The sequence below is a fragment of the Peribacillus sp. NPDC006672 genome, from assembly GCF_050274955.1.
Taxonomy (GTDB): Bacteria; Bacillota; Bacilli; order Bacillales; family DSM-1321; genus Peribacillus.
Window position 1 is genome coordinate 56,617 of sequence record NZ_JBNNOR010000001.1, and the last position, 56,956, is coordinate 113,572.

Annotated in this window: 64 protein-coding genes (2 of these 64 running past the window's edge); 50 read left to right on the top strand and 14 right to left on the bottom strand. The window is 40.9% G+C overall.

What is annotated here, in order from left to right:
• From phnW to ACQKKK_RS00330, 3 genes are all read left to right on the top strand, one after another.
• Positions 1-993, top strand: the 3' portion of a protein-coding gene (phnW, locus tag ACQKKK_RS00320) for a 2-aminoethylphosphonate--pyruvate transaminase (RefSeq protein ID WP_427613212.1). 102 nt of this gene lie to the left of the window's left edge; 993 of the gene's 1,095 nt are visible here — the last part of the coding sequence; its start codon lies beyond the left edge, outside the window; its stop codon occupies positions 991-993.
• Positions 990-1,805 carry a phosphonoacetaldehyde hydrolase gene (gene phnX, locus ACQKKK_RS00325; protein WP_427613213.1) on the top strand — a complete coding sequence of 272 codons (816 nt, stop codon included), beginning with the start codon at positions 990-992 and terminating at the stop codon, positions 1,803-1,805. The genes phnW and phnX overlap by 4 nt, the downstream gene beginning before the upstream one ends.
• A gap of 286 nt (positions 1,806-2,091) precedes the next feature.
• Complete coding sequence (locus ACQKKK_RS00330) at positions 2,092-3,156, top strand: NAD(P)/FAD-dependent oxidoreductase (RefSeq protein WP_427613215.1); 1,065 nt, start codon at positions 2,092-2,094, stop codon at positions 3,154-3,156.
• 49 nt (positions 3,157-3,205) lie between these two features.
• Here the strand turns inward: ACQKKK_RS00330 and ACQKKK_RS00335 are convergent, their stop codons facing one another.
• The 4 genes from ACQKKK_RS00335 to ACQKKK_RS00350 all read right to left on the bottom strand — a co-directional run bounded on the left by ACQKKK_RS00335 (position 3,206) and on the right by ACQKKK_RS00350 (position 7,694).
• On the bottom strand, positions 3,206-5,152 hold the full coding sequence (locus tag ACQKKK_RS00335) for an FtsX-like permease family protein (protein ID WP_427613216.1): 1,947 nt from the start codon (positions 5,150-5,152) through the stop codon (positions 3,206-3,208).
• A complete protein-coding gene (locus tag ACQKKK_RS00340) occupies positions 5,142-5,903 on the bottom strand; it encodes an ABC transporter ATP-binding protein (protein ID WP_061464460.1) in 762 nt (253 codons plus the stop codon). The genes ACQKKK_RS00335 and ACQKKK_RS00340 overlap by 11 nt, the downstream gene beginning before the upstream one ends.
• Before the next feature lie 100 nt (positions 5,904-6,003).
• Positions 6,004-7,008 (bottom strand): sensor histidine kinase, encoded by a 1,005-nt coding sequence (locus ACQKKK_RS00345; protein WP_427613218.1) that lies wholly within the window; start codon positions 7,006-7,008, stop codon positions 6,004-6,006.
• Positions 7,005-7,694 carry a response regulator gene (locus tag ACQKKK_RS00350; RefSeq protein ID WP_427613220.1) on the bottom strand — a complete coding sequence of 230 codons (690 nt, stop codon included), beginning with the start codon at positions 7,692-7,694 and terminating at the stop codon, positions 7,005-7,007. The genes ACQKKK_RS00345 and ACQKKK_RS00350 overlap by 4 nt, the downstream gene beginning before the upstream one ends.
• A 152-nt stretch (positions 7,695-7,846) precedes the next feature.
• On the opposite strand from ACQKKK_RS00350, the gene ACQKKK_RS00355 reads away from it, so the two are divergent.
• Positions 7,847-8,185, top strand: coding sequence for a zinc ribbon domain-containing protein YjdM (locus ACQKKK_RS00355; RefSeq protein WP_427613221.1), 339 nt, complete (start codon positions 7,847-7,849; stop codon positions 8,183-8,185).
• Between the two features lie 84 nt (positions 8,186-8,269).
• On the opposite strand, the gene guaC is transcribed toward ACQKKK_RS00355, so the two are convergent.
• Complete coding sequence (gene guaC, locus ACQKKK_RS00360; RefSeq protein WP_427613223.1) at positions 8,270-9,253, bottom strand: GMP reductase; 984 nt, start codon at positions 9,251-9,253, stop codon at positions 8,270-8,272.
• A 308-nt stretch (positions 9,254-9,561) separates the two neighbouring features.
• Positions 9,562-9,852, bottom strand: coding sequence for a hypothetical protein (locus tag ACQKKK_RS00365; RefSeq protein ID WP_427613224.1), 291 nt, complete (start codon positions 9,850-9,852; stop codon positions 9,562-9,564).
• Between the two features lie 296 nt (positions 9,853-10,148).
• Here ACQKKK_RS00365 and ACQKKK_RS00370 point away from each other — a divergent pair, with 296 nt between their 5' ends.
• Together ACQKKK_RS00370 and ACQKKK_RS00375 are read left to right on the top strand one after the other, a co-directional pair.
• On the top strand, positions 10,149-11,033 hold the full coding sequence (locus ACQKKK_RS00370; RefSeq protein ID WP_427613226.1) for a PHP domain-containing protein: 885 nt from the start codon (positions 10,149-10,151) through the stop codon (positions 11,031-11,033).
• Between the two features lie 223 nt (positions 11,034-11,256).
• A complete protein-coding gene (locus tag ACQKKK_RS00375; RefSeq protein WP_427613227.1) occupies positions 11,257-11,958 on the top strand; it encodes a GntR family transcriptional regulator in 702 nt (233 codons plus the stop codon).
• Here ACQKKK_RS00375 and ACQKKK_RS00380 read toward each other — a convergent pair.
• Complete coding sequence (locus tag ACQKKK_RS00380) at positions 11,925-12,146, bottom strand: hypothetical protein (protein WP_427613229.1); 222 nt, start codon at positions 12,144-12,146, stop codon at positions 11,925-11,927. The genes ACQKKK_RS00375 and ACQKKK_RS00380 overlap by 34 nt on opposite strands.
• Before the next feature lie 92 nt (positions 12,147-12,238).
• On the opposite strand from ACQKKK_RS00380, the gene phnG reads away from it, so the two are divergent.
• From phnG to ACQKKK_RS00435, 11 genes are all read left to right on the top strand, one after another.
• On the top strand, positions 12,239-12,664 hold the full coding sequence (gene phnG, locus ACQKKK_RS00385; protein WP_427613230.1) for a phosphonate C-P lyase system protein PhnG: 426 nt from the start codon (positions 12,239-12,241) through the stop codon (positions 12,662-12,664).
• Between the two features lie 14 nt (positions 12,665-12,678).
• A complete protein-coding gene (gene phnH, locus ACQKKK_RS00390) occupies positions 12,679-13,296 on the top strand; it encodes a phosphonate C-P lyase system protein PhnH (RefSeq protein WP_427613232.1) in 618 nt (205 codons plus the stop codon).
• Positions 13,278-14,414 carry a carbon-phosphorus lyase complex subunit PhnI gene (locus ACQKKK_RS00395; RefSeq protein ID WP_427613234.1) on the top strand — a complete coding sequence of 379 codons (1,137 nt, stop codon included), beginning with the start codon at positions 13,278-13,280 and terminating at the stop codon, positions 14,412-14,414. The genes phnH and ACQKKK_RS00395 overlap by 19 nt, the downstream gene beginning before the upstream one ends.
• A complete protein-coding gene (locus tag ACQKKK_RS00400; RefSeq protein ID WP_427613236.1) occupies positions 14,407-15,261 on the top strand; it encodes an alpha-D-ribose 1-methylphosphonate 5-phosphate C-P-lyase PhnJ in 855 nt (284 codons plus the stop codon). Before ACQKKK_RS00395 ends, ACQKKK_RS00400 begins: the two co-directional genes overlap by 8 nt.
• Entirely contained in the window at positions 15,262-16,107 is an 846-nt protein-coding gene (locus ACQKKK_RS00405) for an ATP-binding cassette domain-containing protein (RefSeq protein WP_202311526.1), read from the top strand.
• Positions 16,108-16,139: 32 nt separating this feature from the next.
• Positions 16,140-17,318, top strand: a complete 1,179-nt coding sequence (phnM, locus tag ACQKKK_RS00410; protein ID WP_427613237.1) for a phosphonate metabolism protein PhnM — start codon at positions 16,140-16,142, stop codon at positions 17,316-17,318.
• 22 nt (positions 17,319-17,340) lie between these two features.
• Complete coding sequence (locus ACQKKK_RS00415) at positions 17,341-18,054, top strand: phosphonate C-P lyase system protein PhnL (protein WP_427613238.1); 714 nt, start codon at positions 17,341-17,343, stop codon at positions 18,052-18,054.
• A gap of 127 nt (positions 18,055-18,181) precedes the next feature.
• Entirely contained in the window at positions 18,182-19,216 is a 1,035-nt protein-coding gene (gene phnD, locus ACQKKK_RS00420) for a phosphate/phosphite/phosphonate ABC transporter substrate-binding protein (protein ID WP_427613239.1), read from the top strand.
• A gap of 27 nt (positions 19,217-19,243) precedes the next feature.
• Positions 19,244-20,032, top strand: coding sequence for a phosphonate ABC transporter ATP-binding protein (gene phnC / locus ACQKKK_RS00425; RefSeq protein WP_427613240.1), 789 nt, complete (start codon positions 19,244-19,246; stop codon positions 20,030-20,032).
• Positions 20,022-20,807, top strand: coding sequence for a PhnE/PtxC family ABC transporter permease (locus tag ACQKKK_RS00430; RefSeq protein ID WP_427613242.1), 786 nt, complete (start codon positions 20,022-20,024; stop codon positions 20,805-20,807). The genes phnC and ACQKKK_RS00430 overlap by 11 nt, the downstream gene beginning before the upstream one ends.
• Before the next feature lie 59 nt (positions 20,808-20,866).
• The gene (locus tag ACQKKK_RS00435) at positions 20,867-21,679 is read left to right on the top strand and encodes a PhnE/PtxC family ABC transporter permease (RefSeq protein WP_336863602.1); all 813 of its coding nucleotides are present in this window, start codon (positions 20,867-20,869) and stop codon (positions 21,677-21,679) included.
• 171 nt (positions 21,680-21,850) lie between these two features.
• Here the strand turns inward: ACQKKK_RS00435 and ACQKKK_RS00440 are convergent, their stop codons facing one another.
• The gene (locus tag ACQKKK_RS00440) at positions 21,851-22,354 is read right to left on the bottom strand and encodes a DinB family protein (RefSeq protein ID WP_427613243.1); all 504 of its coding nucleotides are present in this window, start codon (positions 22,352-22,354) and stop codon (positions 21,851-21,853) included.
• Between the two features lie 1,205 nt (positions 22,355-23,559).
• On the opposite strand from ACQKKK_RS00440, the gene ACQKKK_RS00445 reads away from it, so the two are divergent.
• From ACQKKK_RS00445 to ACQKKK_RS00460, 4 genes are all read left to right on the top strand, one after another.
• Complete coding sequence (locus ACQKKK_RS00445) at positions 23,560-24,570, top strand: permease (protein WP_427613244.1); 1,011 nt, start codon at positions 23,560-23,562, stop codon at positions 24,568-24,570.
• Positions 24,570-25,334 carry a TIGR03943 family putative permease subunit gene (locus ACQKKK_RS00450; RefSeq protein WP_427613246.1) on the top strand — a complete coding sequence of 255 codons (765 nt, stop codon included), beginning with the start codon at positions 24,570-24,572 and terminating at the stop codon, positions 25,332-25,334. The genes ACQKKK_RS00445 and ACQKKK_RS00450 overlap by 1 nt, the downstream gene beginning before the upstream one ends.
• A 240-nt stretch (positions 25,335-25,574) precedes the next feature.
• Complete coding sequence (locus tag ACQKKK_RS00455) at positions 25,575-26,852, top strand: histidine--tRNA ligase (RefSeq protein WP_427613248.1); 1,278 nt, start codon at positions 25,575-25,577, stop codon at positions 26,850-26,852.
• Positions 26,853-26,931: 79 nt separating this feature from the next.
• The gene (locus ACQKKK_RS00460) at positions 26,932-27,375 is read left to right on the top strand and encodes a ferritin family protein (RefSeq protein WP_427613250.1); all 444 of its coding nucleotides are present in this window, start codon (positions 26,932-26,934) and stop codon (positions 27,373-27,375) included.
• 135 nt (positions 27,376-27,510) lie between these two features.
• On the opposite strand, the gene ACQKKK_RS00465 is transcribed toward ACQKKK_RS00460, so the two are convergent.
• On the bottom strand, positions 27,511-28,416 hold the full coding sequence (locus ACQKKK_RS00465; protein WP_427613251.1) for a DMT family transporter: 906 nt from the start codon (positions 28,414-28,416) through the stop codon (positions 27,511-27,513).
• Positions 28,417-28,592: 176 nt separating this feature from the next.
• On the opposite strand from ACQKKK_RS00465, the gene ACQKKK_RS00470 reads away from it, so the two are divergent.
• Together ACQKKK_RS00470 and ACQKKK_RS00475 are read left to right on the top strand one after the other, a co-directional pair.
• Positions 28,593-29,048: an RrF2 family transcriptional regulator gene (locus tag ACQKKK_RS00470; RefSeq protein WP_427613253.1), complete on the top strand. Its 456-nt coding sequence runs from the start codon at positions 28,593-28,595 to the stop codon at positions 29,046-29,048.
• Positions 29,049-29,122: 74 nt separating this feature from the next.
• Positions 29,123-29,833, top strand: coding sequence for a DsbA family oxidoreductase (locus tag ACQKKK_RS00475; protein WP_427613255.1), 711 nt, complete (start codon positions 29,123-29,125; stop codon positions 29,831-29,833).
• A 110-nt stretch (positions 29,834-29,943) separates the two neighbouring features.
• Here the strand turns inward: ACQKKK_RS00475 and ACQKKK_RS00480 are convergent, their stop codons facing one another.
• Positions 29,944-31,518, bottom strand: coding sequence for an L-lactate permease (locus tag ACQKKK_RS00480; RefSeq protein WP_427613257.1), 1,575 nt, complete (start codon positions 31,516-31,518; stop codon positions 29,944-29,946).
• Between the two features lie 42 nt (positions 31,519-31,560).
• Entirely contained in the window at positions 31,561-32,493 is a 933-nt protein-coding gene (locus ACQKKK_RS00485) for an L-lactate dehydrogenase (RefSeq protein ID WP_427613259.1), read from the bottom strand.
• A gap of 380 nt (positions 32,494-32,873) precedes the next feature.
• Between ACQKKK_RS00485 and ACQKKK_RS00490 the strand changes: the two genes are divergently transcribed.
• From ACQKKK_RS00490 to ACQKKK_RS00580, 19 genes are all read left to right on the top strand, one after another.
• A complete protein-coding gene (locus tag ACQKKK_RS00490) occupies positions 32,874-33,158 on the top strand; it encodes a hypothetical protein (protein ID WP_427613261.1) in 285 nt (94 codons plus the stop codon).
• A gap of 123 nt (positions 33,159-33,281) precedes the next feature.
• Complete coding sequence (locus ACQKKK_RS00495; RefSeq protein WP_427613262.1) at positions 33,282-33,815, top strand: hypothetical protein; 534 nt, start codon at positions 33,282-33,284, stop codon at positions 33,813-33,815.
• A gap of 193 nt (positions 33,816-34,008) precedes the next feature.
• Positions 34,009-34,824, top strand: a complete 816-nt coding sequence (locus ACQKKK_RS00500; RefSeq protein WP_427613264.1) for a uroporphyrinogen-III synthase — start codon at positions 34,009-34,011, stop codon at positions 34,822-34,824.
• A 6-nt stretch (positions 34,825-34,830) separates the two neighbouring features.
• Positions 34,831-35,037, top strand: a complete 207-nt coding sequence (locus tag ACQKKK_RS00505; protein ID WP_427613265.1) for a hypothetical protein — start codon at positions 34,831-34,833, stop codon at positions 35,035-35,037.
• A gap of 275 nt (positions 35,038-35,312) precedes the next feature.
• A complete protein-coding gene (locus ACQKKK_RS00510; protein WP_427613267.1) occupies positions 35,313-35,723 on the top strand; it encodes a DUF4064 domain-containing protein in 411 nt (136 codons plus the stop codon).
• Between the two features lie 189 nt (positions 35,724-35,912).
• Complete coding sequence (locus ACQKKK_RS00515) at positions 35,913-37,802, top strand: immunoglobulin-like domain-containing protein (RefSeq protein WP_427613268.1); 1,890 nt, start codon at positions 35,913-35,915, stop codon at positions 37,800-37,802.
• Between the two features lie 188 nt (positions 37,803-37,990).
• Positions 37,991-38,374 carry a DnaJ family domain-containing protein gene (locus ACQKKK_RS00520; RefSeq protein WP_427613270.1) on the top strand — a complete coding sequence of 128 codons (384 nt, stop codon included), beginning with the start codon at positions 37,991-37,993 and terminating at the stop codon, positions 38,372-38,374.
• A 64-nt stretch (positions 38,375-38,438) separates the two neighbouring features.
• The gene (lepB, locus tag ACQKKK_RS00525; RefSeq protein ID WP_427613272.1) at positions 38,439-39,017 is read left to right on the top strand and encodes a signal peptidase I; all 579 of its coding nucleotides are present in this window, start codon (positions 38,439-38,441) and stop codon (positions 39,015-39,017) included.
• Positions 39,018-39,276: 259 nt separating this feature from the next.
• Positions 39,277-39,762 (top strand): DedA family protein, encoded by a 486-nt coding sequence (locus tag ACQKKK_RS00530; protein ID WP_427613274.1) that lies wholly within the window; start codon positions 39,277-39,279, stop codon positions 39,760-39,762.
• Between the two features lie 913 nt (positions 39,763-40,675).
• Positions 40,676-41,152 (top strand): DUF2975 domain-containing protein, encoded by a 477-nt coding sequence (locus ACQKKK_RS00535; RefSeq protein ID WP_427613276.1) that lies wholly within the window; start codon positions 40,676-40,678, stop codon positions 41,150-41,152.
• Between the two features lie 10 nt (positions 41,153-41,162).
• Entirely contained in the window at positions 41,163-41,369 is a 207-nt protein-coding gene (locus ACQKKK_RS00540; protein WP_427613277.1) for a helix-turn-helix domain-containing protein, read from the top strand.
• Positions 41,370-41,579: 210 nt separating this feature from the next.
• Positions 41,580-42,992 carry a dipeptidase PepV gene (pepV, locus tag ACQKKK_RS00545; protein ID WP_427613278.1) on the top strand — a complete coding sequence of 471 codons (1,413 nt, stop codon included), beginning with the start codon at positions 41,580-41,582 and terminating at the stop codon, positions 42,990-42,992.
• Positions 42,993-43,013: 21 nt separating this feature from the next.
• Positions 43,014-43,868: a D-amino-acid transaminase gene (dat, locus tag ACQKKK_RS00550; protein WP_427613280.1), complete on the top strand. Its 855-nt coding sequence runs from the start codon at positions 43,014-43,016 to the stop codon at positions 43,866-43,868.
• Positions 43,869-44,111: 243 nt separating this feature from the next.
• Positions 44,112-45,350: an Nramp family divalent metal transporter gene (locus tag ACQKKK_RS00555; protein WP_427613282.1), complete on the top strand. Its 1,239-nt coding sequence runs from the start codon at positions 44,112-44,114 to the stop codon at positions 45,348-45,350.
• 259 nt (positions 45,351-45,609) lie between these two features.
• On the top strand, positions 45,610-46,218 hold the full coding sequence (thpR, locus tag ACQKKK_RS00560; RefSeq protein WP_427613284.1) for an RNA 2',3'-cyclic phosphodiesterase: 609 nt from the start codon (positions 45,610-45,612) through the stop codon (positions 46,216-46,218).
• Positions 46,219-46,239: 21 nt separating this feature from the next.
• Positions 46,240-47,247, top strand: a complete 1,008-nt coding sequence (locus ACQKKK_RS00565) for an NERD domain-containing protein (RefSeq protein ID WP_427613285.1) — start codon at positions 46,240-46,242, stop codon at positions 47,245-47,247.
• A 139-nt stretch (positions 47,248-47,386) separates the two neighbouring features.
• Positions 47,387-47,656, top strand: a complete 270-nt coding sequence (locus tag ACQKKK_RS00570) for a hypothetical protein (RefSeq protein ID WP_427613287.1) — start codon at positions 47,387-47,389, stop codon at positions 47,654-47,656.
• A gap of 18 nt (positions 47,657-47,674) precedes the next feature.
• Positions 47,675-47,893: a hypothetical protein gene (locus ACQKKK_RS00575; protein ID WP_427613289.1), complete on the top strand. Its 219-nt coding sequence runs from the start codon at positions 47,675-47,677 to the stop codon at positions 47,891-47,893.
• A gap of 584 nt (positions 47,894-48,477) precedes the next feature.
• Complete coding sequence (locus tag ACQKKK_RS00580) at positions 48,478-49,260, top strand: phosphotransferase family protein (protein WP_283897937.1); 783 nt, start codon at positions 48,478-48,480, stop codon at positions 49,258-49,260.
• Here the strand turns inward: ACQKKK_RS00580 and ACQKKK_RS00585 are convergent, their stop codons facing one another.
• A complete protein-coding gene (locus ACQKKK_RS00585; RefSeq protein WP_427613291.1) occupies positions 49,261-49,536 on the bottom strand; it encodes a YtzH-like family protein in 276 nt (91 codons plus the stop codon).
• A 252-nt stretch (positions 49,537-49,788) separates the two neighbouring features.
• Here ACQKKK_RS00585 and trmB point away from each other — a divergent pair, with 252 nt between their 5' ends.
• Entirely contained in the window at positions 49,789-50,427 is a 639-nt protein-coding gene (gene trmB, locus ACQKKK_RS00590) for a tRNA (guanosine(46)-N7)-methyltransferase TrmB (RefSeq protein WP_427613293.1), read from the top strand.
• A gap of 264 nt (positions 50,428-50,691) precedes the next feature.
• Positions 50,692-51,537: a YtnP family quorum-quenching lactonase gene (locus ACQKKK_RS00595; RefSeq protein ID WP_427613294.1), complete on the top strand. Its 846-nt coding sequence runs from the start codon at positions 50,692-50,694 to the stop codon at positions 51,535-51,537.
• A 48-nt stretch (positions 51,538-51,585) separates the two neighbouring features.
• On the opposite strand, the gene ACQKKK_RS00600 is transcribed toward ACQKKK_RS00595, so the two are convergent.
• Positions 51,586-51,903: a hypothetical protein gene (locus tag ACQKKK_RS00600; RefSeq protein WP_427613296.1), complete on the bottom strand. Its 318-nt coding sequence runs from the start codon at positions 51,901-51,903 to the stop codon at positions 51,586-51,588.
• A gap of 178 nt (positions 51,904-52,081) precedes the next feature.
• On the opposite strand from ACQKKK_RS00600, the gene ACQKKK_RS00605 reads away from it, so the two are divergent.
• From ACQKKK_RS00605 to ACQKKK_RS00615, 3 genes are all read left to right on the top strand, one after another.
• Positions 52,082-53,155: a M42 family metallopeptidase gene (locus ACQKKK_RS00605; protein WP_427613298.1), complete on the top strand. Its 1,074-nt coding sequence runs from the start codon at positions 52,082-52,084 to the stop codon at positions 53,153-53,155.
• A gap of 81 nt (positions 53,156-53,236) precedes the next feature.
• A complete protein-coding gene (locus tag ACQKKK_RS00610; RefSeq protein ID WP_427613300.1) occupies positions 53,237-53,758 on the top strand; it encodes a DUF84 family protein in 522 nt (173 codons plus the stop codon).
• A 141-nt stretch (positions 53,759-53,899) separates the two neighbouring features.
• A complete protein-coding gene (locus tag ACQKKK_RS00615) occupies positions 53,900-54,769 on the top strand; it encodes an AraC family transcriptional regulator (protein WP_427613302.1) in 870 nt (289 codons plus the stop codon).
• Between the two features lie 141 nt (positions 54,770-54,910).
• Here ACQKKK_RS00615 and ACQKKK_RS00620 read toward each other — a convergent pair whose 3' ends face one another.
• The gene (locus tag ACQKKK_RS00620; RefSeq protein ID WP_427613304.1) at positions 54,911-55,360 is read right to left on the bottom strand and encodes a YtoQ family protein; all 450 of its coding nucleotides are present in this window, start codon (positions 55,358-55,360) and stop codon (positions 54,911-54,913) included.
• A 122-nt stretch (positions 55,361-55,482) separates the two neighbouring features.
• Here ACQKKK_RS00620 and ACQKKK_RS00625 point away from each other — a divergent pair, with 122 nt between their 5' ends.
• The 3 genes from ACQKKK_RS00625 to ACQKKK_RS00635 form a co-directional block, all read left to right on the top strand.
• Positions 55,483-55,989: a hypothetical protein gene (locus ACQKKK_RS00625; protein ID WP_427613306.1), complete on the top strand. Its 507-nt coding sequence runs from the start codon at positions 55,483-55,485 to the stop codon at positions 55,987-55,989.
• 119 nt (positions 55,990-56,108) lie between these two features.
• On the top strand, positions 56,109-56,420 hold the full coding sequence (locus ACQKKK_RS00630) for a thioredoxin family protein (protein WP_427613308.1): 312 nt from the start codon (positions 56,109-56,111) through the stop codon (positions 56,418-56,420).
• A 50-nt stretch (positions 56,421-56,470) separates the two neighbouring features.
• Positions 56,471-56,956: the 5' portion of a DUF1444 domain-containing protein gene (locus ACQKKK_RS00635; RefSeq protein ID WP_427613310.1), read on the top strand. Its footprint extends 321 nt past the window's final position; the window shows 486 of its 807 coding nt (coding positions 1-486); the start codon lies at positions 56,471-56,473; its stop codon lies off the right edge, out of view.

Genomic DNA, 56,956 nt, shown 5'->3' on the forward strand with positions numbered 1-56,956 from the left:
GAAATTACACAAAAAATCAGGTCCCAGCTACTCGAATTAGCATGTGCTGTAAAAGAAGAGTATTCAGTCGTACTTATGCAGGGAAGCGGTTCGTTTGTTGTTGAATCGGTGTTGACGACTGCCATTTCAAAAAGCGATAAAGTGCTGATTGTAACGAATGGCGCGTATGGTAAACGGATTGTGAAAATGGCACAGTGTATTGGACTGAATTATACGGAATATGGTGTTGAGTACAATGAATTTCCAAAGGAAGCTGAGATTAGGAGTATTTTAGAAGAAGATCAGGAAATTACACACATTGCAATGGTTCATTGTGAAACAACAACAGGTATTTTAAATCCGATTGAAATGGTTTCAAATCTATCGAAGGAACAAGGGAAAACATTAATTATTGATGCCATGAGCAGCTTTGGCGGAGTTGACATCAATGTACCTGAACTCGGAATTGATTATTTGATCAGCAGTGCAAATAAATGCATTCAAGGAATCCCGGGATTTGGATTTGTCATTGCGAAGCTTGATAAACTTATAGAGTGTGAAGGAAATGCACGAAGTTTGTCATTGGACCTATATGATCAGTGGAAAGAGATGGATAAGGATGGGAAATGGCGCTTCACATCTCCAACACATGTAGTGGCTGCATTTGCAAAAGCGTTGGAGGAGCTAAATGAAGAAGGCGGCATTTCAGCTAGGTTTGCACGATATAAAAATAATAATGATAGGTTAAGAGAGTTGATGGGTAAATTGGGCATTCATCCATATATCACACCTGAAAAACAATCGCCTATTATTACAACATTCCTTTTTCCAGATGAACAGTTCAACTTTGAAGATTTCTATTCATTTATTAAAGAGGAAGGCTATGTAATCTATCCCGGAAAGCTGACTGACATAGATACATTCCGAATCGGCAATATCGGTGAAATCTATGAAGAAGATATCCAAAAACTATGTAATATTGTAGAAAAATATATGAAAGTGGTGACAGTATGAACAAAGTAGAAGGAGTAATTTTGGATTGGGCTGGGACAACAGTGGATTTTGGATGTTTTGCGCCAGTAAATGTATTTGTTGATATATTTAAAAATGCTAGTATTGAAGTTACGATGGAAGAAGCAAGAGCTCCAATGGGGATGCTGAAAATTGACCATATACGTGCTATGCTGACCATGCCAAGAGTATCTGCCTTATGGGAAGAAAAATACGGAAGACCATTTAATGAACAAGATGTTGAAAACTTGTATGCTGAATTCGAGCCAGCACTTATGGCATCATTGTCAGATTATACAGATCCAATTCCTGGAGTGATCGAGACACTGCAAGTTTTAAGAAATCAAGGGCTGAAGATTGGGTCGACAACCGGGTATACAAATATGATGATGGACGTCGTCGTACCTAATGCGTTGACAAAAGGGTATAAGCCAGATTTTTATATTACCCCTGATGAAACAAATTCTATTGGAAGACCATATCCTTATATGATTTATCGAAATATGGAAGAACTAAAGCTATCGGCATCATGGAAAGTAGTAAAAGTAGGCGATACCATTTCAGATATTAAAGAGGGAGTAAATGCAGGAGTTTGGTCAGTTGGAATCATTATTGGAAGCTCTGAGATGGGATTAAGTTTAGATGAATTTACAAGTCTATCAGAAATTGATAAAGAAAATATAATCTCTAAAACTGCAGACTCCTTTATGCAAAATGGGGCTGATTTTACGATTAAAACAATGAGTGACCTTCCTGAACTTATCGAAAGAATTAATAGTCTTATTTCAGATGGAAAGAGACCTCGAACAAACTAAACAGTAATTACAGTAAATAAAGTGTAGCTTATACTCTATTCTCAATTGAGAAAGAAGTAGGGCTACATTTTTTTATTTGTCGACTGTTTTAAAAGTGTTGTTGAAAATAATCGAATAATAGGGGACTTCATCGACTAAGAGATATCCATTATTTCAAGTGACCATCATATTTGTTCAACAATAGTTTCAGTAATTTAACAAAGCGATATTGTAAAAAAAGTGAAAAGAGTGTACGATTAAATGAGAATGATAATCAATTACAATTGGTTACTGAGGAGTGAGTGTAATGGAACAGCAAGATTTATTCGATGTAACTGTTATTGGAGGAGGGCCAGCAGGACTTTACTCCACTTTCTATAGCGGACTAAGGGAAATGAAGGCTAAACTGATTGAATACCAGCCACAGCTAGGCGGAAAAATCCATGTCTATCCAGAGAAAATGATTTGGGATGTAGGAGGGCTGACACCCACTACGGGGGAAAAATTAATTGAACAGCTAGTGGAGCAAGGGTTAACATTCAATCCAACGGTCGTTTTGAATGAAAAAGTGGAATCGATCACACGTAATGAAGAAGGTATATTCGTTTTACATACTGCTTCAGGTCAAAAGCACTTTTCAAAAACGATCATTGTCGCGGTCGGCGGTGGAATCCTGAATCCGCAAAAGCTGGAAATAGACGGTGCAGAAAGGTTTGAAGTCTCCAATTTAAACTATGCTGTAAAGTCTTTCGATCGTTTCAAGGATAAAGCGGTGATCATTTCAGGCGGCGGGAATTCTGCAATAGACTGGGCAAATGAATTGGAGCCAATCGCCAAAAAGGTATATTTGACATACAGGAAAGATAGTTTAGCCGGTCATGAATCACAAGCGAGACAATTGATGGAAAGCTCTGCTGTTTGTTTCTTGAATACCACGATTACCAAGCTGATCGCTTGCGCTGATCATGAATCAATTGAATATGTCGAACTGACGAATCATGAAACGGGAGAGGTTTCTTACTTGCCGATCGATGAGGTCATCATCAATCATGGTTATGAACGTGATACATCGTTGCTTCGGAATAGTAACGTGGATATTGCCATAGCCGACAATTATTATATTGAAGGTACTGCCGCAAGTGAATCCTCGATGGATGGCATATACGCTGCCGGTGATATCCTAAAGCACGAAGGTAAATTGAACTTGATAGCAGGTACTTTCCAAGATGCAGCAAACGCCGTAAACAAGGCAAAACAATTTATCCACCCTGACGCTAATGAAATTGGAATGGTCTCGTCACACAATGAAATCTTTAAAAAGCGCAACAGGGAATTGATCAAGGAAATGATGAAACCAGCTGTGGTCCTTTAAATGGAATTAAAAGCTCCAGGGCCTCATGGACCCTGGAGCTTTCAGCATCTTATAGAGATTCTTTAATGACCTTCTTGTAATGAAAAACGGATAGGATTCCGAAGATCGAATACAATGCCGTGTATAATGCCATGACGATGATCATCGGTGTCCAAACTTCGGTCCCGAATAAGAACCATCCTGATTGGACTGCGAAATAACTGTGAAGCAGCCCGACGACTAAAGGAATGCCGAAATTGAAAACTTGTTTTGCTTGGATTCCTCTTAGCAAGTCACCTCGAGTGAATCCCAGTTTTCTTAAGATGGTATAATTGGATTTTTCACCTTCACTTTCATCCATTTGTTTGAAATAGAGGATACAGCCGGATGTGACGAGGAAGGTTAATCCCAAGAAGCCGACGATGAACATAATAAGACCCATATTCTTCTTCTGGGTATTGAACATTTCTAATTGGGAATCATTCTTCTGTTCTTCTTTAAAGTTCATTTCATTGAATATATCATTCGCCTTTTCAAGTTCAGCTTCATCCTTTACATCAATTCCGATATTGACAGATGATACTTTTTGGATTTTCGGGTCGATATCCTTTTTCAATCGGTCGAATATCGTTTGGTCTACAATGGCAACGGGCAAACCGCCGCTCGTGAAGTAATAGGACACGATGGTATCATCATTCAATCCCATATATGTTTGCGGAATCACTTCGTGTTTGCCTTTCAGTTCAATCTTTCCGGAATCTTTCAAGGACATGACCTTCTCCAACATATTACTGTATCCGCTGAAAAGGGTCTCATCTTCAGCGAGGTTGATTCCTTTAACGGATTCATCACTGATGACGGGAATAGTCATGATGTCCCGATCAAAGTTAACACTCTCGAGGCTGGTCTCCGTTATTTCCTTTACATTGACATCCACTTGTATGACATCAATCACCTTTTCGTCATAATCAATTTTACTGGCTGATAAAGCTTCTTTGAATGCATCCGCATCTTCCTTATCCGTCATCGAAAAATCGGTAGGGATACTGCTTTGTGCACTCTTCTCTGCTGAGTAGTAGGAGATATAGCTTAAAGATAATAATCCAATCGCCAAAGCGGAAACGGTCGTGATGATCGTCAATAATACCGCATTCGATTTCATTCGGAACATGATCGATGAAAGGGACAATACTTCATTGATGTTCAAATATCCATTTTTCTTTTTACGGACGATATTAAAGATAAAGCTTACGGATCCTTTATAAAATAGGTAGGTCCCGATGATGACGGAAGCAAGAATGAAGATCATGGCCATAAAAAGCTCGGTCATCTCTGAAAAAGCTCCATCGAATAATTTGGATGAAACGACATAGCCGGCAATGATCAGGATGATCCCGAATATCCCGATGATCATTTCGAACATCGAAACCTTTTTCACTTTTCCCTCCGTCATTGAAGTCACTCTAAATAATGATAAAATGGTCTGCCTTTTAATGAAGGCATAATTCATCAACATGATGAAAAGATAGATGGCGCTAAAAACGAGCACGGTTTGAACAAACGGCTGAAAAGAAAATTGAAGGGTCGCGATCGCCTGGACACCCATTATTTTAAATAAAATCATGATGATTAATTTTGAAGCGGCAAACCCTACAAAGATTCCCAGGAATACGGAACAGAAATAAAGGATCAGGTTTTCCACGCTCAGGATACGGAATATCCTGTTCTTGGTCATGCCTATTAATTGGAATAAGCCAATTTCTTTACTGCGCCTTTTTATGAAAATGCTATTGGCATATAAAAGGAATATCGAAACGATCGCAACAAGCAGGATCGATGCTGCCTTGATGGCGGCGGCCCCTTTCACTGTACCCTCGGCTTCATCCAAGGATGGATCATATTGCAATGTGACAAAAGCGAAATAAAGGGAGGCGCTGAAGACTAGGGCAAACACATACAGATAATAGTTCTTCAGATTCTTTTTCAGATTTCGAAAGATGAGTTGATTAATGCTCATTTTGAACCCCTCCCAATACACCTTGGGTTTTCATGATGTCCTTGAAGAAGATTTGTCTGGTTTCTTCGCCTTTATTCAATTGTGTATATATTTGTCCATCTTTAATGAAAATGACTCTGCTGCAATAACTGGCTGCCACTGGATCATGGGTTACCATGATGATGGTCGCTTTGCGTTTTTGATTCATTTCGCTCAGTTTGTTCAATAAATCGGAGGCTGATTTAGAGTCAAGAGCTCCAGTCGGTTCATCCGCAAAAATGATGCTTGGGTCATGGATGAAGGCCCGTGCTGCAGACGTACGCTGTTTTTGACCGCCGGAAATTTCATTTGGGTATTTATCCTTCACTTCATATATGCCCAGTTCTTTCGCTACGGTATCAAACTTTTGTGCCGCTTCATTTTTTGGTGTTTTTGTAATGGATAAGGGCAGAAGGATATTTTCTTTGACAGTCAGTGTGTCCAATAAGTTATATTCTTGGAAGATGAAGCCCAGATGGTTCTTCCGGAATTCGGCCAACTTCTTTTCTTTCATCCCTGAAATCTCTTTTCCATCGATTGTAATGGTGCCGTTGCTGATTTTATCGATTGAGGAAAGGACATTCAGCAAAGTGGTTTTTCCTGAACCGGATGCACCCATGATGCTTACGAATTCACCTTCTTGTATGCTTATATCGAGACCCTTTAATACTTCTTGCTTATTGAATTTATTTCCATAGCTTTTATGGATTTTTTTCGCTTCTAATATATTCATATCGATACACTCCTTTATTTCTATATCCTTATTATAAAAGGCGATGTATTTCTTTTCCTTCGTTTGTCCGAACAAAGAATAAAAGCATGTGACATTTTTGTCACATGCTTGTGATATTCACGAAATCATTTCTTTTTGGGAAGGTCAAGGTAATGGTCGTCCCGGTTCCTAGCTTTGATTTTACATCAATAGAGATGAATAGGGACTCTGCTGCTTTCTTGGTTAAATATAAACCCATGCCAGTTGCAGCATGGTCACGATGATTAGTCGTGGATGTAAAGCCTTTATCAAATATGCGGGATATATCCTTTGGGTCGATGCCCCGACCAGAATCCTTCACTTCAAGGAGTGTTTGTTCAGCTTGTTTATGGCTATAAATCGTAATATCTGAGTTTTCACTGTATTTAATGGAGTTGGTCAAGAGCTGCCGCATGATGAAGGCCAGCCATTTTGCATCAGTAAGCACTTCGGTTACATCCAATTGTATGTCGAAGCCGATTCCTTTTTGAATGCACCATGATTGCAGCGTTTTAATCTCATCAAAGATTATAGTTTCCAAATCCGTATTCTCAATATACAAATCATTTTCGATGAAAGGCATGCGCCTTTGATGGAGCTGCTGATCAAGAAGAAGGTGAATGCGCAGCCACTCATAAGTCAAATGGGATTTCAGCAATTCATCATCCAAGCGGTCAATCATTAAATGCATCGCCGTCAATGGTGTCTTCACTTCATGAATCCAAGATAATAAATCATCCTTCTCCTGCTCTAAAGTCATTTGGCCAATTGCTGCGGATTGCTTCAATATTTCTGTCTGATTAATGATGCTGTTTTCTATGATTTTTTCGAAAGGACTTTCTGGTTCTGGTATATTCGTTATATCCAGGCTGTCTTCCCGAGCTTCCAAACTTTTATAGAAATACGTTTCTTTTTTATAGCGGAAAATCAAAAAAATACTGAACATAATCAATGATAAAAAAACAATATACAGTATTGGCTTTAATGGAATGGCCGAGTCAAGAAAAGCGACAAAGATGATGAATAGATGAAGAAGTATGTAGAATATGATCCAGCTGAACCTTTCCACGAAATATTTTCTGATCATGCATTAGCCTCTTCAATTGCGATATAGCCCTGTCCGACCTTCGTTTCGATAAAATGGCCTAAACCCAGTTCATCCAACCTCTTTCGTAAACGGTTCACATTCACTGTAAGGGTGTTATCGCTTATGAACCGTTTATCATCCCATAAGCTATTGATCAATTCTTCCCGGCTTACGATCTTGTTTTTCTGTTCAATGAGCTTTTTTAAGATGAAAATTTCATTTTTTGTCAATTCGATTGAGCCAGTCTCGGCCGATACCGTGTTTTTCTCGTAATCCACTGTCGCACCGCACCAGGTTTTCAATTCGATCTTTTCTGTATTGTAATTATATACCCGGCGAAGGATGGCTTGTATCTTTGCGATGAGTACATCGAAATGAAAGGGCTTCTGGATAAAATCATCAGCGCCAAGCTGCATGGACATCACCATATCAGTAGGGTGATCACGTGACGATAAAAAGATGATGGGAACATTAGAATGGGCCCGGATCATTCTGCACCAATGAAACCCATCAAACTTCGGCAACTGTATATCAATGATGACCAAATCAGGTTTTATGTCCGTGAATTCCTGGACCACTTTACTAAAATCGCCAATTCCGTGTATATCATAAGACCATTGCGCCAATCTATCTTTAATTTCATTGAATAACGTCGTATCATCTTCTATTAATAGTAGTTTAAACAAAGGGTTCACCGCACTTTTCAGCTTTTCTTAAAAGTATATAGTAAAACCATTATAGGTTCTATAGGAGGGGCATCAACTCAAAAAACATTACCGGTTGTATGTAAACCATTATTATATTAGAATTGACAATAACGAATGGAGGAAGTGAATTTATGTCTGATTTTCCTAATTGCCCTGCATGTAATTCAGAATATACATACGAAGACGGAAGTCTTTTTGTTTGCCCAGAGTGTGCCAATGAGTGGACGATGGAATCGGAAACTGAAAATAGTGACCAAAAGATTATCAAAGATGCAAATGGAAATGCCTTGAACGATGGTGATACCGTTACGGTAATCAAAGATCTTAAAGTGAAAGGGAGTTCATCCGTCTTGAAAATGGGCACAAAAGTCAAAAGCATCCGTTTAGTTGATGGAGATCATGATATTGATTGCAAGATCGATGGTTTTGGTGCGATGAAATTAAAATCCCAATTTGTTAAAAAGGTATAAGTGAACTTATATAACGAATGGTAAATGAAAGAACGGTCTAATCTAATTGATTAGACCGTTCTTTTTTACGAGAATGGATACTCATTAATAAACTTTGTCACCGTTAAAGATAGAATTCTTAACGACCACATAATCCACATTTCGGATGGCTTCTAACTTGTTTCCTCCGGCATAAGAAATGGAAGACTGAAGATCTTGTTCCATTTCCTTCAACGTATCTTCCAAAGAACCTTTGTGCTCGACAAACATCTTTTTGCCTTCAACGTTTTTCTTTTCACCTTTTTGGAATTCAGAAGCTGAACCAAAGTACTCTTTAAAAGCTTTTCCATCTTTCTCGATCGTTTGACCTGGAGATTCTTCATGCCCAGCAAATAATGAACCGATCATGACCATGGAGGCCCCAAACCTAACTGATTTAGCTATATCACCGTTCGTGCGTATGCCGCCGTCAGCTATGATTGGCTTGCTTGCAGCTTTTGCACACCAGCGAAGTGCAGCTAATTGCCAGCCACCCGTTCCAAATCCAGTCTTGATTTTAGTGATGCATACTTTCCCTGGCCCAATGCCTACCTTTGTAGCATCGGCACCGGCATGTTCCAATTCCCGTACCGCTTCCGGAGTTCCCACATTTCCTGCAATGACAAAACTTTCAGGTAAATATTTTTTTATATGCTGTATCATCTTTATCACGGCATTGGAGTGACCGTGAGCAATATCTATCGTAATGAATTCAGGAACAATGTTGTCATCTGATAATTGTTGGATGAATCCGTATTCTTCTTCTTTAACGCCGACACTGATGGACGCGATTAATTCCCGTGAGTGCATATCTTTAATGAAAGTAAGGCGTTTTTCTGGTTCAAAACGATGCATTACATAGAAGTAACCGTTTTCAGCTAAGTAAATGGCAATCTTTTCATCAATGATCGTTTGCATATTGGCAGGTACTACAGGTAACTTGAATGTATGTTTACCCAATGTAACGGATGTATCACACTCAGAACGGCTATTTACTACACATTTTGCAGGAATTAATTGAATATCTTCATAATCAAACACGTTTTCCATGATATGCACCTCTATATACGAATATTTTTGGCTTTTAATATAAAAAATGTTCGCCCTAATAGGTAATGTACATCATTTTTATCAGTAAGTCAAAATTTTTAATGGGTTTATTCTGATTTTATTTCAACTTGATGGGAAATCCGTAACAGGATAGGAAGCTGAAAAGGACGAATGAACATGTTACTTTGGAACGTTGATTTCCACTCCAGGCACTCGCTTTCCGCGGGCGGGCGGGAGCCTCCTAGGCGCGCCTGCGGGGTTTCCCATGCCACGCTTTTCCCGCAGGAGTCTCGTACCTTCCGTTCCAATCAATTTAATGTTTTAAAAAGAAAAAACTGCAGGCCGGGCTCATCACGAACCATGTTTAAGACTAGTTTATCCTTCATATTTTTTCCTGTACTCCTTAATGGATGGAAGAAATGTGCGACACTCCTGCCGAATAACTGGCTGGCCGAGACCCACAGAAGCTTGCTTTGATGCGGCTTGACAGACAGTCGGCGGAAAGGTGGCGGGTTTCTGAAATTAACTGGAATTTTAAAAAGAAAAAACGGCAGGCCGGTCTCATTCCGAACCCTATTTAAGACTAGTTTATCCTTCATATTTTTTCCTGTACTCCTTAATGGATGGAAGAAATGTGCGACACTCCTGCCGAATAACTGGCTGGCCGAGACCCACAGAAGCTTGCTTTGATGCGGCTTGGCAGACAGTCGGCGGAAAGGTAGCGGATTTCTGAAATCAACGGGAATTTTTTTGTCTACAGTCTGAAATACTTAAGTATTTCCACCAATCAGGACGACTTTTACACCTTTACGTTTTTTTACATCATCTTAACGTTGACCGACAGGGCACTAAGTTAAAATGAAAATGGGTAACGAATAAGAATGGGGGGATTGGCATGAAGGTTGAATTACATTGTCATACGAACATTTCAGATGGTTCCAGTTCTTTTGAAGAATTATTGGAGGTTGCAAAAAGGGAGAGCATTGGCCATTTAGCGATTACGAATCACGATACAACAATGAGATTGCAAGAGATGGTGGAACGGGGTAAGGAAATAGGAATTGAAATCATCCCTGGTATCGAAGTTTCCGGTTATGACTTTGCAAGAGGAAGGCGTGTACATATTTTGGGCTATTTTGTTGAGCCTGGTCATAAGGCCCTTGAGGATTTATGTAATCCACTGATTGAAAAGAGGAATGCAGCTTCTGAAAAAATGGTGGAACGGTTGATTCATGCAGGATATCGAATAACTTGGGATCAGGTATCTAAATTCAGGGGAGGAACCGGTGTTTATAAACAGCATATTATGCTGGCGCTTCGGGAATCGGGGTATACGGATTCTATCTATGGAGATTTGTATAAGAAAATCTTCAGCCGCGGCCAAAATGGGGAAGAGCCGGGCATTGCCTTTATTCCTATGGAGTATGTGGATGCCATACTGGCTGTGAAGGCGATTCGTGCTGCCGGAGGCGTCCCGGTCCTTGCTCACCCTGGACAATACGGGAGCTTCGAAATTATCCCTGATCTTGTAAAAGCTGGGCTTGAAGGGATTGAAGTTCTTCACCCGCATCATGGTCATGCAGAAGAGGAAAGAGCGATTTCATATGCAGATCAATATAATCTCATTAAAACAGGAGGTTCGGATTTTCATGGGGATTATGGGGAGGAGCCGATTCGGCTTGGCAGTATGAGCCCTGGAACGGAATGTGTGAATGCTTTGAAATTAAGGAGAAAAAGCATGGCCATTAATGATGTGGTATTGAAAAATATCGATCTATGAAACCAGGAATTTTGCTGTGAGAGCGGTATGCTTACATGCTGGATTATGAATTTGAAAGACTGAACATGCAGGGTATTGTATGGAAAAAGATCGATAAAATAAGTGCTTCCTTTCGTTCTGGTAATTGACCAGGACTTTTTTTTTACAAGAAAATCATGATAGCTTCATATTTTCTCATTACACTGACAGTAACAAGGAAATTATATGTAAAGGGGGATTTTTGTTGGCGGAAAAAAACTTTTTAGTGGATCATTTGATATCTGAAATTAAGAGTGGGACCTTTCAATTGGATAAAAAGTTACCTTCAGAGCATATTCTCGCCGATCAATTTAATGTACCAAGAATGGTTGTCAGGAAAGCATATGAGCAGCTTCAAGATTTAGGCTTTATTTATTCGAAGCAAGGTAAGGGAAGTTATGTCCAGGAAACCAAGAAACAAATTCCGTTAATTCTATCCGGAGATGTCAGTTTCACCGAGAAAATGAAGGAATTCCAGTTTTCCTTTCAAACGAGTACTATTTTTTGCGAAGAAATTTCTTATGATCAGAAGATTTTTCGAAGCCTTGAGGTGGAAAGTGATGATAAGGTCTTTAAAATTGGCAGGCTTAGGTTAATGGACGATTTCCCGATTGCTCTTCATACATCTTTTGTAGCAAAATCAACATTTCCTGAAATACAAAAGGACGGTCCGGATATAACCTCCATGTTTCAATATTATCGGCAGCGTGGCTTTGTAGAGTTCGGATCCAGCAGGAGCACGCTGAATGTGATTTTTCCCACTCTTTTCGAACGGGATATTTTGCAGTGTTCAAGTTTGATTCCACTTTTGCAAGTGGAATCATTATGCCGGGATAAGCGGAGTAATCAAGTCCTTGAGCACACGGTCATAATCTATCGGAGCGATTGTTTCACATATGTTATATAAAAACTTCCATTCCAGATATCGATCGAATTCACTAGTAAATGCTCTGAATTCACGAGTAAAAGTACGGAACTCACGAGTAAATGCCCCGAGTTCACGAGTAAAGGTACGGAACTCACGAGTAAATGCTCCGAATTCACGAGTAAAGCACGAAATTTGAATAGTGAAGGCCCGGCTTTAACAAGTTTCATACAAAGATTTACTCTTTCTTAACGTACGTTCACTTGGCAACAAGATACATTGAAGATGTTAGCTTGAAACTAAAACATTGGAGGCCAATGGAATGAGAAGAAGGGAAAGAACCGAGATTTTGATTCAAGGCTCTGAGGACATTGCGAAGGAATTTGCCAAGGAAATAGCCATGAAATATAAAGTTACCGTCATTCAAAAACCAGAGAGTGCCCTTGTGTTGCTAAAGACAAGGGAAACGGCAAAAAAGAGCTTGTTTTATCTAGGGGAAATGCTGGTGACAGAATGCACGGTCCAAATCCAGGATTCAATCGGGATTGGTATCGTTAAGGGACAGCGGGAAGAACTGGCACATAGTTTAGCGATCATTGATGCCGCTTATGAGGCTGATCTTGGCGAAACAAGATCATGGTCACATGTTTTAGAAAATGAGAAGAAGAATATACAGAAAAATCTTCAAGAGCTTAATCGATCGATCTTAAGAACCAAGGTTAACTTCGAAACAATGGATGTTCAATAAGAGGGGGGAAAGCAATGAATTTGGATGTAGTTCATGATATACAAACTGTTTATAGAAAGCTTGTAACGGCGACTTCAAGACCTGGAACTTTAGTGGTTTTGGATAGGGAGGCCAGGACGTTGGATGTTCAAATGGAATGCTTATCTTCGACCATCCTCCTTGCACGAACGGTACTCGACCCTGAAGTGTCATTTAAGGTCATTTCAAAGGCGGAGGAGGCGGTGTCAAGAATGATCAATCAGCTTACTTATTCAAAGCCTGTTGATTTGCCGGAAGCGGATTTTATCTTTATTTTACATGATGCCTCCGAGGAGCAAATGAAGGAAGCCTTGAATAAAGCAAAGGTAGGAAATCTTTTGAACCCTCATGAATCGGCGATGATCATTCTAGAAGTACCGGATGTTACGAAAGGGGACTCAATGATCCTTTCAGGACCGGGAATTCAAGATGAATCATTCTTAAGTCTCCCGAATGTCTCCGCCTGGCTGGCTGCAAGGAACGAAAAAAACATGGAATTCCCGTTAGGAATCGATATGTATTTTGTTGATCAACAAGATCGTTTAATAGCTTTGCCGAGAACGACTCAAATTAGAGAAAATGGGGATGAGATTTTATGGGATATGTTGCAGTAAAGGGCGGAACAAAGGCGATTGAGGAATCCATCAAACGCTTAAAGTATGAACGGGTCAAAAAAGGGACGGCCATAGAACTGCATAAGATAGAAGCCGGGATGAGAGGATTGATTGATCAGGTTATGTCAGAAAGCAGTTTGTATGATCAATCACTGGCTGCACTTGCCATTAAACAGGCTGAAGGCAATCCGGAAGAAGCTGTTTTCCTCTTGAGAGCCTATCGATCCACTTTGCCGCGAAAACATGTTTCACGGATGATCAGTTCTGAAAATATGAAAGTGGAACGGCGGATTTCAGCTAGTTTTAAGGATGTGCCTGGCGGACAGATATTAGGTGCGACGACCGATTATACACATCGGTTACTAGATTCGGAGCTGGAAAATGAATCGGATATAAGCATTCAAGATTGGTTACGGGCTTTTCAAGAGGAAGATCATTCAACAGAAAATCAGAACGATATGGCTGATTTAAACTCCCTGCCTAAAGTTTTGGACTACTTAAGAAGTGAAGGCTTATTAGCAAGCTGTGAGAACAATGATTTGCAGCCTGGGGATGTGACAAGGAAAAGTCTGGAGTTTCCTTCAATGCGGAGTGAACGCCTGCAAATTTTAACAAGGGGCCAAACCGGCGCAGTGACATCACTTGCTTATGCAGTCATCCGTGGATATGGCGCACTGCACCCGACAGTAGGGGAGCTGCGTGTAGGCCAGCTGCCCGTTCATCTCGATCACCCGCTACTGGACGAAGGGCAAGAGGAAGATAGCTATTATATTGGGGACTTCACAGCAACTGAGGCAGAGATGCTCATTCCGCTTACGGTAGAGAAAGAACAAGGCAAAAAAGAAATAGAGTTTGAAGTTGGCTATGGCATGTGCATGGGACAAAATGAAACGAAAGCAATAGCTATGGGCATCTTGGATAATTGTCTGGAAAAACCAAACAAGGAGTTTCCAAGTCACAACGAGGAATTCGTTCTTTATCATATAGATTCAGTGGAATCGACGGGTTTCATCTCCCATTTGAAGATGCCTCATTATGTTACGTTCCAATCCAAGCTTGATAGCATTCGGAAGTCAAAAGATAAGACCACAGAGCAGGAGGTTGGATTGCATGAATAAGACTTATAATTTTGCATTCTTTGATGAAGGGTCGAAACGGGAAATTAGAAGGGCAACACTGAAGGCGATTGCCATTCCGGGTTATCAAGTCCCATTCGCTTCGAGGGAAATGCCGATTGGACGAGGTTGGGGCACGGGCGGCCTGCAGTTGACATTGTCATTGATCGGAAAGGATGACGTCCTTAAGGTGATCGACCAAGGCTCGGATGAATCCGTTAATGCCGTTAACATAAAAAAACTCGTATCTGATACCACTGGGGTGAGGACAACGTATCGCACAAAAGAAGCCTCTTTAATCCAGTCAAGACACAGGGTGCCGGAAGTGCCGCTGCATCGAGACCAGATATTAGTTCTTCAAGTTCCGTTACCGGAACCTTTAAGGAATTTCGAGCCGAGCGAACATGAAACGAAAAAGCTGCATGCTGAGAGAGAGTATAGCGGAGCATGGCTTATGTTATTTGAACAAATTATGAAGTACGGAATAATGGCGACGGATGCAGACCATCCGGTAATGGTTCACGACAGGTATGTCATGGCACCAAGCCCGATACCAAGATTCGATAATGCCAAACTGGACGATAATGAAGCGCTCATTTTGTTAGGTTCAGGCAGGGAGAAAAAGGTATATGCAGTACCCCCATATACAAATGTATCATCTTTGGCATTTGATGATTATGAATTTGAAATCGAGTCCTTTGCAAATCATTCTTGCATTCTCTGCGGTTCCAATGATGTGTTTTTGGATGAACTTGTTGATGAGGAATCAGGGGAAACGTATTTCCAATGCAATGATACAAGCAATTGTCTTGAAATGGTCAATCAAAAACAATCATTGGGAGTGAATTAAATGTCTGTGCTTGAGGTTCCCGTATTATCAGTTAAACAAATGAGCAAACAGTATGGTAACGGATGTTCGGCATGCAAACAAATGAAATCAGGAAAAGTGACGAAAAACTATTGTCACGAATGCGGGACGGTTTATGCCTGCAGAGATCTGACATTCGATTTGTATCACGGTGAAGTTCTTGGAATTGTAGGGGAAAGCGGCAGCGGCAAATCCACTTTAATGAAAAGTTTGTATTTTGACGAAGAAGTGACCGATGGAGAACTGTATGTAGCTGGCTTTGAGGAAGGAAAAAAGAATGTATTCATGGAGTCTGCCCAGAAGAAAAGATACGTTAGAAACCACCTGATGGGGAAGGTTTATCAAAACCCGATTCTAGGGTTGAAAATGGATTTTTCCTCGATCGGCAATATTGCCGAAAAGTTGATTTCAGCCGGGAACAGACATGTTGGCAGCATGGAATCAAGAGGAGCCGAACTCCTTGAGGCAGTCAATATTCCGATTCATCGAATGACAGAAGAACCAAGGAATTTCTCAGGGGGAATGCAGCAAAGGGTCCAGATAGCCAAAGCATTGTCCAACAATCCTCCCATACTGCTTTTGGATGAAGTCACCACTGGTTTAGATTTATCAGTTCAAGCAAGTGTATTGGATTTAATCAAAGGCCTCCAAAGAGATTTGAATATTAGCATGGTATTGGTATCCCATGATTTAGGAGTAATCCGAATGCTTGCAGACCGTACTCTCGTTATGCTGGAGGGTAAAATAATCGAGCGAGGTTTAACAGATCAAATACTCGAAGATCCACAGCATCCTTATACCCAGCAATTAGTACACTCGCTGCTGTAAAAGAAACTAAACCGAAAATGGGGGAAGAGACATTGTTGCTGATTAAAAATGGAAAAATAATAACGGAAGACTCGATCCTGATGGACCATGATCTCTTAATTAAGGATGATAGAATTTGCCGGATTGCACCTGTGGGAGAAATCGAAAGAAGTCCTGGGATGGAAGTGCTGGACGCTATGGGCGGATATGTTTCACCAGGTTTCATTGATCTCCATTCAGATTATATTGAACATATGACTGCGCCGCGCCCGACTTCTTTAATGAATTTTAATTTGAGCTTAAGAGAAACGGAAAAGGAACTGATTACGCACGGGATTACGACCATGTTCCACTCTCTATCGCTCTATAAATCCACTGAATACGCATATAAGCCCATTCGGGAGCCGGAGAATGTAAGAAAGCTTATTGATTTGATCGATCAAACACATAGGATGAAGCACCTAGTGCGTCACCGGTTTCATGCACGTTATGAAATCGATAATTTGGATGATATTGATAGTCTAAGAGAATATGTTTTGGAAAAGAAAGTGCATCTGGTCTCATTCATGGACCACACTCCGGGACAAGGGCAGTATCGGCATCTAGAGATTTATCGAAACACTTTAAGAGGGTATAACGATTATAGTGATGAAGCTATTGATGTCATGATCCGGACTCATCAAGTGAAAGAAAAGCTGACGATTGAAAGAATGAAGGAGATCGCACTGCTGGCAAGAGAAAACAATATTGCCGTTGCCTCACATGATGATGATTCAATAGAGAAGCTTGAATTGGTTCACAGCTTTGGAACGAGTATAAGTGAATTTCCAATCACACTTGAGATCGCCCGTAAGGCCCATGATATGGGGATGTATACTATAGCCGGTGCACCAAATGTGCTTTTGGGAGGTTCTCACAGCGGGAACTTAAGTGCCTCTGAAGCCATTCAGGATGGAAGTATAGACATATTATGCAGTGATTATTACCCTTCAGCCCTTCTGCATTCAATGTTTGAATTAGTCGAAAACCATGGGATGGATCTTGTCGATATGTTCAAGCTGGTTACGATTAATCCCGCAAAGGCAGTCAAGATGGAGAATGAAATTGGATCGATTCGTGAAGGGAAAAAGGCTGACATACTTATTATTGAAAAAATTTCTGGTGATTTCCCTGTAATTACAACTGTGATTGTAGATGGGAAATTGATTCAAAAAACGAATTACAGGATATAAATTCTAGAAAGCGGGTGGCAAAGTGGAGAACATATTGGAGATCAATGATTTATCAAAGTCTTTTATTTTACATAATCAACGCAAGTATATCCATGCGGTCAGCAATATTACGATCACAGTGAAAAAAGGCGAATTCATTGGCATTACAGGCAAGAGCGGCAGCGGAAAATCAACGATCCTAAAATCGATTTATGGTACTTATCGGGTTCAAGAAGGAGACATCTGGTATGATTCTTCCCGCTTTGGTGCGATTAATCTAGCAAAAGCAACAGAAAGGGAAATGATTTACCTGCGTAAGCATGAGATAGGCTATGTATCCCAATTTTTAAATGTCATGCCAAGAACGACAGCAAGGCAGCTCGTTACTGGGGCCATCCTTGAAATGGGACAAACAAGGGAAATGGCCAATATCGAAACAGAAAAAATCCTCGGCCACTTTGAAATAGGAAAAGAGCTATGGGACAGTTACCCTGCTACTTTTTCAGGAGGAGAGAAGCTAAGGTTAAATATTGCAAGAGCAATGGTGAAAAGGCCGCGGCTCCTCCTGTTGGATGAACCGACAGCAAGTTTGGATCACGATTCTAAAGTGAAGGTGAAAACCCTGCTGGAACAGCTAATGAATGAAGGAACGACAATGCTGGGCATTTTTCATGACTTGGAGTTCATGAATCGGTTAGTAACTAGAGAATATAGCATGCAGAATGGCTGCTTTACTCAAGCTATTCAAAAAATTTAACGATGAATTCACATAAACTTTACTGAATATTCAGCCCCCTTAACGGCAGGTTAGTATTGTACCGGTATTGTTATATGTGAAGTGACTGAAATGAGAAATGATCTTTTAATTGGAGGGGAGATTTAACGTGAAAAAATCGATGATGTCCATATTGATGTTAGTTATTTTACTGGTGTTCACAGGCTGTTCTTCTAGTAGTTCAACAGGTGCAAATGAAGATGATACATTGACCGTAGCATGGCTACCAAATGAATCCGGGGAAGATTTAGGGGAAGCCCGCGATGAAATCGGGAAGATCTTGGAAGATGCCACAGGAAAGAAAGTCGAACATAAGACAACTACGGATTATAACATTGCAATCGAGGCAATTGCTAATGGAAACGCAGATTTAGCATTCCTGGGAGCGCAAGGATATATTGAAGCAAACAACAAAAACGATAGTGTTCAACCTCTAGTTGTACCAAGCGGTGAATCAGGTACGTTGGATGATGCAGTCTATAATAGCTGGCTGGCTGTTCCAAATGCAGATGACTATAAAATTAACGGCGAATACAAGATAGACGGTATCCAAGGGAAAAAGTTCTCTTTCGTATCTAATAGCTCAACATCTGGCTTCAAAGTTCCTTCCACAGGAATCGTTGATTATTTTTCGCGGCAAGATAAGTTTAAGGAATTAAAGGCCGAGGATTTATTGGAAGGCGGGAAAGATAAATTCTTCAGTGAAGTGCTTTATGGCGGTTCACACCAAGGATCGGCTGTAAATCTTTTGACCGGGAAAGCGGAAGTGGCGGCTTTTTGTGACACATGTGTCAATAATTATGTGGAGCTGGCTGATGGGGAAGAGAATAAAGCAGGTGCCGTGTATAAGGTAAAGAAGGATGCAGCTGAGCCCTTCAACACAGTTGCAGATAAAACATTCTCACTCATTTCAGTGACTCCGGTTCTGAATGCACCTTTCGTTGTCAACACCGAATTAGTCAGTGAGGAAACACGTAAAAAAATTCTTGAAACGTTGATGTCCGATGAAATGGCAAATAACGAGAAAGTTTTTGTACCGGAAGATTCTAAGTTATCAGGTCTATTTAAACGGGTGAGCGGAAAAGAAAGATTGGTAGAAGTCGAGGATGACTGGTTCAATCCAATTCGGGAATTATCTAAATAAAGGCAGTAATTTGTAGGAGGATCATACATGAAAACATTATTGGAATTGAAAAATGTCTCAAAACATTATGGAAATGGTACAAAGGCGTTATCCAATATTGACTTCACTGTGAAAGAAGGAGAGTTCGTTTCGATCATAGGGCCATCCGGAGCAGGGAAATCAACTCTCCTTCGATGCATCAACAGGATGATTGATGCTTCTAGCGGAGAAATCATTTTTGATAATGATCATGTATACAAGGTGAATAAAAGGGAGTTAAAGAAAGTACGCAGGAAAATAGGGATGGTTTTTCAACATTACAATCTTGTAAATAGATTAAGTGTGATTGAAAATACCCTGCATGGGCGATTAGGCTATAAATCTACATTGGCTGGAATCCTTGGGCTTTATAGTGAAGAGGAGAAACTTCAGGCTGCTAAATTGCTCCAAATTCTCGGTCTGGAAGATCTAATCTATAAAAGGTCCGATCAGTTGAGCGGAGGACAGAAGCAACGGGTTGGCATTGCGCGGGCGCTTATCCAAAATCCTAAATTGCTATTATGCGATGAACCGATTGCCTCTCTTGATCCGAATTCTTCCAAAGTGATCATGGACCATTTAAGGAATATCTGCACTTCCATGGGAATCACAGTAGTAGTCAACCTGCATCAAGTCGATGTTGCCCTTAAGTATTCGGATCGAATCATCGGTGTGAATAGCGGCAAGGTTGTTTTCAATGGCACAACTCAAAATATAACCTCAAATGATATCCATCAGATCTATGGATCAGATGAAGGAAAGTTGATTTTTGATTTGGGAGGTTCCCATGCCGGCTGATGTTTTTGCAAAAAAGAGAAGAAATTCACTACTATTGTTTTTGCTTATTGGGGCTGCGACGGCTATTTCCATCATCATTACAGAATTCAGCATCGCAAAAGGGGTTACTTCGGTTCCTAAGGCCATACAATGGTCGTTATCGAATTTTTATCCAACAAAGGATTCCCTTGCCAAACTCCCAGACATTTTGGTAAAGCTGAAAGAAACACTTTTAATATCCGTTGCTGCAACCACATTAGCGGGAATATTGGCCTTTGTATTTGCGATATTGGGTTCCAATACGACAAGGGTGAATGCATTTTTCGGAGGTTTTAGCCGTGGGATAGCCGTTTTATTTAGAAATATTGATGTCTCAATATGGGCATTAGTTCTGCTATTCTCATTTGGACAAAGTTCCTTGACTGGTTATTTTGCCTTGTTTTTCGGATCTTTCGGTTTTTTAACAAGAGCTTTTATTGAAACGATTGATGAAGTGAGTTCAAGCTCTGTAGAAGCTTTGCAGACAACCGGCGCAAGTTATCTAGCCGTCATTTCGCAGTCTGTTATTCCTTCGACAATTCCGCAAATGATCAGCTGGGTACTTTTTATGATTGAAACGAATATCAGGAATGCAACATTGGTCGGGCTGCTTACAGGATCGGGCATTGGTTTTACGTTTAATCTGTACTATAAAAACTTGAGTTATGACATTGCCAGCCTTGTCGTCATTACGATCATCATTTCGATATTATCTATTGAATTGATCTCAAATTATGTGAGGAGGGTGATTTTATAATGCAGGCAGAAGGTCCAATCAAACCATTTCCTGCTCCTACTGGCCAGGATTTAGATAAAATGCTACTTGAACGATTATCGAAAAAGCCCTTCTCGAAATCTTCAATCGCGATTAGGTTGAGTATGTTGGTACTGGCAGTTTTGACCATATACGCTTTTGCCAGTTTTGATTATAAGGATGTTAAACTGTGGGACGCGCTATCATTGACCGCCGACAATTTGAAGACCATGTTTTTTGAACCGCATCTGAAGCACTTTACCTTTTCACAAGCGCTTTATCAGGTGTCGATTACATTAGGTTTAGCCTTCTTGACAACAATATTTGGTGCGATCATTGCCTTGATGTTGGGGCTTTTAGCGGCTGGAAATATCTCGTCCAAGCCATTATCGATTATCATAAAGGGATCGGTTGCCCTGATTAGAGCCGTTCCTACCGTGTTATGGGTCCTCATTTTTGCAGTCGCAGCAGGGCTGGGCAGTGTAGCGGCCGTTATAGGGATGACGTTTCACTCCATAAGTTACCTTGTGAAGGCCTACTCGGAATCCTTCGAGGAAATTGAAAAAGGAGCTATAGAGGCCCTGCAAGCAAGCGGAGCGAATTGGTGGCAGATCGTGTTCCAAGTCATCATTCCATCTTCGATCACTTATATCATTTCGTGGACCTTCATGCGCTTTGAAATCAATTTTGCAGTGGCGGTCGCAATGGGCGCAGCGGCAGGCGCAGGAGGAATCGGCTTCGATATGTTCATGGCAAGTGGATTTTACTTTGACTTGAGTGAAATTGGAGCAATCACTTATTTTATCCTGATCATCGCAATCTGTCTTGAAATCTTCGCAACACAAATCAAAAGGAAACTAAAAGTATCATCTTGATACTAGAATGCTGGCTAGGGAAATAGGGGCTCTGCCAATCTATCAACTTGGTGCAGCCCCCGACAGTCACGATCGTTTCATAGCATGCATGAAATAAGACCACAAAATGACGTGGTCTCTTTGTTTTGTTTGAAAAGTCTCCGGCTGATTATCTAATTTGTCATGAAAGGCTTATATAAGGGCGGTCTTTATTTCTTGTATCTGTTTGATATGCCTTTGTTCATGTAAGGATAATAATTCAATCCATTGATCCAAAGAGAGGTCCCCGAACAGGGGATGCTTGGCCTTCTTTCTATTTAAGATGGTATCTGTATCCATATCATAAAGAACCTGTAATAATCGATCCCTTGATTCTCCCAGTAAATCCATGAGGGTCGATAATTGAAATGGGTTTGTAGAGGGTGAAATGATATCAGGGGATGTGAATTTCTTCGTTCTATCAGTAACAAAGTAAATGTTTTTTTGAATGATATTATTAAAATCCCTTTCTCGAAGGCCAATAGCTATAGCTTTAGTAAACACCTGTTCCGTGAGATATAAATGATGGCAAATCTGGGCGATGTTCCATACCTCAGGCACAGGCCTATGGTGCAGCATAGTTTCATCCAAATCCATAATTTCCTCTATTAATTGGTTTCTTGATTCGAATAGCAAATCATACTCGATAAAATTCATGTGAACTCCCCCTTTTGTGGCACCCCCATTTGAAAGCATCACTGATTTTTTGATATATAGGAAAAATAAAGGGATATCGGACTGCATGACGAATGCATAAAAAACTAAGGCGATGGGAAATTATTTTAAAAAACTTTAAACCGATCTGGATAACAAATGGATTCATGATTTGCTGGGATATGTGTGGGCACATGCTTGTAAGGAAGGTTCTATTGAGTGAGAGTGTTAAGAGATACCTCGAAAAGGCATGTTTCATTGGTATGAGCATGATTCCAAAGATTCGCTCTTCTGCTTGTTAGCGGAAGATATAGATCTGAAGTCAGGTCAGAATTTCCAGGGATGTGAATTTGTCTTGAGCATCGATACCCTATCATGCTATGCACAAAACTTAGGTTTATGCCTGCAATTGACGCATTACTTGGTTAACGGAAATCATGGATGTTGCAAATAAGCTGAGTTAAAAAGAGATAATATAAGTTTATCATAAAAAATAGGGATGTTTTTTATTAAAAGTCACTTCATTACCTGAAAAGAGAAGGGTAAAAAAATTCATATGCTTGCAGCCGGGGCATGTTTGATGGCGGTTCCATTAAATTACGATAAATGATGATTGCTAAGTATGTATTTACCGCTAGCATTTAAAGGGAAAAAGAAACTCGAAGAAGATTGATTACTAAATAATAGAATGATCATAATAAAAAAACGGGAGGTTTACTTTTCGTCTTTTTTTGCTTTTTATATGTGATAGACTATCAAAAGTAAAGGCAGGGTTGCTGAAGTCGTTAATATAATAAAGAATAGATAAAAAATCTTATTCAACTATTAGGGACTTTAGTTGAATATGTAGAATATTTAGTTACGGGCTTGATAGACCTGAAGGTGCGTCTTATAAAGAACTATTAAAAGAGTTTCAAGATTTTGAAACAGATTCGAGTAAATTTTGGAGAGAAATATCCAGCCGTATATCCGTTCCGTATGAATGGCCAATCAGAATTGATTATGCAAACGGCCCTATTTATATTGGTGAACACGATTTATATGAAGAAGATGAAGAGAATAAAGATTGATATTGAAATTTATAAAAGAGGGTGGAGGAATGTCTTCCATTCTCTTTTGTTTCTTGTCATGTACCCCCTATCAAAAGCATATACTAGACCGAGTTAAAACTTAAATCGTAATAATTATGATTTGTGAGGTGGTTGAACATGCTTTTGAAACGTTACACGGGTAATTTGCTGTTATTGGTTCTATTGTTTTTGCTGCTGGCATTCTTTTTTCTAGGCGATTTGTTCATTCCAAAAGGGATTGATCTCTCGGGTTACCCGATGCTTCACTCTGTGTTCGTCGTGTTTTTGGGGTTGTTTTTAGAATCGATTCCTTTCCTGTTCCTGGGTGCCGTGGCATCTTCGTTCATCCAGTTGTTCATCAGTGAAGAAATTATTCAGCGAATGATACCAAAACGACCCCTGACAGCTATTTTTGCTGCGATAGGGGCAGCGCTGATTATTCCGGTCTGCGAATGTGCAATCATCCCGGTCGTACGGAGATTGATTCAAAAGGGTGTCCCGGTCCATGCAGGTGTTGTCTTGCTCGTAACTGCCCCAATATTGAATGTCATCGTGTTCGGCTCAACTTATTATGCGTTTCAAAATAATCCGACCATTCTATATGGAAGAATCATTCTTTGTGTCCTGACTGCCATAATCGTAGGTGTATTCATTTATATATTCAGCTCTAAAGATGTGGTGAAAGAGGAGAAATTTGAAGTGGTTCACGGCCATGAACACGATATTAGGCCAACGAAATGGACAAGCTTCATTGATCATACTTCACAGGAATTTTTTATGGTCGGCAGATACTTTATCATTGGGGCTTTGTTTGCCAGTATATTTCAAGTGTTTATGGATCGGACCGTAATGGCCGATATTGGTCAGGCGCCGATAAAAGGCACGGCATTGATGATGGGGATTGCATTTGTGCTTTCACTCTGTTCATCTGCTGATGCATTCGTTGCTGCTTCCTTTTCCCATAGTTTTTTACCAGGTTCGATACTGGGTTTCCTTGTATTTGGTCCCATGCTGGATTTGAAAAATGTCCTGATCATGATGTCCTGCTTTAAACGGAGCTTTGTCGTAACATATGTCTTGCTTGTTTTCGCAGTCGTCTTCAGCCTATGCCTGATTGCAGGCGGATTGATCAGTAAGGGGGGCTTCTGATGAAACGTTTTTTTATCCAAAGACTTGAGGGATTGCTTCTGCTTGGACTGGGCCTCATGATTTTTAAATTGTATGTTTCGGGCCATTTAACGAAATTGATTGCGCCCAAAATGGTTCCATATGCAATGGCGGCGCTTTTTGCTTTTTTAGTGATCAGTCTTCTCCGTATGAAAAAACAAAAACAGGGTCCACATCATTGTGATTGTGGATCGAATGGAGAGTCTTCCCCATCCGCGCTGGTCCTGAAATATAGTTTGTTCTTCATTCCGATTCTTCTGGGCTTCATCTTGACCGATTTTACATTAAGCGGGGAAGTTCTGGCGAAAAGAGGGATGGCGAACCAGCAGCCACAGAAGGTAAGCTCGTATGATAAAGGGAAACATACGAATGGGGAGAAGATTACTGTTACGGATGATAATTACTTTGAGGTACTGGATGATTTACTGAACAACCTCGATACAATCGAGGGGAAAGAAATAGAGCTTACGGGGTTCATATATCGTGAGGATACTTTTACAGAAAAACAAATGGCCATCTCCCGCCTCTCCATGTCCTGCTGTGTAGTGGATGCGACGTTATACGGATATATGGTCAATGGGAATGTGGAAGGGATGAAGACGAATGATTGGTACACCGTTACGGGTACTTTAAAAAAAGGAAGCTATAAAGGGGAAGCCGTACCTGTGATCGAATTAAAAGAGTCGAAGAAAATAAAGGCACCGGAAGAAGCTTATTTATATGAGAATGTGCAAATCATTCAATAGATTATAATGGGATATTGTTCCTTTAAAGGATATATGCTACAATACATGACAATTAGGAGTGATGAAAATGAAAGAACGAAAAACCTTCTTGAATTCACAACTTCATCATCATACTCAGTAGCTTTGCTATCCGATTGCTAAAAAATCGTGAATAGGAAAGCTATTTATCATGAACCGTATTTGATTAGTAAGTTAATCAGATGCGGTTTTTTATTTTTTCTAACAAAAGGAGGAGTTTTAATGAAGAAGATGGCTTATCAAAATGTAAAAGGTACACAGGATTATTTACCACAAGATGAGGAAATTCGTAATCAGATTAAAAGGACTTTAGAGGATGTATTCCTTCTTTATGGATGTCAGTCAATTGAAACACCAATTTTGAATTATACCGAATTACTTTCTTCGAAATATGGAGGAGGAGCGGAAATTTTAAAAGAAATGTACACACTGACTGATCAGGGCAAGCGGGAATTAGCGCTTCGTTATGACTTAACCATTCCTTTTGCAAAGGTCGTCGCGATGAATCCAGGAATAAGGAAGCCGTTTAAACGGTATGAGATCGGAAAAGTGTTTCGGGATGGTCCAATTAAGGCAGGGAGGTTTCGTGAGTTCACCCAATGCGATGTTGATGTAGTTGGCGTGGAATCACAGGCGGCGGAGGCAGAGCTAATGATGATGGCGATTGAGGCATTTCAGAAATTGGGTGTAGATGTGCGTATTCAATATAACAACCGGAAGCTATTAGCGGGCATGCTTGAAGTACTGGGTGTCCCTAAGTCAGAAATAGCTGATGTGACATTAACTTTGGATAAACTTGAAAAAATATCGATAGAGGGGGTTTCACAGGAATTAGAGAGAAAACAAGTGGCAGTTGAAACGATCAATGCAATTAGAAATTGGCTGAATAAAAGGGAAACAATCGATTTGAGTTTCTTTAAAAGCTTGGTATCAGACAATATTCTACTCCAAGAAGGAGTAAAGGAATTATCGGAGTTAAAGGGGTTATTGAAATACTTACAACTTGAGGATGTCTGCATCTTTAATCCGTTTTTAGCCCGGGGCCTTGAGATTTATTCCGGAACTGTATATGAAATCTTTCTTGCAGACGGCGAATTAAAGTCAAGCATTGGAAGTGGAGGAAGATATGACAATGCAATCGGCGGGCTTGCAGGTACAAATGATATAGTTTCGACGGTTGGCATATCTTTTGGTCTGGATGTGATTTTAACTATATTGAAAGGTAGAAATCAAACGAAAAATGTTTCTAATCTTGACTATTATATTATTCCAATTGGTATGGAAAAAGAAGCGTTATCCGTGGCAAAAAAATACCGCCAAAAGGGTTTTAAAGTGGAAGTGGAATTATCAGGTAAAAAGGTGAACAAAGCATTGGAAAGGGCAAACAAAGAAGGAATTCAAGCTGTCATGATCATTGGGGAAAATGAAGTGAAAGCAAATCTCATCAAAATCAAAGATATGAAAACCGGGGGCGAGACTTCGCTTCCGTTCATATTTTGAAGGCATAAAATGATCTGATGGGCACCTGATTCTCTGTATTTCATACTATATGGAATACAGAACAGGGAGGTATTATGCCATGAATGGACATGAAATATATGAAGGTGATTGGAATAGACAGCAGGATAAGTTGATTCGCCAGGTTGAAAAGGCGATAAATGGCGAGTACACCGCAATCCAGTGTTATGAGAAACTGGCTGCATTAGCGCCAGATGAAAAGCAGAGGAAACAAATCATTGAAATAAGGGAAGATGAAATAAAACACTTCCAAGCATTCACCCGGATATACAACAGTTTGACAGGGGTGCAGCCACAGCCTAAAGTGACGGAAACATGCCCGGACTCCTATGCAGCCGGATTGGAATTTGCCATTCAAGATGAACAGGAAACCGTTGATTTTTATCTGGAAGTCGCTGATGGTGCGGCTGATCGATCCATTCGAAAGGCGTTCCGGCGTGCTGCCGCCGATGAACAAAACCATGCCGTCTGGTTTTTGTATTACTTAGTACCCTTAAAGAGCTGATTAATTCGTATGAGGATCGAATTATCCCTTTGAAGGTCGAATTAATCCATTTACAGCTTATGCTGCGATCAGACAAAAAAATAAGCTAGGAAAAATCCTAGCTTATTAAATTATGATGCCAACTCTGTAAAAGCGTCACTTTTTCGTAGACAGCTCCTGTTTCAACATTGTAGGATTTCTTCGTGCCCCTGGTGAAATCGTCAATGAGATGATTCCGCATAAGAGTAATCCGACCCCGATCCATGACATGGGGCCCAAGCTCTCGCCGACAAGGAAGACACCGAGAAGAGCGGCTGTCAGCGGCTCTGTGAGTGATAAGGAAACGGCTGTTGATGAGGGAACGGATAATAGCCCTTTATTAAAAAATAAGTAGGCTGCTGCTGTAGCAAGTAGTCCAAGGTGAAGGCTGACGGCCATCCCGCCCGTTGTGCCGATCCAGCTGATATCCATTATGAATAAAGCGGGTGCCAATAGCAGGGCACTAAAACTAAAGATGACAGCAGCAGTCGCTTCTGGAGGCTGTTTATCCAAGATCCTTTTACTAACAAGTGTATAAACGGTAAAAGAAGCTCCAGCCCCAAGCGCAAGCAGCGCACCTACTGGATCGATGGTGACGGATCCTTGATTGGAAAAAAGCAGTAAGCATCCGGCAATCGATAATCCTGTGGCAATCCACCAACTTATTGATGGACGTTTTTTACTGAACAGCCATTCAAGGAATCCGGCGATGATGGGGGCGCTGCTTAGTGTAATGATGGTGCCGATGGCAATTCCGGTCATGCTGACAGCCATGAAAAATAGCGGCTGGTAACAGGTCATGCCTAACGTGGCTAAAATGGTCTCTTTTAATGGCCAATTGTATCGCGTTAATTTTTTTTGCCAGATTGCAATGAGCAATAATGCGGTCCCGCCGACTGCCAAGCGGACGGCACCTATTGCAATGGGATGGGCTCCATCAGGGGCGAATGACTGGGCGGTTCCGGTCGTTCCCCACAGCATTGCGCCAAGTATGACGAGTAAATAGGGGTATTTTTCCTTCATGGAAGATCTCCTGTTATTAAAGATTTAAAATTCAGACTATAAAAGTATATCAATAATGCTCCCTTTATCAAAGAGGAAAGAGGCGGGGGTTATTTGTTCGGAAGAACGGAACATAGTATAATGGCCTTATATATATCATGTAAAAAGTGGAGATAGGATTTGTAAGGGGGATAACCATGTCTTCAGGTAATCGAAACAATCAAATTGGACCGCCGCGCTTTGCCATCGCCATCCACTCTCTTGTTTGGCTCGCACAAAGCGAAAAGCTCCTGACAAGTTCGGCGATTGCCTCAAAGGTGAAATCACATGCTACTTTTTTAAGAAGGGTGATGGCTCAGCTTGCTGCTGAGGGCATCGTCGAAACAAAGGAAGGCCGTGATGGGGGATATAGCTTGAAGGTGCCTGCTTCCGAGCTTACTTTGGCGGATGTGTATCAAGCGGTGCGGCCGGAATGCCTTGTTTGTATGGAAACGAGCGAATGCGGTGAAGTCGGGAAGCAGCTGGATACGGCTTTGGAGGAAATCATGAACGAGGCCGAAAAGGAAACGTTGCGCCTATTAAAGGGCTATACATTAGAAGAATTCATGAAAAAAGTCGACTTCACCCATTTTGAAAAAGAGTGTCTAGGGTAATATCCTTGCAAGAGGATACCCTGGAATATATAATGTGCTTAATGTGGTTGCATTTAATATAAGGAGGAATTTACATGAAGGTGGAAATTTGGTCGGATTATCAATGTCCGTTCTGTTATATAGGGAAGCGTCGATTCGAAGAGGCTTTGAAGCAATTTGAAAATAAAGAGCAGGTGGAGGTAGCGTTTCGCAGCTTTGAGTTGAACCCAGAGGCTGAGCGGGATATCAATATGTCCCAAAATGAAATGCTGGCCAAGAAATACAACATGTCTCAAGCGGATGTGGAAGCGAACAATCAAAACCTGACACAGCAGGCTAAAGAATTGGGTCTCGAATATCATTTGGACAAAGTGGTTTTAACGAATTCATTTGATGCACACCGCTTGATGTACCTTGCTGAATCAAAAGGTAAAGAGAATGAAATGAACGAGCTCCTGTTCAAAGCATACTTTACCGAAGGCAAGCATATTGGCGATCATGCTACATTGGTTAAGTTAGCCGAAGAGGCTGGTCTTGATAAGTCTGAAGCTGAAGCCATTCTCGCCGGGATGGCATTCACTGCGGAAGTAAGGGGCGATGAGCAGGAAGGCAGCCAGCTTGGAATAACCGGTGTTCCCTTCTTTGTCATCAACCGCAAGTATGGCATCTCCGGCGCACAGCCAACAGAAGCATTCCTCGATACGCTGAAAAAAATATGGGCCGAGGAAAATCCGCTGCAAATGGTGAATGATCCAGCAACAGGTGAAGCCTGTACGGACGGTTCTTGTAACGTGCCGGAAAAATAAACCGGCTAGGAAGGACAAGAGCGTTTGCTTTAAATGTAAAAAGGCTGCATTCAAGATGAACTGATCATCTTGGATGCAGTCTTTTTCGAAGCCGTGAGTTTTACTTGGATTCACTTAAAGAATAACGATAAAATAAATGTCCAAATGCACACGAAGGCTAATAACCCAAAGCTGTATTTCAATGTCATTTTCGTTAAAGCGGATTCTTTTCCGGTTTCGCCAACTGCAGCCGTCGCTATTACAATCGATTGTGGAGAAACGAGCTTTGCCATGACCCCCCCGGCAGTGTTTGCGGAAACCAATAATGATGAGTTTGTCCCTATGATGTTGCCTGCCGTAGCCTGTATTGGAGCAAATAACGTATTGTTATTTACTACAGATCCAGTCATGAACACGCCGATCCACCCTAATAGCGGTGATAATAGCGGGAATATATGTCCTGTTGTCGCAACCGCTTCCCCCAAAACATTTGTTAATCCACCATATGACATCAATTTGGCTATGCCGATAATCGCACAGATCATGATGATCGGAATCCGAAACTCTAAAACCGTTTTTTTCAGGAGGGAAAGACCTTCACTGACATTAATGGCTTTCGTCGTAGCGATGGTCGTCAGCGCAGCCAATAAGATCGCTGTTCCCGTTGCACCGATTAAATCAATGCCGATCGTAATCGAAGATCCCGGAAATATGAATTTCAGGACAGCCGATTCGAGGATACCTCCTTGAGAGAACAGTCCTTTAAAGGCAGGAAAGCTCCAAATCAAAACAAATAGCGTCAATAGATAAAATGGAGACCATGCCTTTACGATATCGCCAATTGAATGTTTTTCGAATTCAAATTCCTTGCCGTTGAGTAAAAATAGATGTTTAGGCTGCCACTTATTAAGAAATAAAGCCAGCACCCCCATGGTTAAGAGAGATGGAATAATGTCAGCTAACTCTGGGCCTACAAAAACGGTCATGATCGCCTGGGACACCGTATAAGTAATCGATGTCACTAATATGGCCGGCAATACTTCTCTGATCCCCTTAAAGCCATCCATCAGCCATATTAATAAAAACGGAATGGTAAAGTTAATGAGCGGCAGTGTTAAGGCCGTCATCATGGACACATTCATCGATGTTACATTTTCCAAGCCGAATGTCCCGATGATGCCAACCGGTATGCCGATTGCCCCAAATGCTCCCGAAGCGCCATTTGCTATTAGACAAAGCATCGCTGCCTGTAAAGGCTTGAATCCCAATGAAACTAATAGGACGGCGCAGATTGCGATCGGTACACCAAAACCTGCTGCTCCTTCAAGAAAGGCGTTAAAGCAAAAACCAATAAGTAAGAGCTGAAGGCGTTGGTCTTGTGAAATCCCTGCTATGCTACCGCGTAACACCTCGAACTTTCCGGATTTCACAGAGACTTTATATAACCAGACCGCCATCACGATGATATAGCCAATCGGCCATATCCCTTGGAACGTACCTTGAGCCACACTTCCGATGGCTTCACCCAAAGGTAGCTTAAAGAGGAAAAGGACGATAAGAAAGGTAACAAATAAGTTTAGAAGGGCTGCGTGGATTCCTTTCATCTTAAAAATCGTCAAGCATAATAGAAATAAAAGGATCGGTATAGCTGCAACTAATGCTGAAATGGCAAGATTATTAAATGGGTTGTATGTTTGTACTAACATAATGACAGCTCCCTGCGTAAGAAATTCTGGTTAGTGTATGAACTACTCCCAAAATTGGGCTTGAATATCTTGAAGCGTATGAACAGAGCGGGCAAACTGTTCTTTTTCGCTCTCGTTTAGGGTAAGCTCGACAATGTTTTTTGCGCCTGTGCGATTAATGACTGTAGGGGTACCAATATAAACATTACTATGGCCATATTCGCCTTCCAACAATGAGCCAACTGGTAAGACGACATTTTCATTCTTTAAGATCGCTTTTGTGATTCTCGCCAATCCCATGGCGATTCCATAATACGTAGCACCCTTCGACTCAATGATCTGGTATGCAGCATCACGGACTTGAACGGCAATCTCTTTTTTTCTTGCTTCATTTAATTTTGGAGCTATCGGCAATCCGGAAAAATTGGCAGAGCTCCAAACCGGAAGTTGTGAATCACCATGTTCACCAATGATATAGGCATGGATACTTGTAGGTGCGGTATTAAATTCTTGCCCTAATAAAGAGCGGAATCTTGCAGAATCCAAGATAGTCCCTGAACCAATCACTTTTTCTTTCGGTAAACCGGAAAATTTCCATGTCGCATATGCCAAAATGTCTACTGGATTCGTTGCGACCAAGAAAATGCCATTAAATCCAGCTTTCATGATGCTGCCTACGATTGATTCAAAAATGCTCATGTTTTTCCTTACAAGATCTAGCCTGGTTTCTCCAGGCTTTTGAGCAGCTCCAGCACATATGACTACGATTGCAGCATCCCTACAGTCCTCGTATGATCCGGATTTTATATTCATGGCACTAGGTGCATACACAAGACCATGATCTAGGTCCATAACATCGCCTTTCGCTTTTTCTTGATTCAAATCGACAAGAACCAACTCATCACATATTCCTTGATTCATCAAAGCATAGGCATAACTAGATCCAACTGCACCAGTACCAACTAATACGACTTTATTTCCCTGTGTAGAATTCATAATGAATACCTCCAATTTTTTCGAATGTAAAACCTTTTTAAAGAGAAGACTTAAAAGGATATCTCCATCCCTTTAGTATGTGAAACATTTCACAAAAAGATGTAAAAAATTTGCAGGCTTGCATGTTTTTATGTTTGCAGAGTTGTTATAAACAATTACTTTGTGAAGTATTTCACAAAGTAATTGTACTACATAGCACTATAACATTGCAACAAACAAAAATATTTATTTAGGTTTTTTTACATGATAGTAGCACCTTTGCAGTAGTTGTCGGATCCTGAGCAAAGTGATTGCAGTTTTAAAAAGGAGATGATGCATGGCACAAAAGAATATAGTGTAAAGAAGGGATATTCCTAAAGGTTTAAAAGGGGCTGAGAAGTTTGATTTATATCATCATTGGAATGCTGATTTTGGTCATAGCCTGTATCGTAACTGCCAAAATAATTTCCTATAAATACTGGACTTGTATCTATACGGCATTCGGAAATGATAATTATTTTAAGGTGATAGCGAAATTGGAAAACGAGGGTATACAATTCAAAACGAAAACGCCTATGAATTTAGGTTCCCAGGATTTTCAAAATCGCCATAAAACCACTCAATATGATGTTTTTGTGAAAAAAGAACATGAGCAAATTGCCCAAAGGGCCGTGCACAAGAATTGATAAATGGAACTGGCTGTCCTGGTGGCAGTCTTTTTTTACTTGGAAGGAAAGTTAAAACTAGCGGATTTAAACTTAATGAAGAATTTGGGCTTATAAATCATTTCGGAGAAAGGGAATTGAAAGATGAAAAAACAATTGCTTAAAATTTCTGAAAGAGAAGAACTTGTCGAATTATACTCGGATACAAATGATTTAAGGAAATTCGGTGTGGCCAAGATACTAAAAGTGTCAGATGCGTTTGTAGTGGCAGCTAATATTACTTCAACCGGGATGTATGGTGGATACAGTTTACTTTATCTTGAAAGCATTCACCAAATCAATGTCAATACGAAATACATTAATAAAATCAAGAGATTATATATGGCAAAAAAACAAAATCATATTGAATTCGTTGATGGAAATGACGATTTACTTTTGAGTTTTCTGGATTTTGCACATGAAAATAGCTTCATGGTTTCAGTTGAACTTTTTAATACGGGAGATGGTGATGTGCAGGGTTTTATTAAAAACCTGGAAGATGATATATTTGTAATTTCAATGGTGAACGAAGTGGGGGAACTTGATGGTGAAGCATTCATTAAGTCGGATGCCATACATACCATTTCATGTGATGGTGAAAATGAATTCAATTTAATGCATTTATATTTCAGGAAATGATCATGGACATTATATTTCAAGGGTAATGCTGCTTTTTGCAAAGTGCTGCTAAACTATAATTTAATAGAAGATAAAAGAAAGAAAAAGGCATAGATACTTTTGTTTTTAATAGTTTAAAAGACTGAAAATTTGTATAATGATTGAGATGGATTAAGAGGTTTCAAAAATGAATGTACATATAGGAGGGGCATGGATGAGTAAGCTTAAAGGCAGGACCATTGCTTTATTGGGAGCGAGGAAGACGGAAGAACTTAGTAAAATCGTTCATAATCTTGGGGGAGTCCCGCTCGTTCGTCCAGCACAGGGGACGGTATTCCTTGATGATTCCCATTTGGAAGAGGATGTCACCCGTTTGATGGCAGGAGAGTTCGATTGGATCATCCTGACGACGGGAGTAGGGACGGAACTATTATATAAAACGGCATTGAAGATGGAAGCGGGAGATCGTTTCATAGAAGCTTTGCAGTCCATGAAAATTGCAGCTAGGGGTTATAAAACAGTGAATATGCTGAAAAAACTAGGCCTGCAGCCATTAATCCGTGATGATGATGGCAGTACGGCAGGGCTCGTTCGCAATCTAGAGGGCCATCTGCCCAGAGATGTAAAGGTCGCATTGCAGCTTCATGGCGATCCGGCGCCTCTTTTGATGAATTGGCTGGATGAGCAAAAAGTGGAGCATAAAGAAATCCTTCCATACGAACATATACCGCCCGAAAAAGAAACGATGCGTCAGCTGATCGAAGAAATTCTTGGAGGGAAAATAGATTCTGTCGTGTTCACGAGCGCACCGCAGCCTCGTAATTTGATGAAATTTGCCCGTGAACAAGGCGTGGAAGATAAAATAATCGACTGGTTTAAATCCGATGTGATTGCTCTTGCTGTCGGAAAAGTAACGGCACAGGTGGTAATAGATGAAGGAATCAAGCGGGTCATATATCCAGAAGATCAACGGATGGGCAGTGCAATGGTGGAGCTGGTGAAATATTATCAGGTCATTGCAAGCAGATAAGGGTGAGTGCGGTATGACCAAGGGCAAAGTCTATTTTGTTGGAACAAGGCAGATGTGGATATTGAATCGCTGTTAAATCAAGTCTCCATCGGGGTAAGCGGGAAAAGCACCGGCAAAAGACTTGAAGACTATGGATTTGCACTGGATATGATGCCCAAAGAGCCGTCTGTAGAAGAATTGGTGGCGTTGATCGTGAATAGGAATGTTTATTAGGCTCTGATAAAAACAGAGTCTTTTTTCCTTTGGGTGGGTGTTTTTCGTAAATAGGGCGTTGGTTAGCTGCAATCATCATATTAATTAATATTTAATTTTGCCATAATACCTGTTCTTTTTTTCAGAAGTGCTAAGCACCACTGGCACTTTCATCGGATTACTTTTACTATGCATCAGGAAAAGGATGATACCTAATTTGGGAAGGAATAAAAGTCTTTTATTCCTTCCCAAATTGGGTATTATATATAAGTGACTTTTCTAGGGAGGCGAAGTAAATGAAACGCACATGGGAATTCGTATTAAGTATCATAGGCGTGAGTATTGCTGCGATTTCTTTAATCGTGACGATTATAGCGGCAGTTTATCTCAACAGTATCGATTTGACGGAAGTGATAGACTATTCATTAATGACAGATTCCGAGTTTTCGACGTCTGAGGTGGATATGTCAATCAAGTTGTTCATGGGCTTATTATGGGCGGGGGTCGTATCGCTGTTCATCGCATTGGCAGGCGGCTTGATCGCTATCTTTCTATTAAAAGGCGGCAAAGCGAAGGGAGCCGGAATCTTATTGGTCATTACGGGCATTCTGACGGTCTTTCATGTATGGCCGCTTATCTTCTTCATCGTGCCGGGAATCATGTGCCTTGTAAGGAAACCAAGGGAAACGGTGGAAGTGATCGGATGATCCACCCTATACATAGTTTTGTAATTTGAAACAAAGGAGCTGACCCGAAAATGCGGGTCAGCTCCTTTTATTATGAACTGGAAAAATTGTGGATATTTTAGGGAGATATACCTTTTTGTACCTGCAATAACTAATCTATCATGTTACTATTATTATAAATGTAAATATAAATAGACTGGAGTTCGATCAATGAAGATACCTTTAATGAAAGTGGGAATAATGACCTGTTTAACATTCGGTTTGTTTAATGGACAGGCTTTTGCGGAGTCTGGATTAACCAATGTCTGTTCAGCTTTTGGTGAAATCCAACCGAAGAAAAATCCTTCCCATAAGCAGATTAGCTGTTTACTGACGAATGCGGCAATAGAGGCTGAAATCCCCCCTGAAGTGATAAAAGCGGTGGCTACGCAGGAAAACGGAGATTGGAGGCAATTTAATGATGCGGGCCAACCCATAAAGTCCGGTGATGGCGGTATCGGTCTAATGCAGCTTACCAATAAAAGCGGGTATGACCAGAAAAAGTTGGAAAATGATATAGTCTATAATATCGAGGCTGGCGTCGAGGTACTGAGTGACATGTATTCTAGAAGGGATTTGCCCAAGATCAAAGGTGCAGGACGCAGGGTCATTGAAAATTGGTATTTCCCAGTCATGGCTTACAATGGGACAAAACCGGTGAACAGTCCTCTTTACCAGGAAAACGGGAAAAGAAATGCGAATGCCTACCAAGAGGAAGTATTTGCCGAATTGGAAAACCAAAGTTTTTTGAATGCCACTAAACTGGCAATCTATCCATTCAGCACATCAGACTTTCAATATGACCGGGAGAGCACTGGAAATATCACCTTTAAAAAGCTGGAATACACACTGACCGATCAAACGCATGATTCTGTTTATTGGTTCAAGCCAGGAGACAAAGCGTTCACGGCGTCCAGCGTGAAAATAAGGAAAGAAATAAGCACTACAGAAGGTGCAGTATCTGTGCCATCCAATACAAGCTTAATCATCACTGGGAATTTTGATTATCACGAATCTAAGGGAAATAAATTTGTCTGGTACCCCGTACAAACGGAAGACAAAAAGATTAAGGGGTATGTTTCATCAGCTTACATCTCCAATATGCTCTCGATTGCCGCCCCTATCAAGGATACGAATAAACCTGTGATATCAGGGGCTGCTAGTAAGTCCATTCCGTTCAACTCAACTTTTAATCCTAAAACCAGCGTAAAGGCAAAGGATGATAAAGATGGTGACTTAACGAGTGCCATACGTGTGGACGGTAAGGTGGATACTAAGAAAGTGGGCATCTATAATTTGACTTATACGGTAGCTGACAAGGCTGGGAATGTTGCAAAGGCCACGAGGAAAATAACCGTTTATGATCAAGTCAAGCCTGTGATTTCTGGTGCTGGGAATAAAACTATCAAACTTAATTCTTCATTTAACCCAAAAACAAACGTGAGTGCCAAGGACAATGCCGATGGCAACCTGACAAGTAAAATCAAGGTGACGGGTACAGTGGATACGAAGAAAAAGGGGACCTATACATTGAAGTATACGGTCACCGATCAATCGAAAAATACAGCGACAGTGACCAGAAAGATCACCGTAGATGGCACCAAGCCGGTCATTTCGGGTGCCAAAAGTAAAACCATTGCCTATAAATCGACATTCAATCCTAAATCAGGTGTATCTGCGAAGGATAACCTGGATGGCAACCTGACAAGTAAAATCAAAGTAACGGGTACGGTGGATACGAAGAAAAAGGGGACCTATACATTGAAGTATACGGTCACCGATCAATCGAAAAATGCAGCGACAGTCACCAGAAAGATCACCTTAGATGGCACCAAGCCGGTCATTTCGGGTGCCAAAAGTAAAACCATTGCCTATAAATCGACATTCAATCCTAAATCAGGTGTATCTGCGAAGGATAACCTGGATGGCAACCTGACAAGTAAAATCAAGGTGACGGGTACAGTGGATACGAAGAAAAAGGGAACCTATACATTGACTTACACAGTTACGGATAAATCGACGAACAAGGCAGAGGTAAAAAGGAAAATTACAGTTAAATAGATGAAAAAAAGGATTCCGGTAAATAGTGGAATCCTTTTTTGATGAGTTGAATGTTTTTGGCTGAAAGCAGGTATATATAATAGTAGAAGGTGTTCGTTGATTTGATCTTTCAGGGTGGAGTGGATATTGATAAAAATGTTATAGTTGTAAATAGATGTAATTATAATTGATCTGAAGGGAGATTGTTTATGGGCAAAGAGCAGGGGCATGTAAACTGGATGGATCAGATTTTTAAGGATTATGAAAGGGACGGCGGGCTGAAGAATAATCCTGGCTTTGGAAAACCGCTTCCGGAGTCGGCACTATCAGGAAATATATATGACAACTTCTTGACGAAGGCAAAGGATGCCGGTTACCTTCCGCTTTGGATAAAATGGCAAAAAGAAATTCGGGAAGAGCTATCCGAATTGGTTCGATTGAAAAAAATCAATGAACCTGAATCGGAATTAATGAAACGAATTGACGATATAAATGAGAAAGTCCGTACATATAATGCGATTTGTCCGGCGCAAATGCAGCGCAGGGAAATAGAGTTGGAAAGTATCGAAATCCAACATATTAAATGGAAGTAATTGTTAATGCGTAAAATGTAGTTATTTGTATGACGTGATCATACAAGGATTATGATATAATTGCATGAATAAAAAACAGAGAGAGGGACTTCGATTGGAAAAAAGAAAAGAAGTTTTTTCATGGATAAAAGCGATCGGGATTGCAGTCATTCTAGCTTTTTTAATTCGAACGTATATTTTTGCACCGATTGTTGTGGACGGTGAGTCAATGATGCCGACTTTGCAAGACCACGAACGAATTGTTCTTACCAAGTTTGGAACGAATATCGATAGTATCGACCGGTTTGATATTGTCGTTTTTCATGCAACGGTAGATAAAGATTATATAAAAAGGGTTATCGGTCTGCCAGGTGACCATATTGAATATAAAGACGATACGCTTTATATTAATGGGAAAGCTTATGAAGAACCATACTTGGACAAATATAAGAAACAGATGGCAGGGGTGCCGCTGACTGGATCCTTCAAGCTCGAAGATATTACAGGCAGCATGACAGTGCCGGATAACCAGCTGTTCCTTATGGGGGACAATCGCCAAAATAGTTTGGATAGCCGTGAAATCGGCACGATTTCCGTCGATGAAATTGTCGGCAAGGCGAATCTAGTGTATTGGCCGATCAAGGAAATAAAAATTGTGAAATAAGAGGAAGCGGACTCTGGTATAGAGTCCGCTTTGTTGTTGCCGTTTTTCATTTCCATCATGGAGAAAAATTGACTGCCATTAACATACAAGTCCTTCAACAAAAAACGTGTCTATTCTACTTTTTTTTTCTTTTTTTATGAAAATCAACTCATATGGGTTAAATTAGGTTATCCTATTAAAAAGAAGTAATCACGTTACCCAGGCCCGCATCAGAAATTGGATTACTTTATAAAAAGGGTGCTGAGATGGAGTACTATAGATGGATATAGTAAAAGATTTAATATCAAACTATGGTTATTTTGCGATATATGGACTGTTGGCCATTGGGATTATTGGCTTGCCGGTACCAGATGAATTCATGATGACTTTTGTCGGCTATTTGTCATCCATCTCCGTTTTGAATGTCCAGGGGGCATTCCTCGTCAGTTTCCTTGGATCGATCTCCGGGATGTTTGTCAGTTATTTCATCGGGAAAAAGGTGGGTAAGCCTTTTTTGAGAAGGCATGGTAAATGGATCAAAATGACTCCCGCGAGGTTGGAAAAACTGGAGAATTGGTTCAATAAATACGGTCCTTGGACCATTATCATAGCCTATTTCATCCCAGGAGTTCGCCACTTCGCCAGTTACATGTCCGGAATGAATGGAATGGGGAAAAGAAAGTACTTTATATTTGCAGGTGCAGGGGCTTTCAGCTGGTGTTTGGTATTTACGACTTTTGGCTATTTCATTGGTGTGTTAACTTAACTTAACTTATTACACTCTTAGGCCAAATTTCTATGTGAATCAGAAAATCCCGTTTCTGGATTTCAGAAACGGGATTTTCCATTTCCACCTTTTATTATTGAGCAGAGTATCCGTCGGCGACCCAAACGCTGTAATGGAGTTGCTTTATTATTTGGTACCAGGGAATACGGCATGAACACGGACGCCCATGCGGCCAGGAAGAAATGTTCACCTTCTTCAACCACGTAATGGTCCAAATCCATTAATGCTTAACATTAGCTGCCAATCGGCCAATGTCGAATCGTTAATTCCTTTTTCTGTTGAGATACCGGCATTTTCTACGGATTGAAAGCGTTATCAATCTTTTGGGATTGAAAAGTTTGACTCCGTAGATTGTCAATATCCAAAATGGCTTAACCGTTCTATTCGAAACTATTAACAAGTAATCTTGTAGAGGCATCGCATGCATTAGGGTCCTATTCCCTTTCACTGCCTTTATCGGACTCATTTTCTATGGGGTATTTACCGGTGCGACTGAAGCGGTTCCCATAAGAAACTCGATGCTCCTTGCACTATTGGCCTTTCTATTTGTCCAATTCTCAGCAGTCCCCCAGCATGGCAATCATGGATTATGGCATGCATTTCTGGCATTCAGTTTAGGACGTTCCTTATTTTTAGCGTTATATATCCCAAGACTAAACCGAAAAGTAACGGAGCTAATGGATGAAGAGAGTCTAGTGAAATCACCTTCTTTTTAATAAGGCTATGTTGATTATATTAAGGGGATTACATAGAGTCTTCAGCAAGGATTGTTAAGAACTCAATTTAATCAGAGTGTTCTTGCATAAGCAGGAATGTTATCTATATCAATAATAATTTATTGATAATCAATAAATATTGGAATATAATACCTTTGAAAGGGAGGGGTTCAATTATGAAACGAGGAACAATAACTTTTTTAAAGGTGACTATTTTTATTCTTGGCATTACTATCCTTACCATGTGTCTATTTTGGTTACCAGGATTGGCAAGAGACGCAGCAGAAATCGATCCTGATTATGCTTATTTAAGATTTCCTGTGCTTTTTGGGTTGTATTGTACTGCAATCCCCTTTTTTCTTGCTCTTTATCAAGCATTCAAGCTTTTAAATTATATTGAAAGCGATGATGCCTTTTCGAGATTAGCGGTAATTTCGTTAGGATATATAAAGAAGTGTGCCATTGCCATAATTATCTTATATGCAATAGGGATTTTGTTTCTTGTATCACAAAGCGCTTTACACCCAGGAATAGCAATTCTTGGCGGTGTCATCATTTTTGCAACGTTAGTTATTTCACTTTTTACTGCTGTTCTTCAGGAATTGTTAAGAAGTGCGCTTGAAATAAAATCAGAAAATGATTTGACAGTTTGAGGTGATGAAAGTGGCAATTATAATCAATATTGATGTGATGTTAGCTAAAAGAAAAATGAGCGTAACAGAACTTTCTGAGAGGGTTGGAATAACGATGGCTAATCTTTCTATATTGAAAAATGGAAAGGCAAAAGCCATTAGATTTTCAACTTTGGAGGCAATATGTAAGGCATTGGACTGTCAGCCTGGTGATGTTCTGGAATACAGAAGTGAATGAGTATTCAAATTTAAGGATTGCCTAAGTGCTAGAGGCATCGAAGATAAGGATCATCTACAGGGTTCGTGTTTTTTTATAATAAGGGAAATTTACCGGTAGTTTGACATTAGCAATAAAACGGGAATACGAAGAAAAGGTAGCAACGCTTGGCGAATCAGATAGGAAAAGTGATAAAATGAAAAATATATATAAAAGAGGAGTTGACGTATTTTGAGTGAATTGAATTGGCGAGAAGAAGTTGAAAAACGGAAAATGGACCTATTACTGGACACACAAAACTTATTGAAAATAAAAAGTGTATTGGATGAAGAGCATCCGACAGAGGAGGCCCCATTCGGTAAAGGGGTGAAGGAAGCGCTTGATTACATGCTTCAATTAGCCGAAAAAGACGGATTTACTGTGAAAAATGTCGATAATGTCGCTGGCCATATTGAAATGGGTGAAGGCGAGGAGTTAATCGGTATTTTATGCCATGTCGACGTGGTACCTGAAGGAGATGGGTGGAGTTCGGATCCGTTTGGCGCTGAAATCCGTAATGGCCGCATATATGCTCGTGGGGCAATAGATGATAAAGGGCCGACGATGGCTGCCTATCATGCAATGAAACTGGTCAGGGAGCTAGGAAAACCTTTGAACAAACGTGTAAGGATGATCATTGGTACGGATGAAGAATCGAACTGGCGCTGCGTTGACCGGTACTTTGAAGTGGAGGAAATGCCATCGATGGGCTTCGCACCAGATGCTGACTTCCCGATCATCAGTGCTGAAAAGGGAATCTGGGATTTCTCGGTTATCCAACCTGCAGATGCAGGAAATGGTACGAACTCTGAAGTTAATGTTATGGAATTTTCTTCAGGTCGCAGGACAAATATGGTACCGGATTTTGCTACGGCGATTGTGGAAGCGGCTAATCCTGGTGAAGTAGTGGCAAACTATAAGGCTTATTTGCAAAAATACTCATTGAAGGGCAAGGCAGTTCCGCAAAAAAATCAAGTGCTCCTTGAAATGAATGGTGTCTCGGCACACGCGATGGAACCGAAAAATGGAATTAATGCAGGTCTGCATTTAGCTGTTTTTTTAGCTGATCTCACTCTTGACCCGCATGCGAAAGCCTACTTCACTTTCATCAAGGGTCGTTTGTTTGAAGATTCCCGTGGAAATAATTTAGGTGTGGCTTATTCGGATGAGCAAACAGGTGAATTGACGGTCAATGCCGGCGTTTTCAATTATTCAAAACAAGGGGACAGCTCGATTGGTTTCAGTATGCGCTATCCGGTGACGTTTGAGTGGGAACAGGAAAAGGCGGCATTGGAAGAGAGGCTTGCGGCATATAATTTGAAAGTGAAGACCAATTCGCATTCGACTCCACATTATGTGAACAGTGAAAGCTTTTTGATTAAGACGTTGCAGGAAGTTTATGAAGCGGAGACAGGTGATAAAGCTGAGCTCCTTTCGATTGGCGGCGGCACCTACGCCCGTTCATTGAAAGAAGGTGTGGCATTTGGCCCGCTTTTCCCTGGCAGCGAAGATGTTGCGCATCAGAAAGATGAATATATTGATATTGAAGATATGCTAAAGGCCACGTCCATTTATGCACGTGCCATTCATGAATTGGCCAAATAAAAGGGTGAGAAGGAGAAAGACATGGGAAAAATCATTTTTAACGGCGACCTTAAAAGCAGGTCCGAAGTAAAGGTTGACATTGAAGACCGGGGATATCAATTCGGTGATGGAGTCTATGAAGTCATCCGGGTTTATAATGGCGAATTATTTGCGGGAGACATGCATCTGAACCGGCTGATGGACAGTGCGAAGTTGATTCAGATGAAAGTTCCCTTTACTGTAGCGGAAATCAAAACACGCATCAAAGAGCTGATCACTGAAGATCGATTGAAAAACGGCATCGTCTATATGCAGCTGTCGAGGGGAGTATTTCCGCGTTCACACTCTTTTCCAAGTGCAGAGGTGGAACCTGTCTTTGTAGCCTATACGAAGGAAACGCCTTATACAGGAAAAATGAAGCCAGGGGTCAATGGCATTACGACCGAAGATATACGCTGGCTGCGCTGTAATATTAAGAGTTTAAATCTACTTGGTAATATAATGGCTAAACAGCAAGCGGTTGAAGCTGGCTGTGATGAAGCGATCCAGCATCGAGATGGCACGGTGACGGAGGGAAGTTCGTCAAATGTCTCAATCGTGGTGGATGGACTACTTAAAACGCACCCTGCCACCAACTTGATCCTGAATGGAATTACCCGTCAGGTGATGCTGAAACTTTGCGCTGAACATGGAATTCCCTATGTCGAAGAGGCCTTCACTGTCGAGGACATGATGGCAGCCGATGAAGTCCTTTATACGAGCACAAGCGTCGAAGTGACACCAATTATAAATATCGATGGCCAATCAATTGCAGCAGGGGAACCCGGTCCGATAACTCAAAGACTGCAAAAACTGTTTTCCGAAGAAATCGAGAGGCAATGCGGTTCGGTTAAATAGATAAAACCCCCCCTTTGCCGAAACTGGCAAGGGGATTTTTTATTTATAGTGCAATTGCCTGACTTCAAGCCGGAAATGTCTGAACCTCTTTTTACCCGTCTCCGTTCACGTTAAAAACAGCCACCTTATTCATGTAAAAAAAATTTTGACATTTTCAAGATCCAGGAATATACTTGCTAATAATCTAAAAAGTTTACCCGTTGCAACAATTTGAGTTGCGTGTAAAAAGGAGTTGAAATAGATATGGTCGATGTATTGCATCAATCTTCTTCGAGAGGGATCAAACAACTGCTTCCTTATCTAGGACCGGCCTTTATAGCAGCTGTGGCCTATATTGATCCAGGGAATTATGCTACCAATATTACTGCCGGATCTAAATATGGCTATACATTATTATGGGTTATCTTCGCATCTAATTTAATGGCTGTGCTGATTCAATCACTATCCGCTAAATTGGGGATAGCCACAGGAAAGAACCTACCAGAGTTATGCAGGGAGAAATTTTCGAAAAAGGCATCTTTCTTATTATGGATTCAAGCCGAAGCCGTCATAATGGCAACGGACTTAGCTGAATTCATAGGAGCGGCACTGGGAATTTATTTGCTATTTGACTTACCGCTTATCACATCGGCCATTATTGCAGCGATCGGTTCTTTTGCCATTTTAGAAATCCAGCGTAGAGGTTATCGGACATTCGAAGCCTTGATCACGGTCATGATATTTGTTGTAGTGATTGCCTTTGGTGCTCAAGTTTTTTATGCGAAACCTGACACTTCATCCGTTGTTTTAGGACTCTTCACTCCAAAATTCGAGGGAGTGGACAGTATTTTACTATCGGCGGGTATGCTTGGAGCTACCGTTATGCCACATGCGATTTACCTTCATTCCTCTTTAACTCAGAAGAGAATTGTCGGTAAAAACGATTTGGAAAGAAAAAGGATTTTTCGTTTTGAGCTAATTGATATTATCATCGCCATGTTGATTGCAGGTGGGATCAATGCCGCCATGGTCATTGTTTCAGCTGCCCTATTTCATAAGAATGGAATACTTGTAGAGGATTTGGATGTTGCCTATCAACAATTCGGTGCCATGCTTGGACCCTCTGTCGCGATGCTCTTTGGAATAGGCTTATTATTTGCCGGTTTATCCAGCTCATCCGTTGGTGTAATGACAGGTGATGTAGTCATGCAGGGATTCATTAAAAGACATATACCAATCTATTTGAGAAGGGTCATAACGACCGTCCCGCCTCTGCTGATAATATTATGGGGAGTGAACCCATCTAAAGCACTTGTGATGAGTCAAGTTGTACTCTCGTTTGGCATCGCATTTGCCTTAGTGCCATTGATCATGTTCACGAGCAATAAAAAAATCATGGGCAATCTGGTCAATCATAAAGTCACCTCAAGCATTGCATGGCTCATTGCTGTACTCATCATCGGACTGAATTTGTTCCTTCTTTACGAAACTCTGTTCAGCTAAAAGAAGAAGAGGCAGACAAGGAACATTTTGAACTGCACCTCCAATTGTTAGACAACATCTAACAATTGGAGGTGCAGTTTTTTTGTTAATCCTACTTGCTTGCGAATAAATTGTTCTTGCGGGAGATAATCCGTCCTCCCCAAAGTATTATGAACAATCCTTCTGAAGGATTACTTCCCAGTATGGAAGAGTGGGAATATTCCAGTCTTTTTTTGATGAGGGGGAATATTTATAAGGAAATCCAAGAAAGGTATAGGCAATGGAAATTATGGTAAAATTAATGGGAAAACAGGAAGGGATGTTTGTGACCATGAATACTCATTTTTTCTTTGCTTTAGTATTACCTGATGATATTAAGGCTTATTTAAATGCTGTTACGGAGCAACTGAGGTCAGACTTTCCATTTAAGAAATGGCTGCATCCAGCCGATTATCATATTACGATGGCATTTTTGGGCAATGCTCCCGATCCATTGAAAAAGGACGCTTTGGAGCGTGTGGAAAGCAAGCTTGCGAATGAGGCCTCATTTGGTTTGAAACTCGGCGATATCGGCGGTTTTGGCAAGAGTGAGAGTCCAAGGATTCTATGGGCAGGTGTCAACCAGCAAGAAAGGCTTTTTACCATTCAAAGTAAAATTTATAATTCATGTATCGAGGCAGGTTTTGAACTTGATAAAAAGCCGTTTAAGCCTCATATAACGCTGGCAAGAAAATTTGAGGGGGAAAGTCCCTTTTCGTTGGAGAGCGTCCGGCAGATAGCGAATTTGGAGGATAAGGATTTTGAAGCTGACCAGGTTGCGTTATATCAAACACATCTTGGAGCTTCGCCTTCATACGAGAAGATTTTCACGATACCCCTTGAAAAATAGAGAAAGATGGGTGGTGGCTGTATGGCACAGCTCATAAAGATGCAGGATTATATTTCCCGGTATGAGCAGGATATTTATCGATATCCAACACAATTTGCACGGTTGAAAAAACAGCAATGGGATATATTGAAGGCTGCTTATAATGCGGGTGAGCTAGATCGGTTGTATAGCGAATATGCTGAAAGTGAAACACAGGTCAAGATTGATACTTCCCAGGAAGGGTCAAAGGGCCTGTTTAAAAGGGTGAAAGGCATATTCCACAGGGCAGATAAACTGGAGGCAGAGGCGGAAGAGTTGGTAATACAAAACCAAGTTGAAAATCCTAATGTATTTTCATTAAAGTTTCCGTTCCGTCCGGCCAGTCTGGATGAATTAAAGCAGAATTTTTTAAATCAATTGCTCCGCTTCCAAATGAAATGGGGAAGCTCGACGCTTCGTGAAAAATCATTTGTGGACCAATCATTCTTTTTGGATGAAAGGCTCCGCTTCTTTCTGCAGCGTTTTCCGGATACGTTTCTTGTATTATATAAACCTATTTTCCTATTGAAAAATGCTCCTGTTGAAGTCGATGTCATTTTATTGACCCCAGTTGACGCTTGGTGCATCACTTTTCTGGAAGCCGAGGAAGACGCTGCTTTCATCGGTTCGAGTGATCGTTTCTGGATCCGCAGGCATCATAAGCATCCTGATAAAAAAGTGCTCAACCCTTTGCTGGGCTCAAATCGGATGGGGAACATCGTCTCCCAGTTATTTGAGCTTTATGAAGTGAACGTGCCGATTAAGAAGGTGATTCTATGCCGGAATGGATATGTGGATTACCCCGAAACTCCTAATGATATTACGATATTGGATAAACGGACCTTCCCGGATTGGTTTGATAGGATGCGGGCTATATCATCTCCTCTTAAGGCACAGCAGTTAAAAGGCGCACAGGCATTGCTGGAATATTGCCAAACTACATCCAGCCTGCGACCTGAATGGGATGCCGAATATAACCAAACAGAGGGAAATGAACATGCCGCCCCTTAATGAAGCGCTGTATTTCATTGTCAATCAAATGACTGGTAATGAAAAGAGTGGAGGATTAGAAGGAATCCATGGAAATACTGAAATCAAAAGCTATTCCCTATGAGGTGTTTTTTACAAGGGAAAAGGGGCTGGGCTAAGATTGACGAAGGAAATACTATCAGGGACAAATCAGGAAACCCAGGTGTTCGCTGTCGGGGAGTTGGCACGATTAAGTGAAATGATAAAAGGCGCCATTGGCTTTCCTCATACGATCATCGGCGCCCTTGCGGCTGGGTCTGGCAATGATTATGTAAGGGGCATTCAAAAAACTGAGAGTGTGGAAGAAGCCCTGTCTTTATTTCAGGGTACCGCCTTTAGTGCCGTGATATTGGACAGTTCGAGACGAATGGTAAGGTTGGTTATTTTATGAACGGCCTTGGCATTAGAAATGATGCTGAAATTTCCGCTGATGCGGACCATTCCTTTCTCTAAAAAATGGTTTAATTTTGTCAGAGCGGGTAAATTAATTTATCAGTTCATTTTTATAAAAAAATTATTTTCTTATCAGCCCAGCGGTATGGAGTTGATCATTGATGAAAACCGGCAGCTTTTGAAAAAGGTATGGTTCGTTGTCATTGCGAACCAGCAAACTTTGGCGGTGGAATGAAAATTTCACCGCTGCCAAAGCTGGATGATGGCAGGCTGAATGTAAATGCGGACCATGATATTACATGGTTGAAATTATTGACCGTATTCATCACTGTTTTATGGGCGGTCACATAAATATTAAAAATGTTGATTCTTTTTCTGGTAAAATGATAACAATGAGGAATCACGGGTCGGTAAAAATCCAGTATGATGGGGAAATTGTAGGAATGGGTAAAGTAGCTGTAGTCGTTCTGAAAGAGAAAATCCGCGTCATGTTCAAGGATGATGGTCCATGCAAAAATATGAAATGATTTATTTGTTTTTGTTTTATGCGTATAATCGTTCTATAGTACTTGACGAAGAAACCGTTTTTCAACTAAAATTTAATTTATGGCTATTGTTTAATTGCTCAATAGCTATTTTTTTATTTCTCTAAAATGAGGATGTTTTTAATTGCGGGTATCATCCCGATGCACGTATATATGCAGCTTCGCCAGCAGGCGGATTTTTTATTAAACATGGACTCAAAGTAGTGGTAATACATACACTAGGTTAACGTACCCATATTTGTATGATTAAGCGAGGAAATCGAAGGTGAACCAGTTGGAACATTTATTAGGTCAGGAGTGGGATATATCCCCTGCTGGAGGAGCTACGGGAGAAGCCTTTATTGCCGAGAAAGAAGGGCAGAAGCTCTTCCTTAAACGAAATTCATCGCCATTTTTAGCTGTTCTTTCAGCTGAGGGCATTGTTCCAAAGTTAATGTGGACAAAACGCCTGGAAAATGGGGATGTAATTACGGCCCAGCATTGGATGGAAGGCAGGGAGCTATCTCAGCAGGAAATGAACAATATAAGAGTCGCAAAGCTGCTTCAAAAAATTCATCAATCCGATCCTTTGTTAAGCATGCTCAAAAGGCTTGGAAAATCCCCTTTACGACCTGAAAGTATACTTACAGACATAGAAACCGGGTTAACTTCGGATGTAACGGATATTCCGATTATCAAGCAAGCCATCCATTTTTTGCAGAACAATCTCCTGTTGATTGAATGCGACGAAAAAGTCGTCTGTCATTGTGATGTGAACCATAATAATTGGCTCATGACCGAAACCGACGGACTGTTTCTGATTGATTGGGACGGAGCGGTCATTGGCGATCCGGCCATTGACCTCGGCATACTCCTGTATTCATATGTCCCAAGGGAAGAATGGAATCAATGGCTTGCCCGTTATGGCAAGAAGCTTGACGCAGGCCTGGAGATGAGGATGAAATGGCACACGGTTTCACAACTTGTGCTTTCCATCCAATGGCATCATCGTAGAAAGCGGTACGAGGAAAGAAATGAATTACTGCAAAAACTTGAAGCATTATTGATGGTTGGCTGATCAGAATTGATCTATATCATCAACCCACTGGGACAAGTCGTTCTGGTGGGTTAAAATATGTGCTTCTAAATCGGCGGTACCGATGCCTGTCTGACTGTATTCGTAAATCTCTGTCAGTATCGTTTTCACATTGCTGTCAATATCCATGTTGATCATTAAGGATTTGACGAGCCTTTCAACCTGTTCACATTCAGCAACGGATCCGCAGCAGTCTTTTTGATGATTGGTTAATATATCTTTTAATAGTGACATTTGATGTTCATGGGAAATCGGCATTTAATACCTCTCCTTTCTTAAATATGGATTCTAGGGATTTCCAGGTGGTTCTCGCCTGCCCTTCACTTATTTATGGTGTGTTTTGCGGAAAGTTTTATACATGAAAACTACAGAGACTGTCGCCTGGATGGCCGGCAGTTTTTTTATTTGTTCAGTGGGTGCATGCAGGCTTTTCCTGAAAAAATCAACTTGCAGAAATCCATCCACTCGTGTTATGGTTTGAACGATTATATTATAAATAGGGGTGTCATCATGCGTTTAAGAAATAAACCTTGGGCTGAAGACCGTTTGAATGATTTTCCGCAATATGTAATTCAGCAGCCAGTGAGCCATAAAGGTAAATGGCATGAAGTTTTCGGTAACGATAATCCGTTATATATTGAAGTGGGTACGGGAAAAGGCCGTTTTATAACAGAAATGGCAAAAGCTCATCCTGATGTGAATTTCATTGGAATTGAAGTATATAGAAGCGTCATTGTAGCGGCACTCGACTTGCTGATTGAAGCAGAAGTTCCGAATTTAAAGCTGTTGAATGTTGACGCAGCGAACTTAGGTGAATATTTTGCAAAAGGTGATGTGGATCGCGTCTACTTGAATTTCTCTGATCCATGGCCAAAATCACGCCATGCAAAACGTCGGTTAACGTATAAGACATTCCTCGAGGTATATGAAGGAATCCTGCCAGACAACGGCGAGATTCATTTCAAGACGGATAACCAAGGGTTATTCGAATCTTCCTTGAAGAGTATTTCCGAATACGGCATGCTCTTGAAATATGTAAGCCTTGATCTGCATAACAGCAGTTTTGAAGGAAATATCATGACTGAATATGAAGAAAAGTTCTCGAGTAAAGGCAACCGGATATACCGGTTGGAAGCAATGTTCCAATAATCATCGTTCAGAAACCAGGTGCATAGCATCTGGTTTTTATTTTGTTAAAGTCAAAAAAATGTTCATATCTCCCTTTTGTAAAAGAGCGGATTAATGCTGTTAATCATCAAGGATATCGAGGAAACTCAAGAACTATGGATTTCCTGGAAAGATCAAACATTTGCGGTCCGATAAAGGGTGTTTTTCATTTAGAGGAACGAGATGATTGTTATCAATTTCAATATCTGGAAGCGGGTGTTAAACTAAAGGAAGAGGAGGGGTAAAATGGAAACGATGCAAATAGGGGAAATTAAATTAACATGGTTGAATGGCGGCGTGACTCACTTGGATGGTGGCGCGATGTTCGGTGTTGTACCGAAACCGCTTTGGGCCAAGAAGTATCCTGTTAACGAAAATAACCAAATCGAGTTACGTACGGATCCGATCTTAGTGCAGGCGAATGGATTGAACATGCTGATAGATTCCGGTATTGGTAATGGAAAGATGAATGACAAGCAAAGACGGAATTTTGGGGTGACGGAGGAATCCAATCTTGTTGAAGATCTTGGCAGACTTGGGATTCAGCCAAATGATATCGATTACATTTTAATGACACATCTACATTTCGACCATGCCTGCGGTTTAACGAAACGTAAAGGTGAAAATTGGGTGCCTGTTTTCGAGCGTGCAGAAATTATTACTACCCAAACTGAATGGAAAGAAATGCAAAACCCGAATATTCGTTCAAAAAGTACATATTGGGCAGAAAACTGGGAGGCTGTCGCTTCTCTTGTCCGTCCTTTTGAAGGGGAGCAAGAAATTACGGACGGCATTAAAATGATCCATACTGGGGGTCATAGTGATGGACATGCGATCATCATCATTGAAGATGGCGGGGATAGATTGATCCACATGGCAGATATCATGCCGACGCACGCGCATGCGAATGTCCTCTGGGTACTCGCTTATGACGACTATCCTATGACTTCCATCGAGGCGAAGGAAAAATGGATGAAATCCGGACTGGAAAATGGGTCATGGTACAGCTTTTACCATGATGCCCACTATTGTGCCATCAAGTGGGATGTAACGGGTAAGGATATAATAGCCGAATTGAAACGGAAACGGTAAGCGGGAAAGCAAAAGGAGGACGTCATTTTGACTGCCCTCCTTTTTGTATCAATCATTTTGTTCATTAAGTTCCAATATCGTTCCTGTAGAGGCATCTGCAACAAATTCGAATTGCTCGCGTTTTCCCTCTGTGTTTCTAGTGATCCCGCCTTTGTACACTTCATAGTCCAAATCATTTTTTGTATAGTTTTCCGGCTTCATCAAGATCCATGAGCCATATATATTTCCATCCTTTTTGACCGTTTCCTTCACTTGGGCCAAGACTTTATCCGGAGAAGGTTTACTTGATTGATCCAATATTTGCTTTGTTGCATAGCCAGCGGCAAACCCGGCTGCAGTACCTAGTAAAAACGTTTTCCAATTCATTTATTTCTCCTCCATTGCATTTTTTAAAATCACTCCTATTAGTATACAGAAGAACGTACTATTTGACTAATAATTTGAAATTTTAACCATTAACTGATAAATTAGAACTTTCTAGTGTAACATGAAGATAAGTTCTGTAAAATAGTAAGAAACAATACATAGGTGAGGGGTAAAAGAAATGAATCATGAGACTTTAGAACTTTTTAAAACATTGACGGAATTACCAGGTGCATCGGGAAATGAACATGCAGTTCGGAGTTTCATGAGGAGTGAGCTGGAAAAGTATTCGGATGAAATCGTCCAAGACCGCCTTGGCGGAATATTTGGCTTAAAAAGAGGGAATGAAGAAGGGCCGACTGTACTAGTTGCAGGGCATATGGATGAGGTGGGCTTCATGGTCACTTCCGTAACGGAAAATGGAATGATCCGTTTTCAGACCCTTGGAGGCTGGTGGAGTCAAGTTCTTTTGGCCCAAAGAGTCGAAATCATTACCGATAACGGCCCGGTCATTGGTGTAATCGGTTCGATTCCTCCTCATTTGCTTGATGATTCGCAACGCTCAAAACCGATGGATATCAAAAATATGCTGATTGATATCGGGGCGGATGATAAGGAAGACGTGAAGAGAATCGGTATTAAGCCTGGTCAGCAGATTGTCCCGATTTGTCCATTCACGCCGATGGCCAATGAGAAAAAAATCCTTGCAAAAGCGTGGGATAATCGTTACGGGTGCGGACTTGCAATCGAATTGTTAAAAGATTTAAAAGATGAAACATTACCGAATATCTTATATTCCGGAGCAACCGTGCAGGAGGAAGTGGGATTACGGGGTGCGCAGACTGCAGCTCATATGATCAAACCGGATCTTTTCTTCGCTTTAGATGCAAGTCCGGCGAACGATATGTCCGGCAGTAAAAGTGAATTTGGCCAGCTAGGGAAAGGGGCACTGCTCCGCATTTTTGATCGTTCGATGGTTACCCATCGCGGCATGAGGGAATTCATCCTTGATACGGCAGAAACGAATGATATTCCATATCAATATTTCGTTTCCCAAGGCGGCACGGATGCAGGGCAGGTCCATATTGCAAATGAAGGAATTCCAAGCGGGGTGATTGGCATTTGTTCCCGCTATATTCATACACATGCATCCATGATTCATATTGATGATTATGCCGCTGCACGTGAACTGATTGGGAAATTGGTTCGTTCCTGCGATAAATCGACATTTGAGACATTGAAAAATAACGGTTGATGAAGGAAGCTGAAATGGAAAGGGATGCTGTCATGTATCTCTTTCTAGCAGCTTTTTTTACATAGAAGGAAGGTAAGTATATTGAAAATTGCAGTGGGCAGTAAAAATCCTGCGAAAGTAAAGGCAGTGCTTGATGTATATGAAGAAGCTGAAATCATTTCACTTCAAGTGGAAAGCGGGGTCCCGGACCAGCCATTTTCAGATGAGGAAACGTTGGATGGGGCAATGACACGTGCTCGGAATTGCTTAATTCACAGTGATGCTGAAATCGGTATCGGACTTGAAGGCGGTGTCGTGAAAATGGAACAGGGCCTGTTTCTGTGTAATTGGGGTGCGATGGCCACGAGAGACGGTAAGGTCTTTGTAGCTGGCGGAGCAAGAATCCCGCTACCCCAAATTATTGCTGAGAAGCTGCTGGGCGGTCAAGAGTTGGGTCCGGTGATGGACGCCTTTACAAAGCAAGAGAATATTAGCAAAAAGGAAGGAGCGATCGGCGTGTTTACAAATGAGCGAATCACCAGGGGGGAAATGTTCCTTCATATCATGAGGATGCTTGCCGGTCAACACGAGTATAAGCCGAAAATGAAAAAAGAGGATTTTTGAATCATGTCATGAGCGAATGCATACTTCGGATCGGCGAATGCGAGTTCAAATCAGCAAAAAAGAATACTGCCAAAACAGAGCAGAATCTGACAGGATTTTAATGAGCGGGGTTGCTAGTATAAATGACAAGGGGTGAGCGGAATGGGGTGGGTTGAATCAATCCAGAAGGCCATCGAGTATATCGAGGAGCACTTATTGGAGGACCTGACAATCGAGAGCATTTCCAGGCAAGCGAATGCTTCAGCTTTTCATTTTCAAAGGACATTCACCATTTTAACGGATATTTCAATTGGTGAATATATCCGGCGTCGAAGATTGACATTAGCGGCCCAGGAGATTTCATCCACAAATGGCAAGGTCATTGATTTAGCTTACAAGTATGGCTATGACACTCCCGAGGCATTCTCAAAAGCTTTTCGAAGGCAGCATGGAGTATCTCCAAGTGAAGCCCGAAAGTATATGGGGAAGCTGAAATTCTATGAACGCCTGGTGATACAGGTGATTTTGAAAGGGGCAAAACCGATGAAATACAATATCCTCGAAAGGGATTCCTTTCAATTGATTGGAATCAAGCAAGAGTTTTCCTTGGTTAATGAAGAAAATTTGGTTGGAATTCCGATGTTGTGGGATAAAGTGAATGAGGATGGAACCAGCGATAGGTTAGGGAATTTGAATAATGGCCAAATAGATGGCTTGATTGGTGTATGTGTCGATAAGCGGGCAGTGGAAAAAAATGAAACGATGGATTATTGGATAGGTGCTGAGTATGCCGGGAAAGTGCCTGAAGAGTTTTCAACACTTACGATACCGGCTTCCAAGTGGGTTGTATTTGAAGTTCATGGGCCTATGCCGGATGCCATTCAAAAAGCTTGGAAGCAAATTTTTTCCGAATGGTTCCCTACTAGCGGTTATGAACATGCCGGGACTCCTGAATTGGAAGTATATGCGAATGATGACGCATCAAATCCTGATTATTACTCGGAAATTTGGATTCCCATTAGAAAGGGATAAGTTATAACACATAAAATATTGTTTTTCGCTTGTAGGGCAGATTAGGTTCATCTAACTTTCCCTACAAGCTTTTTATTTGGATAAATACCTTTTCTCGTTATCAATCAATCCACATAGGGGTCAAGCTCTTACCAGGAAGAATTACCGCCCATCTTCAAAAATATAAGAAAGCACCTTCATGGCTTGGTTCACGGATTCGACCGTGACACTCGCCTTTTCCGATAATTCCTTTAAGGCATGATGATGGGATTCCGAGCGAATCAAAATAAGCGGTTTACCCAGGGAAACGGCGGTGCTAGCGTCCATGGCAGTATTCCATTGTTTATATTTCTCTCCAAACAGAGCGATGACAAGATCAGCTTTATTCATCATAAGACCTGTCCGCAAATTATTGATTTGGGAAGCGGCGGCATCCTTCAGAATAGGGTTCGGCTGTTCTCCGAGAATATCTTCACCGACATTATCGGAGCGTTCATGGTTTTCCATCGGACCGACAAATTCTAATGGAAGCTTCAGGGCAGCGGCCTTATCTCTCAACTCACTTCTCCAATTCGAATGAATCTCCCCGGCAAGATATACGATTAATTTCATAGTTTTCCTCCTCGGTATTTAAATTGCTTTCATTGTATCATGTTTTGAGAAAATGGATGAATTTCGTAAATAAGGACAATAGTATCCATAAGTGAGTAAAAGAGAAGGCTGGAGGAATGACGATGGCTTTATCGAATGAAAAATTTCTTATTTTCGTGTTAATAAGCAGTTTGATTGCTGGTTGCTCAGGAATCGAGAGACAAACAGAAAAGGCAATGAAGGCCGCCGAAGTGGCTTTTCGTGACGATGAAAAACAGCCCAATATCGTGGCAGGGCTTATTCAGGTCTATCTGCCAAAGGATTTTAATGTAGTAGAAGAACATGATAATAATTTGATTTTACAAAAAGGTGATAAGGCTTATATATTATTTGTCAATCCAAATGAAAAGGAAGACAGCTCGGTATTATTTTTGGCGACAAAGGAGCAGGAGGATCAATATTTGATGCTGCATTCTTTTCAAAATGATGAAAAATTCGGCTTTATCTCGATAAAAGAGGCATCGAAGGAAAAGTATGAGCTTGCGGTGGGAATCGGTGCGGTCAAGCTGACAACCGAAACGGATAAAGACCACTTAAAAACCGATGCGAAACAAATGATGCAAGTCGTTTCATCTGTGCCCCAGAAATAAAATGTACCCCGAAATTTCCGGCCATTCAACCGATCCGTATTAATGGTTGATTCGGGGAGAGTCTGGTATGATGGGATTATATAAACTAAGCTGTCATTTAGAGCAGGAGGAATATTCAAATGGAAAATTTACAAACTATTGAGCAATTTGATGCATTAAAAAACGAAGGCAAACATATTTTTCTTTTTTCAGCGACATGGTGTGGAGATTGCCGTGTGATCGAACCGATAATTCCGGATATTGAAGCGAAATTCCCTGAATTTACGTTCATTTATGTAGACCGTGATGAATTCATCGATGTGTGTGCAGCTAATGATGTATTCGGCATACCAAGTTTCATCGCTTATGATAATGGCAAAGAGCTAGGTAGATTCGTGAGCAGGGACCGCAAAACACAAGAACAAATTGAGGAATTCATTCAATCACTATAATCAATTTCCCCTTCTCGCAGGGGATTTTTCAATGAAGAGGAGGGTCAATCATGAAAATGGACAGCACGAAGCTGAAAAATATCTTGAAGGAACGTTTAACAGATGATAATCGCACTTTCAAATTCGATAGCAAGCAAGATACGTTACGTGTGGAAAATGTGAAGACCGGGAAGGGGATTACCATCGAGTTGCCTCCTGTACTTGCTAACTATGAAAACGTACAGGAAAAAGCCATCGATGAAATTACCTATTATGTGGAAGAGGCCCTGAATGTAATGGGGGAAGATCACAGCATGGAAGGCAAGGAGAAATCGATTTTCCCGGTTATCCGCTCAACCTCCTTTCCTATGGAATCGGAAGAAGGAAATCCATTTTTATTCGATGAGCATACGGCTGAAACACGGGTTTTTTATGCCCTTGATTTAGGGAAGACCTACCGCCTTATAGATGAAAAGATGATTCAACGGGAAAATTGGCAGGGTGACAGGATCCGTGAAATTGCCCTTTTCAATGCCCGTTCCCTCTCAACTGAAATG

What these genes read in the sequence shown, in the direction of transcription:
- ACQKKK_RS00435 (WP_336863602.1), top strand. Translation starts at nt 20,867, where the DNA reads ATGCTACTTGAACGATTATCGAAAAAGCCCTTCTCGAAATCTTCAATC.
- ACQKKK_RS00460 (WP_427613250.1), top strand. Translation starts at nt 26,932, where the DNA reads ATGAATGGACATGAAATATATGAAGGTGATTGGAATAGACAGCAGGAT.
- ACQKKK_RS00485 (WP_427613259.1), bottom strand. Translation starts at nt 32,493, where the DNA reads ATGAATTCTACACAGGGAAATAAAGTCGTATTAGTTGGTACTGGTGCA.
- ACQKKK_RS00530 (WP_427613274.1), top strand. Translation starts at nt 39,277, where the DNA reads ATGGATATAGTAAAAGATTTAATATCAAACTATGGTTATTTTGCGATA.
- trmB (WP_427613293.1), top strand. Translation starts at nt 49,789, where the DNA reads ATGCGTTTAAGAAATAAACCTTGGGCTGAAGACCGTTTGAATGATTTT.
- ACQKKK_RS00450 (WP_427613246.1), top strand. Translation starts at nt 24,570, where the DNA reads ATGAAACGTTTTTTTATCCAAAGACTTGAGGGATTGCTTCTGCTTGGA.
- ACQKKK_RS00625 (WP_427613306.1), top strand. Translation starts at nt 55,483, where the DNA reads ATGGCTTTATCGAATGAAAAATTTCTTATTTTCGTGTTAATAAGCAGT.
- ACQKKK_RS00605 (WP_427613298.1), top strand. Translation starts at nt 52,082, where the DNA reads ATGAATCATGAGACTTTAGAACTTTTTAAAACATTGACGGAATTACCA.
- ACQKKK_RS00470 (WP_427613253.1), top strand. Translation starts at nt 28,593, where the DNA reads ATGTCTTCAGGTAATCGAAACAATCAAATTGGACCGCCGCGCTTTGCC.
- ACQKKK_RS00335 (WP_427613216.1), bottom strand. Translation starts at nt 5,152, where the DNA reads ATGAGCATTAATCAACTCATCTTTCGAAATCTGAAAAAGAATCTGAAG.
- ACQKKK_RS00365 (WP_427613224.1), bottom strand. Translation starts at nt 9,852, where the DNA reads ATGAAGGATAAACTAGTCTTAAATAGGGTTCGGAATGAGACCGGCCTG.
- phnG (WP_427613230.1), top strand. Translation starts at nt 12,239, where the DNA reads ATGAGAAGAAGGGAAAGAACCGAGATTTTGATTCAAGGCTCTGAGGAC.
- phnX (WP_427613213.1), top strand. Translation starts at nt 990, where the DNA reads ATGAACAAAGTAGAAGGAGTAATTTTGGATTGGGCTGGGACAACAGTG.
- ACQKKK_RS00600 (WP_427613296.1), bottom strand. Translation starts at nt 51,903, where the DNA reads ATGAATTGGAAAACGTTTTTACTAGGTACTGCAGCCGGGTTTGCCGCT.
- ACQKKK_RS00355 (WP_427613221.1), top strand. Translation starts at nt 7,847, where the DNA reads ATGTCTGATTTTCCTAATTGCCCTGCATGTAATTCAGAATATACATAC.
- ACQKKK_RS00440 (WP_427613243.1), bottom strand. Translation starts at nt 22,354, where the DNA reads ATGAATTTTATCGAGTATGATTTGCTATTCGAATCAAGAAACCAATTA.
- ACQKKK_RS00465 (WP_427613251.1), bottom strand. Translation starts at nt 28,416, where the DNA reads ATGAAGGAAAAATACCCCTATTTACTCGTCATACTTGGCGCAATGCTG.
- ACQKKK_RS00510 (WP_427613267.1), top strand. Translation starts at nt 35,313, where the DNA reads ATGAAACGCACATGGGAATTCGTATTAAGTATCATAGGCGTGAGTATT.
- ACQKKK_RS00330 (WP_427613215.1), top strand. Translation starts at nt 2,092, where the DNA reads ATGGAACAGCAAGATTTATTCGATGTAACTGTTATTGGAGGAGGGCCA.
- ACQKKK_RS00595 (WP_427613294.1), top strand. Translation starts at nt 50,692, where the DNA reads ATGGAAACGATGCAAATAGGGGAAATTAAATTAACATGGTTGAATGGC.
- lepB (WP_427613272.1), top strand. Translation starts at nt 38,439, where the DNA reads ATGAATAAAAAACAGAGAGAGGGACTTCGATTGGAAAAAAGAAAAGAA.
- ACQKKK_RS00555 (WP_427613282.1), top strand. Translation starts at nt 44,112, where the DNA reads ATGGTCGATGTATTGCATCAATCTTCTTCGAGAGGGATCAAACAACTG.
- ACQKKK_RS00475 (WP_427613255.1), top strand. Translation starts at nt 29,123, where the DNA reads ATGAAGGTGGAAATTTGGTCGGATTATCAATGTCCGTTCTGTTATATA.
- phnC (WP_427613240.1), top strand. Translation starts at nt 19,244, where the DNA reads ATGAAAACATTATTGGAATTGAAAAATGTCTCAAAACATTATGGAAAT.
- ACQKKK_RS00620 (WP_427613304.1), bottom strand. Translation starts at nt 55,360, where the DNA reads ATGAAATTAATCGTATATCTTGCCGGGGAGATTCATTCGAATTGGAGA.
- ACQKKK_RS00405 (WP_202311526.1), top strand. Translation starts at nt 15,262, where the DNA reads ATGTCTGTGCTTGAGGTTCCCGTATTATCAGTTAAACAAATGAGCAAA.
- ACQKKK_RS00395 (WP_427613234.1), top strand. Translation starts at nt 13,278, where the DNA reads ATGGGATATGTTGCAGTAAAGGGCGGAACAAAGGCGATTGAGGAATCC.
- ACQKKK_RS00535 (WP_427613276.1), top strand. Translation starts at nt 40,676, where the DNA reads ATGAAACGAGGAACAATAACTTTTTTAAAGGTGACTATTTTTATTCTT.
- ACQKKK_RS00370 (WP_427613226.1), top strand. Translation starts at nt 10,149, where the DNA reads ATGAAGGTTGAATTACATTGTCATACGAACATTTCAGATGGTTCCAGT.
- ACQKKK_RS00495 (WP_427613262.1), top strand. Translation starts at nt 33,282, where the DNA reads ATGAAAAAACAATTGCTTAAAATTTCTGAAAGAGAAGAACTTGTCGAA.
- ACQKKK_RS00340 (WP_061464460.1), bottom strand. Translation starts at nt 5,903, where the DNA reads ATGAATATATTAGAAGCGAAAAAAATCCATAAAAGCTATGGAAATAAA.
- phnH (WP_427613232.1), top strand. Translation starts at nt 12,679, where the DNA reads ATGAATTTGGATGTAGTTCATGATATACAAACTGTTTATAGAAAGCTT.
- ACQKKK_RS00515 (WP_427613268.1), top strand. Translation starts at nt 35,913, where the DNA reads ATGAAGATACCTTTAATGAAAGTGGGAATAATGACCTGTTTAACATTC.
- ACQKKK_RS00345 (WP_427613218.1), bottom strand. Translation starts at nt 7,008, where the DNA reads ATGATCAGAAAATATTTCGTGGAAAGGTTCAGCTGGATCATATTCTAC.
- ACQKKK_RS00575 (WP_427613289.1), top strand. Translation starts at nt 47,675, where the DNA reads ATGATGCTGAAATTTCCGCTGATGCGGACCATTCCTTTCTCTAAAAAA.
- ACQKKK_RS00615 (WP_427613302.1), top strand. Translation starts at nt 53,900, where the DNA reads ATGGGGTGGGTTGAATCAATCCAGAAGGCCATCGAGTATATCGAGGAG.
- ACQKKK_RS00455 (WP_427613248.1), top strand. Translation starts at nt 25,575, where the DNA reads ATGAAGAAGATGGCTTATCAAAATGTAAAAGGTACACAGGATTATTTA.
- ACQKKK_RS00500 (WP_427613264.1), top strand. Translation starts at nt 34,009, where the DNA reads ATGAGTAAGCTTAAAGGCAGGACCATTGCTTTATTGGGAGCGAGGAAG.
- thpR (WP_427613284.1), top strand. Translation starts at nt 45,610, where the DNA reads ATGGAAATTATGGTAAAATTAATGGGAAAACAGGAAGGGATGTTTGTG.
- ACQKKK_RS00520 (WP_427613270.1), top strand. Translation starts at nt 37,991, where the DNA reads ATGGGCAAAGAGCAGGGGCATGTAAACTGGATGGATCAGATTTTTAAG.
- ACQKKK_RS00400 (WP_427613236.1), top strand. Translation starts at nt 14,407, where the DNA reads ATGAATAAGACTTATAATTTTGCATTCTTTGATGAAGGGTCGAAACGG.
- ACQKKK_RS00445 (WP_427613244.1), top strand. Translation starts at nt 23,560, where the DNA reads ATGCTTTTGAAACGTTACACGGGTAATTTGCTGTTATTGGTTCTATTG.
- ACQKKK_RS00565 (WP_427613285.1), top strand. Translation starts at nt 46,240, where the DNA reads ATGGCACAGCTCATAAAGATGCAGGATTATATTTCCCGGTATGAGCAG.
- ACQKKK_RS00480 (WP_427613257.1), bottom strand. Translation starts at nt 31,518, where the DNA reads ATGTTAGTACAAACATACAACCCATTTAATAATCTTGCCATTTCAGCA.
- guaC (WP_427613223.1), bottom strand. Translation starts at nt 9,253, where the DNA reads ATGGAAAACGTGTTTGATTATGAAGATATTCAATTAATTCCTGCAAAA.
- ACQKKK_RS00380 (WP_427613229.1), bottom strand. Translation starts at nt 12,146, where the DNA reads ATGAAACTTGTTAAAGCCGGGCCTTCACTATTCAAATTTCGTGCTTTA.
- ACQKKK_RS00630 (WP_427613308.1), top strand. Translation starts at nt 56,109, where the DNA reads ATGGAAAATTTACAAACTATTGAGCAATTTGATGCATTAAAAAACGAA.
- dat (WP_427613280.1), top strand. Translation starts at nt 43,014, where the DNA reads ATGGGAAAAATCATTTTTAACGGCGACCTTAAAAGCAGGTCCGAAGTA.
- ACQKKK_RS00585 (WP_427613291.1), bottom strand. Translation starts at nt 49,536, where the DNA reads ATGCCGATTTCCCATGAACATCAAATGTCACTATTAAAAGATATATTA.
- ACQKKK_RS00430 (WP_427613242.1), top strand. Translation starts at nt 20,022, where the DNA reads ATGCCGGCTGATGTTTTTGCAAAAAAGAGAAGAAATTCACTACTATTG.